We start from the raw sequence: 57,102 nt of genomic DNA, 5'->3' as shown, positions 1-57,102 counted from the left end.
CGCCAAGGGCGTCGCGACGCTCACGCACAGCCTGGAGCGGCTCGTCTCGAAGGGCAAGCTCGATGCGGGCGTGCGCGACGCCGCGCTCGCCCGAATCGAAACGACCACCGACTACCAGCGTCTCGCGGGCGTCGATCTCGTGATCGAGGCGGCGACCGAGAACGCCGAGCTGAAAACGCGCATTCTCAAGCAGATCGAGGCCGCAGCCCGCCCCGACGCGATCATCGCGTCGAACACCTCGTCGATCTCGATCACGGCGCTCGCGAGCACGCTCGCCGACCCGTCGCGCTTCATCGGCATGCACTTCTTCAACCCGGTGCCGATGATGCCGCTCGTCGAGGTGATCAGCGGCCTGCAAACGCGCGCGGAGGTGGCCGAGTCTGTGCGCGAAATGGCGCAGCGTCTCGACAAGACGCCGATCGCCGTGAAGAACGCGCCCGGCTTCGTCGTGAACCGCATTCTGGTGCCGATGATCAACGAGGCGTTCTTCGTGCTAGCGGAAGGCACTGCGAGCGCCGAGGAAATCGATGCCGGCATGAAGCTCGGCGCCAGTCACCCGATCGGCCCGCTCGCGCTGGCGGACCTGATCGGCCTCGACGTGTGCCTCTCGGTGATGGACGTGTTCCTGAAGGACTTCGGCGACTCGAAGTATCGCGCGTGCCCGCTGCTGCGCGAGATGGTCGCGGCGGGCCAGCTCGGCCGCAAGACCGGCCGCGGTGTCTATCAGTACGACAAGGCCGCCTGACCGATTGCGCCCGGCTGGCTTCAGTCGAGCACGCTAACGCGGTATTGCGTGACCTGTTGATACGTCTTGCCGGGCCGTAGCACCACTTCGTCGCACGCGGGCGCTTCCATGTTGATCTGGTTCGGGAAGCCGCCCGCTTCGAGGCACAGCCCCGCGTAGCGCGCGCACGTCGCGCCGCGGCGTCCAGGCTGACCTTCCAGATAATTCCCTGTATAAAGCTGCAGCCCGCGCTGGTCGGTCGAGACGGCGAGCTCGCGCCCGCTGCCCGGCTCGTACACGCGTGCGACCGGCCGCACGGGCCAGCGGCCCGGCGCGGCGTGCAGCGTGCCCGCCGTGCTCTCGGGCGCGCGTAGCACATAGCAGTGGTCGAAACCGCGCGCGCGTTCGAGCTGGTCGTTCGGCCAGTCGAGCCGCGCGCCCAGCGGCGCACCGTGGCGGAAGTCGAACGCGCTGCCCGAGACGTCGGCAATGCGCTCGGGAATCAATTGAGGATCGACTTCGAGGAACGCGTCGGCGTCGATCGTCAGCACGTGGCCGCGAATGTCCGGGCTCGTTTCGCCGGAGAGGTTGAAGTAGCCGTGGCTCGTGAGATTGAGCGGCGTGGGCGCATCGGCCACGCCCTCGTATTCGATCGTGAGCGTGCCGTCGTCGTCGAGCGTATAGCGCACCTGCACGCTCACGTTGCCCGGAAAGCCGCCATCGCCTTCCGGCGAATCGAGCCGCAGCACCAGCGCGCCCCGATCTTCTTCCACCTGCCATATCTGCCGGTGAAAGCCGTTCACGCCACCATGCAGAAGATTGCCGTTCTCGTTGCGATCGAGCGGATAGTCGATTCCGTCCAGCGTGAAGTGCGCACTCCTGATGCGGTTGGCCCAGCGTCCGACCAGCGCGCCCATGTACGTGGTGGCCGCGAGATAGTCGGCGGGCGTGTCGTGGCCGAGCAGGATGTCTGCGAGGCGGCCGGCGCGATCGGGGGCGAGCCACGAGACGAGCGTCGCGCCAAGATCGCTGACCGTCACCTTCATGCCCTGCGCGTTGCGCAGCGTGTAGAGCCGCACGGCGTCGCCGCCGGGCAGGGCGCCCCACGGTTCGGAAGTCGGATGGGCAGCAAGAGTGTTCATGAGGTGAAGAGAACGTATGAAGAAAGCGTGATTGTCCGGGTTGGCCGAAGCCGCTTTATCAAGTGGACAGGCGTGGGCCCGAAGCGTTCGCGACACTGTCCTGATATTCGCGCGGCGTGCATCCCAACTCACGGCGAAATACGGCGTACATATATTGCAGCGACGTGAATCCGCAGCGGATCGCCACCTCCGCGCTCGAAGCGTCGCGGCTCGCGAGCATTGCTTTCGCGGCATCGAGCTTGTGGCGCAAGATTTCCTGGTGGACCGTGCACCGGAGTTCACGCCGGAAATATTCTTCCAGCGACGAGCGCGATACGCCCACATAGTCGGCCACCTGCTCGGTCTTGATGCCCTGGCACGCGTACTGGCGGATGAAATGGCGCGCGCGCATGACGTGCGGGCTCGACAACGGTTCATGCCGGGTCGATTCGAGCACATTGATGCCGACGGGCGGAACCAGAATGCGTTGTCCCGGAAAACGCGCGCCGCGCAGCATCTGGTGCAGCAAGTGGGCGGCCGTCTTGCCCATTTCCTCCGTGCCCTGAATGACCGACGAAAGCGGAATACGCGTGAGCGTGCGGGTGAGCGGGTCGTTGTCGATGCCGATGATCGCCACCTGCTCGGGCACTGCAATACCGTGAATCAGGCATGCCTGAAGCAAATGCCTCGCCCGCGCATCGGTCACAGCGATCACGCCCACGGGCTTGGGCAGGCTGTGCAGCCACGCGCTCAACTGTTCGATGTGCTGGTTCCAGGCGCTGGCGCTGGTGGCCTGACCCCGATAGATCGGCGCCTGCAGGCCTTCTTCGCGGGCGAGCGCCTGGAATGCCAGCTCGCGCTCCTGCGCCCAGCGGTTTTCCTGCGCGACGGGCAGGCTGTACATCGCGAGATTCGGCAAGCCTGCGCCGATCAGGTGCGTCCACGCGAGCGAGACCAGTTTGCGGTTGTCGGTCGCGATATAGGGTATGTCGGCCGGGTACTGGCTGGCGTCTTCGAACGACGAGCCCACGGCGACCACCGGCAGGGGGCAGCCGCGCAGCGCGTCGGCCACGGCGGGGTCGTCGAAGTCGGCGATGATGCCGTCCCCGTCGAAGCGCTCGATGCCCGCGAGCCGGCAGCGGAAGTCTTCTTCGAGAAAGAGGTCCCACGCCACGCGTGTGGAGCGCAGATAGTGGCCAATCCCCGCAATGATCTCGCGGTCGTACACCTTGTTCGCGTTGAAAAGCAGCGCGATACGATGGGGCGTCTGGGAAGCGGGGGCACGGGTCATGTCGTGTCGGCGGCTGGTCGCCCGGCGCGCAACGCCTGCGAAAAAACCGCCATGTCTCCATTTCGGGCGCGGTGCGCGCAAATGAGCGCCGCGCTACGATGTCTTTCGCGCCTCTGGCGCGTCGTTTTAAGCGTCCGGCTATTTTAGGCCCAGATTCGCGGGCGCGGGCGCGCCGGCCGCGCCAGTCGGCAGGAAACATTAAAGGTCTCACGCAATTTCGCAATTGCCGCGCTTTGCGCGTCGCGGGCAGTATGGCGTCACACAGAGGGATGCACGCCGCGCCGCTGCGCTGCAACAACATTGGAGACATCATGTCGTATTTCGAACATATCCCCGCTATTCGATACGAAGGCCCGCAGTCGGACAACCCGCTTGCGTACCATCACTACGACCGGACCAAAAAGGTGCTCGGCAAGACGCTCGAAGAGCATCTGCGCATCGCGGTGTGCTATTGGCATTCGTTCGTGTGGCCCGGCAACGATATTTTCGGGCAAGGCGCGTTTCACCGCCCGTGGCAGCAGCCCGGCGACGCCATGGAACGCGCGCGCCAGAAGGCCGATGCCGCGTTCGAATTTTTCTCGAAGCTCGGCACACCTTATTACACGTTCCACGACACCGATGTGGCTCCGGAAGGCAAGGACCTGAAGGACTACACCGAAAACTTCAAGCGCATGGTCGACTACCTCGGCGAGCGCCAGCAGGCAAGCGGCGTGAAGCTGCTGTGGGGTACCGCAAACCTGTTTTCGAATCCGCGCTATGCGGGCGGCGCCGCCACGAACCCCAACCCCGAAGTCTTCGCGTATGCGGCCACCCAGGTGTGTCATGCGCTCGACGCGACGCGCAAGCTCGGCGGTGAGAACTACGTGCTGTGGGGCGGCCGCGAAGGCTACGACACGCTGCTCAATACCGACCTCAAGCGCGAGCGCGAACAGTTTGCGCGTTTCCTCTCGATGGTGGTCGAGCACAAGCACCGCACCGGTTTCACCGGCACGCTGCTGATCGAGCCGAAGCCGCAGGAGCCGACCAAGCATCAGTACGACTACGACGTCGCCACGGTGCACGGCTTCCTCACGCAATACGGGTTGCAAAACGAAATCCGCGTGAATATCGAGGCGAATCACGCGACGCTCGCGGGCCACTCGTTCCACCACGAAATCGCAACGGCGTTCGCGCTGGGCGTGTTCGGCAGCGTCGACGCGAATCGCGGCGACCCGCAGAACGGCTGGGACACCGACCAGTTCCCGAACAGCGTCGAAGAACTCACGCTCGCGTTCTACGAGATTCTGCGCCACGGTGGCTTTACGACGGGCGGCATGAACTTCGACGCGAAGGTGCGCCGCGCAAGCGCCGATCCGGAAGACATGTTCTACGGCCACGTGGGCGCGATCGACGTGCTCGCGCTTGCGCTCGAGCGCGGTGCGGCGCTTGTGGAAAACGACCGGCTCGAACAGTTCCGCAGCCAGCGCTACGCGGGCTGGGACAGCGAGTTCGGCCGCAAGATTCTCTCGGGCGGCTATTCGCTTTCGTCGCTCGCCGCCGACGCGCTCGCGCACGGCATGAATCCGCAGCACGCGAGCGGCCAGCAGGAGCGCCTCGAGAATGTCGTGAACCAGGCCATCTACGGCCAGCGCTAGCCGTACCACGGCGCGCGAAAAGAAACGCCTGAAAAAACATTAGCGCGCGCCGTCAAATTCGCAATTGCGCTGCTTCCCACACAAGGCAAACTGGCGCAAAAAAGAAGGACGGAGACATGTTTATCGGTATCGACCTCGGCACGTCGGGCGTGAAGGCCGTGCTGCTCGATCGCGCCGGCGACGTGCTCGGCAGCGCGAGCGCGCCGCTCACCGTGAGCCGGCCGCAGCCACGTTGGTCCGAGCAGGCGCCGCAAGACTGGTGGCTTGCCACGCAGGATGCCTTGCGCGCACTGATCGACGAAGCGCGTGGGCGCGGCATCGACCCGGCGCGTATTGAAGCTCTCGGCCTGACCGGCCAGATGCACGGCGCGACGCTGCTCGACGCGAGTGGGCAGGTGCTGCGTCCCGCTATCTTGTGGAACGATGGTCGTTCGGACGCCGAATGTATCGAGCTGGAGCGTGCCGTAACGCAGTTGCATGCCATTGCCGGCAATCTTGCGATGCCGGGCTTCACGGCGCCGAAGCTGCTGTGGGTGCGCAAGCACGAGCCGGAGATCTTCGCGCGCATTGCGCATGTGCTGTTGCCGAAGGACTATTTGCGCTGGCTGCTCACGGGCGTGTTCGCGACCGACCCGTCCGACGCCGCCGGCACGCTGTGGCTCGATATCGCGAAGCGCGACTATAGCGAGACCTTGCTCGAGGCGTGCGGTCTCACGCGTACGCAGATGCCGGACGTAGTCGAAGGCAACCAGGTAACGGGCCGGCTTCGGCCCGAACTCGCGCGGCAATTCGGCCTGCGCGAAATTCCGGTCGTGGCGGGCGGCGGAGACAATGCGGCGGGCGCCGTGGGCGTGGGCATCGTGCGGCCCGGCGACGCCATGCTTTCGCTCGGCACGTCGGGCGTTTATTTCGCGGTGTCGGACGGCTTTCTCGCCAATCCCGACTCCGCCGTGCACAGCTTCTGCCATGCGTTGCCGCACACGTGGCACTTGATGTCCGTGATGCTGAACGCGGCCAGTTGCCTCGACTTCACTGCGCAGTTGACGGGTTACGAAAGCGTTGCCGCGTTGCTCGCTGACGCCGAAGCAAACTCAAACGCCGCGCGCGACGCGCGCCGGCCGTGGTTCTTGCCGTACCTTAGCGGCGAGCGCACGCCGCACAACAATGTGAACGCGAAGGGCGTGTTTTATGGCATGACGCCGCAGACCGCGCGCGCCGATCTGGCCAACGCGACGCTGGAAGGCGTAGGCTTCGCGCTGCTCGACGGTATGGATGCGCTGCACGCGGCGGGGCTCGTGCCGGAGACGATCACGGTCATTGGCGGCGGCTCGCGCAGCGCCTGGTGGACGCAAATGCTCGCCGATATCAGCGGCCGCGCGCTTACGCTGCGCGCCGGCGGCGAGGTCGGCCCGGCGCTGGGCGCGGCGCGCCTCGCGCATCTCGCGCTCGAACCGGGCGCGACGCTCGACCAGGTGTGCCCGCAGCCACCTGTGCTCGCGATACGCGAGCCTGACGCCGCACGCCACGCGTGGTATCGCGAGGCGCGCCGTCCAACCTTTAGCGCGCTGTACCGCGCGCTCGAACCGGTTTTCGCAACCGGCGCCTGAGAGAGGGCGCCGGTGCAGAAAAACTGCACGGCCAGTGTAGTCGTGCAGTCGATTGGTAGTCCTACGGTTATACCGCACGCCTTGCCTTTTCGCGTGTGTTCCGCAATTACATCGGCAACCGCCTGATAACCATCGCCGCGGCGGCGACGCGTACGCGCGCGCCTGCGCATCGGCATCAAGAGGAGTATGGAGACATGAATTTCGCCAAACGTCGTTCGGTTCTGGGTTCGCTCGTATGCGGGGCCGTGCTCGCGAGCCTGTCGCTTGCCGCACCGCTCGCACACGCGAGCAAGGATCACCCCGAGATCGGCTTCTGTATCGACGACCTGCGTGTCGAGCGCTGGTCGCGCGATCGCGATTACTTCGTCGCCGCCGCGGAAAAGCTTGGCGCGAAAGTGTCGGTGCAGTCGGCCGACGCCAGCGAGGAACGCCAGATCTCGCAGATCGAAAACCTCATTTCGCGTGGCGTCGACGTCATCGTGATCGTGCCGTTCAACTCGAAAACGCTCGGCAACGTCGTCGCCGAAGCGAAGAAGGCGGGCATCAAGGTCGTTTCGTACGACCGCCTGATTCTCGACGCCGATATCGACGCCTACATCTCGTTCGACAACGAGAAGGTGGGCGAGCTTCAGGCGAAGGGCGTCTTCGATGCGCAGCCCAAGGGCAATTACTTCCTGCTGGGCGGCGCGCCCACCGACAACAACGCGAAGATGCTGCGTGAAGGACAACTGAAGGTCCTCAAGCCCGCTATCGACCGTGGCGACATCAAGGTGGTCGGCCAGCAGTGGGTGCCGGAATGGAGCGCTTCGACGGCGCTGCGCATCATGGAAGACGCGCTCACCGCGAACAACAACAAGATCGACGCCGTGGTCGCTTCGAATGACGGCACGGCGGGCGGCGCGATCCAGGCGCTCGCCGCGCAGCATCTCGCGGGCAAGGTGCCGGTGTCGGGCCAGGACGCGGACCTCGCGGCAGTCAAGCGCGTGGTGGCCGGCACGCAGACCATGACGGTCTACAAGCCGCTCAAGCTCATCGCGGGCGAAGCCGCGAAGCTCGCCGTCGATCTCGCGAAGGGCCAGAAGCCGGCATACAACGCGCAGTACGACAACGGCAAGAAGAAGGTCGATACGGTGCTGCTGCAGCCGACGCTGCTCACGAAGACCAACGTGGATGTCGTCGTGAAGGACGGCTTCTACACGCAGGCGCAACTGGCAAGCCAGTAACGTCTATGGCCTGACGGCCCGCGCGCGCCACGAATGTGGCGATGGCGTCGCGCGGGCCTTCGCAGCGAGTGACCAGCGTATGACCGAACCCTTGCTGACGATGCGCGGCATCGTCAAGTCCTTTGCGGGCGTGAAAGCGCTCGACGGCATCGACCTCACGGTGCAGCCCGGCGAATGCGTGGGCCTGTGCGGCGAGAACGGCGCCGGCAAATCGACGCTCATGAAAGTGCTTTCGGGTGTGTACCCGCACGGCACCTGGAGCGGCGAAATCCGTTGGGAAGGCGCACCGCTCGAAGCGCACAGCGTGCGCGACACCGAACGGGCGGGCATCGTCATCATCCACCAGGAACTGATGCTCGTGCCCGAGCTTTCGGTGGCCGAAAACATCTTTCTCGGCAACGAAATCACGCTGCCGGGCGGCCGCATGAACTACGCGGCGATGTATCAGCGCGCCGACGAATTGCTGCGCGAGCTGAATATCGACGCCATCAACGTGGCGCAGCCGGTGATGAACTATGGCGGCGGCCACCAGCAGCTCATCGAGATCGCAAAGGCGCTGAACAAGCGCGCGAAGCTGCTGATCCTCGACGAGCCTTCGTCTTCGCTCACCGCGGCCGAAACAAAGATCCTGCTCGATATCGTGCGCGACCTGAAGCGCCGCGGCGTGGCGTGCGTCTACATCTCGCACAAGCTCGACGAGGTCGAGGCCGTGTGCGATACGGTGAGCGTGATCCGCGACGGCCGTCACGTGGCGACCGAGCCCATGGCGACGCTCACCACCGACCGCATCATCGCGATGATGGTGGGGCGCGAGATCCGCAATCTCTTTCCGCGTGAGCCGCATGACATTGGTGAGGTCGTGTTCGAAGCGCGCAACGTGACCTGCTATGACGTGACGAATCCGCGCCGCAAGCGCGTGGATGACGTGTCGTTCTCGGTGCGGCGCGGCGAGATCCTGGGCGTGGCCGGGCTCGTGGGCGCGGGCCGCACGGAGACCATGCAGGCGATCTTCGGCGCCTATGCGGGCGCATGCACGGCGACGGTGCTGCTCGAAGGCAAGCCGCTGAAAATCCGCTCGCCGCTCGATGCGATCGGTGCGGGCATCGCCATGGTGCCCGAGGACCGCAAGCGCCACGGCATCGTGCCGCAACTGGGCGTGGGCCACAACATCACGCTCTCGGTGCTGCAGCGCTTCTCGAAGCACGGACGCATCGACACCGCCGCCGAACTCGACACGATCCGCACGGAGATGCAGCGTCTTTCGGTGCGCGCGGCGAACCCGATGCTGTCGATTGCGAGCCTTTCCGGCGGCAATCAGCAGAAGGCCGTGCTCACCAAGATGCTGCTCACCGACCCCAAGGTGCTGATCCTCGACGAACCCACTCGTGGCGTAGACGTCGGCGCGAAGTACGAGATCTACAAGCTGATCTTCCAGCTCGCCAAACGCGGCGTGGCGGTCGTGATGGTGTCGTCCGAGTTGCCGGAGGTGCTGGGCATCAGCGACCGCGTGCTCGTGATCGGCGAAGGCGAGTTGCGCGGCGACTTCGTCAATGACGACCTCACGCAGGAAGACATTCTTGGCGCGGCGATCCAGAGCGTGCGCGCCCAACCCGATACAGCGAGTGCAGTATGACCCCCGACGTCACGACCCAAAATGCGCGCGAAGAACAGCAGCCAGGCGGCAATGGTTTTGCCATGCGTTTTCAGCAACTCTTCGCTCGCTACAAGATCCTCGCGCTGCTGCTTGCAGTGGCGGTGATCTGGCTGTTTTTCTCGCTGCTCACGCATGGCGCGTTCGTCACGCCACGCAACGTGTCGAACCTGCTGCGGCAGATGTCGATCACGGGGATGCTCGCGTGCGGCATGGTGTTCGTCATCATCGCGGGCGAGATCGATCTCTCGGTGGGCTCGCTGCTGGGCCTGCTCGGCGGCGTGGCCGCGATTCTCGACGTGAACCGCGGCTGGCCCATCGGCGTGACGGTGCCGGTGGTGCTCGCGCTCGGCGTGCTGGTGGGCCTGTTTAACGGCTGGTGGTCGACGTACCGCCGTGTGCCGTCATTCATCGTGGGTCTCGGCGGCATGCTCGCGTTTCGCGGCGTGCTGCTCGGCATCACGGGCGGTTCGACCATCGCGCCGGTGTCCGATCACTTCGTGTTTCTCGGCCAGGGCTATTTGCCGCGCGTGGCCGGCGACGTGCTCGCGCTCGCACTTTTCGTGCTGCTTGCCGTGCTCACAGTGCGCCAGCGTGCGAACCGCAGGCGCTATCAGCTGAGCGTCGTGCCGATCTGGCAGGACGGGGTGAAGATCGTCGGCGCGGGCGCGATCCTGCTTGCGTTCGTGCTGATGCTCGACAGCTATGGCGGCATTCCGGTGCCCGTGCTGCTGCTGCTCGCGCTGCTCGGTATCTTCACATGGATCGCCACGCAAACCGTGTTCGGCCGCCGCATCTATGCGGTGGGCTCGAACCTCGAAGCCACGCGTCTTTCCGGTGTCAACACGAACCGAGTGAAGCTCGCGATCTTTGCGCTCATGGGGCTTATGTGCGCGTTTGCGGGCATCGTCAATACGGCGCGTCTCGCGGCCGGTTCGCCGTCGGCTGGCACGATGGGCGAACTCGACGCGATCGCGGCCTGCTTTATCGGCGGCACGTCGATGCGTGGCGGCTCCGGCACCGTGTATGGCGCGCTGATCGGCGCGCTCGTGATGGCGAGCCTCGATAACGGCATGTCGATGCTCGACGTGGACGCGTATTGGCAGATGATTGTGAAGGGCGGCATTCTCGTGCTCGCTGTGTGGATCGATGTCGTGTCGGGGTCGAACCGCCGCTGAGCAACAGGCGGCGAACACGATTGCAAACCTGCTTGCGCAGTGAGTTTGATGACAGTGTTCTTGCACCGCGCGTGACATCGCAACGCATCGGATGACGTCACGCGCAGTTGCTCTCCTCACGCGCCCCGAGCGCGTTCTCAGGGCGGGACTGATGTCCCGCCCTTTTTCTTTCATGTAGTCGACCGTCAACCGCACACCGAGCGGAACATGTTCGACGCGTTGGCAATCGTTTCCTGCCACAATCGTTTGCACCGGTGTCGGGCGGCAGATTCACGTGACGCACGCTAAGCGCACAAGGCAATCCGTCCGCAAGGTCATCGTCAGCCACAGCACTGCGCCGCAATGGTGTTGCTGCGCGTGCTCGCCGATTTGTCGCTTTGCTGGTGCACCCGCTGCGTGAGCGGCCGCGTTGCACCGAATCGCGCCGCGAGGTTGTGGCAGGGTTTCGCCAACTTCGGCGGCGCGATTCCGATCCTCCGGAGACAAGCCGACCATGCCCACTCTTTGCGAAATCTGTAATGCCCGGCCCGCAGTCGCGCGCGTGACTGTCGTGCAAAACGGGCAGCGCAAGTCCATGTCGATCTGCGACTACGACTACCGCCAACTGATGCGTCACCAAAGCATGCTCAACCCGTTCGACTCGCTGCTGGGCGGCAGCGGCCTGTCGCGCTTTTTCGGCGGACAAGGCGGCGAGGACGAACATGACGACGAGCACGATCTCGCCGCCGAGGTGCCGCGCGAATCCGTGGACGCGACCGATGCGTTCAGCGAGCAGACGCTCGAAATCCTGCAGCGCGCCGCGGAAAAAGCCCATGAATTGCAGCGTAATGAACTCGACACCGAACATCTGCTGTACGTGCTTGCCGACACCGATGTTTGCGCGGCACTCCTGAAGGAGTTGAAGCTCTCGCCGCAGGACATCCAGGGCTATATCGATCAGCATGCGCAAAAGGGCACGGCCGCGCCCGACGCGCCCATCGACAAGATGACGATTTCGCCACGCCTGAAAAAAGCGTTTCAGTTCGCGTTTCAGGCGTCGCGCGATCTCGGCCACTCGTACGTCGGCCCCGAGCATCTGTTGATCGGTCTCGCTGCGGTACCCGACAGCATTGCGGGCACGCTGCTCAAGAAATACGGCGTCACGCCCGAGGCGCTGCGCCAGAAGGTCGTGAAGGTCGTGGGCAAGGGCGCGGAAGATGGCCGCGTGGATGCGCCCACGGGCACGCCCACGCTCGACAAGTTCGGCCGCGACCTTACGGCCATGGCGCGGCAGGGCAAGCTCGATCCGGTGCTGGGGCGCGCGCTGGAAATCGAGAACACCATCGAGGTGCTCGCGCGGCGCAAGAAGAACAACCCGGTGTTGATCGGTGAGCCGGGCGTCGGCAAGACCGCCATTGTCGAAGGGCTCGCGCAGCGTATCGTCAACGGCGACGTGCCCGAGGTGCTGCGCGGCAAGCGGCTCGTGGAAGTGAACATCAACTCGATGGTCGCGGGCGCGAAATACCGTGGCGAGTTCGAGGAACGCGCAAAGCAACTGATCGACGAAGTGACTGCCAAGCACGACGAGCTGATTCTCTTCATCGACGAATTGCACACGATCGTGGGCGCGGGGCAGGGAGGCGGCGAAGGCGGGCTTGATATTGCCAACGTGTTGAAGCCTGCGCTCGCGCGCGGCGAGTTGAGCCTCATTGGCGCGACGACGCTCAACGAGTACCAGAAGTACATCGAGAAAGACGCGGCGCTCGAACGGCGCTTTCAGCCCGTGCTCGTGCCCGAGCCCACGGTCGAGCAAACCATTGTGATCCTGCGCGGCCTGCGCGACAAACTCGAAGCGCACCACCAGGTCACGTTCGCCGACGACGCCTTCGTGGCCGCGGCCGAACTGTCGGATCGCTACATCACGTCGCGTTTTTTGCCCGACAAGGCGATCGATCTGATCGATCAGGCAGCGGCGCGCGTGCGCATCGGCGCGACCTCGCGTCCCGCCGACATGCAGGAGCTCGAAGCGGAGATCGCACAGCTCAAGCGCGAGCAGGATTACGCGGCTTCGCGCAAGCGCTTCGACGAAGCGAAGGGGTTCGAGGAGCGCATCAACGAAAAACAGGCGAAGCTCGACGAACTGACCGAAGCGTGGCAGCGCAAGACGGGTTCGGAAACGCTTGAAGTCACGGTGGCCTCGATTGCCGAGGTCGTCTCGCGGCTCACCGGCATACCGGTTGCGGATCTCACTCAGGAAGAGCGCCAGAAGCTGCTCAAGATGGAAGCCACGCTGCGCGAGCGCGTGGTAGGCCAGGAAGACGCCGTGGTCGCGGTGAGCGACGCCGTGCGTCTTTCGCGCGCGGGCCTCGGTCAGTCGAACCGGCCGATTGCGACCTTCCTGTTCCTCGGGCCGACTGGCGTGGGCAAGACCGAGCTTGCGAAGGCGCTTGCGGAAACCGTGTTCGGCGACGAGCAGGCCATCATCCGCATCGACATGAGCGAGTACATGGAGCGCCATGCGGTGGCGCGGCTCATCGGCGCGCCGCCGGGCTACGTGGGCTACGACGAGGGCGGCCAGCTCACCGAGCGCGTGAGGCGGCGCCCGTACAGCGTGATTCTGCTCGACGAGATCGAGAAGGCGCACGCCGATGTCTACAACGTGCTGCTGCAGGTGTTCGACGACGGGCGCCTGACGGATGGCAAAGGCCGCGTGGTCGACTTCAGCAACACGATTCTGATCGCCACGAGCAACCTGGGCGCGTCGATCATCATGGACAACCTCGAGCGCCCCGAGAAGTCGCGCCTCGACGACAAGACGATCCGCGCGGAACTCATGAAGGTGCTCAAGGGCCATTTCCGGCCCGAGTTCCTCAATCGCATCGACGAAATCATCGTGTTTCATGCGCTCTCGCGGGAGAACATCCGCGCGATCGTGCATATCCAGCTCGAACGCGTCACACGCACGGCGGCTGCACAGGGCATCACGTTGATTATGGGGCAGACGCTCATTGATCACCTCGTTGAGGCGGGCTATCAGCCGGAGTTCGGCGCGCGCGAGCTCAAGCGGCAGATTCGCCAGGAAGTGGAAACGCGCCTTGCCAAGGAGATACTCGGCGACGCGCTGCAGACGGGGGATACCGTCGAGATCGGTTACGACAAGACGAACGACGAAGTGACGATCAGCAAGGTCGCCGTGCCGCCCGACGTGAAGGAGAGCAAGCCCGCGAAGAAGACGAAGAAAGCGGAGTCACCGCCGGTTGATGAAGTCGCGAGCGAGATCGCTGCTGACGACATGGAAGGCGATCCGCCACCGCCGCCTCCGAAGAAGAGCGGGAAGGGAGGAGGAAAGGCGAAGCCTGCCTGATCGTATGAAAAACGGCTGGCGCACCGAAAGGTGTGCCAGCTTTCTTCATGCGGATACGATAAGGAATCCAGATCAACTGGAAGCGATGCGCCACCACGCCGGCAGCAGCGCACGCACCCCGGGCTGCGCAAAGCGGTCGTCCAGCAGATGCACGACACCGCGATCGTGTTCGGTACGGATCACGCGGCCCGCGGCTTGCACGACCTTGCGCAAGCCCGGAATCAGGTACGTGTAATCGAAGCCATCGCCGTAAAGCGTATCCATGCATGCGCGCATTGCCTCGTTCAGGGCGTTCACCTGAGGCATGCCGAGCGTGGCGATGAATGTGCCGATGAGGCGCGTGCCAGGCAGATCGATGCCTTCGCCGAACGCGCCGCCGAGCACCGCGAAGCCAATGCCGCAGCCGCCTTCCACGAAGCGCGCGACGAAGGCCTGCTGGCCCGCTTCGTCCATCGTGCGCGACTGAAGCCACACGTCCACTTGCGGATGGCGCGCCATGAACACATCGGCGGCTTGCTGCAGATAGTCGTAGCTGCTGAAAAAGCATAGATAGTTGCCGGGGCGCTCGGCGTATTGCGCCGATACGCGCGCGACCAGCGCTTCGAGCGAACGCTCGCGGTCCTTGAAACGCGTCGAGATATGGCGGGCGATGTGGACGTCGAGCTGCTCGGCGCGAAACGGCGTGTCGATGTCGATGCTCACCGTGTTGGCGGGCAGGCCGAGCATGTCGCTGTAGTAGTGCGTGGGCGAGAGCGTCGCCGAAAAGAGCGTCATGCTGTGCGCCGTGGCGATCCGTGGGCGCAACGCATTCGCGGGCACGATATTGCGGATCGCGATCGTCGAGCGCGGGCGGCGCGCGCTCTGCTGCGCAAGCGGCGTGACGTCGAAGAGCGAATGCGTATCGAAGCGTTCGGCAATGCGCGTGAAGTGCAGGGCGTCGAAATAGAAGCGTTCGAGTTCGGGGTCGCGCACGAGCGCGGGCTCGGCGAGCTGATCGCCAATCGCGCCGATTACTTCGCCGAGCGCGGCGACGAGGCCTTCGGGCAAGGTGTCGCTTGCGCGCCAGGCGTCGGGCTGTACCGCGTTTTGCGCATTCCAAAGCTTCTGTAGCCGCGCGAGCGCGCGCTTGAGCGGTGCGCTCGCGGCTCGGCGCACGGTGTCGATGCGCGTTTGCACGAGTTCCGCCGAGTACATCGCGCGGGCGCGCTCGGGCAGGTTGTGCGCTTCGTCCACGAGCACGCTCGCGCGCCACTGGTTGTGCGCGGCGAGCATGAACAGCATGGCGCTCGCGTCGAACCAGTAGTTGTAGTCGCCGACGATCGCGTCGCTCCAGCGCGCCAGTTCCTGGCCAAGGTAGTAAGGGCAGACGGCGTGCTCGCCCGCCACCGCGCGCAGTGCTGCGCGATCGAGCCGCACGCGTTCGAGCGCCGCCGCGCGCGCGGCCGGCAGGCGGTCGTAAAAGCCGCGCGCGAGCGGGCAGGATTCGCCATGACATGCCGCTTCGGGATGCTCGCAAGCCTTCTCGCGCGCAACGAGTTCGAGCACTCGCAAGGGGAGGGTCGTTCGCTGCGTATTGTCGGTGGCCTGCTCGGGTGCGGTGGTCAGCGTGGCGAGCGCATCGAGCGCCAACTGGCGGCCTGAGCTTTTCGCGCTCAGAAACACGACTTTGTCGATGGCCGCGCGCGGGCAAGCCTTCAACTGCGGAAAGAGCGTGCCGATGGTTTTGCCGATGCCGGTAGGCGCCTGCGCGAGCAAACATCGCCCCTGCGTGGCCGCGCGCCAGACGGCTTCGGCGAGATCGCGCTGGCCGGCGCGAAAATGCGGGTGCGGTAGGCACAGCGCGGCCAGCGCGGCGTCGCGCGCGGTGCGGTGCGCGTATTCCTGCTCGGCCCAAGCGACGAAGCGGCGGCATTGCGTTTCGAACGCGGCGCGCAGTTCCGACGCGCTCGCCTGCTCGACCAGCGCCGTCTCGCGGCCCGAACCGATGTCGTAGTACACCAAAGCGAGTTCGAGCGCCTCGAGGCCGAGCGTGTCGCAGAGGAGCGCACCGTAGACGCGCAACTGCGCCCAGTGAAGCGCACGCTGATTTTCGCGCATCGCTTCGAGGTCGCCGCGATAGGTCTTGAATTCTTCGAGCCTGCGGCGCGCGGGATCGTAGCCGTCGGCGCGGCCGCGCACGGTGAGCGATTCGAACGTGCCGGAGAGCGCGATCTCGGTTTCGTAGCCGGGCGCACGCCTCGCGGCGATGGCCGCGTGGCCGGCGCGACCGTCGCTTGCATCGGGCGAGGGCGTGAAACGCAAGTCGAGGTCGCCGCGCTTCGCGGTGAACTCGCACAGCGTGCGCACGGCGACGGTGTAGCTCATGGCGCGCGCAACGCCGATGCAGCGTTTTCGTCGGTCTCGTCAGCCAGATCGGGCCAGCGCACCTGCAACACGGAAACCGGCATGTCGTGCTGCGCACAATAGGCAAGCCAGCGACGCTGGTTGTCCTGCAGGCGGTCGCCGGGGCCTTTCACCTCGATCAGTTCATAGCGCCGTTCGTGCGGCCAGAAGCGCACGAGATCGGGCAGGCCCGAACGGTTGACAACGGGTTCGCGCAGCAGCCGCTCGAACCACAAGCGCAGATGCGCGGCGGGAAAGCAATCGAGCGCCAGTGCGAGCAGTTCGTCGCTCAGTGCGGGCCACGCGACGAAGGGCGACTGGATGCCGGCCTTTTGTGCATAGCGCCGCTGGATCGAGTCGCGGTAGGTGTGCGTTTCGAGTTCGGCGAGACATGCTTCGAAGTGCGAAGCACGGCGTGCGACGAAATCAGCGGCGTGCAGATCGGCGGGCCCGCGCTGGAACGGATGGAAGAATGCGCCGGGCAGCGGCGCGAACAGCGCGGGCCAGCAGAGCAGGCCGAAGAGGGCGTTGATCAGCGTGTTCTCGACGTAAAACACCGGCGCCTGCGGCGTAGCGAGCGAGAGACGTGCGGCTTCCTCCACGCAGAGTTCCCCGGGCGCCGCCGGCAGCGTGAGTTCAAGCTGCACGAAGCCCGGCTCGGTGCTCAGTTTCGACTTCGCTCGCGTGCGCGCGAGACGCCCGAGTGTGCGCGCGGCGCGCTGCGCTTCCTCTTCGTTTGCAGGCGCATCGGCAATGGTCTGCGCGAGCGCGAGCGCTTCCTCGCGGCGGCTTAGCTGTTCGAGCACGCGCACGCGGCGGTAGCGCGATTCAGGATGGCCGCAGTTCAGATAAGCGCGCCACGCGAGTTCGGGTTCGCCCGCGCGCTCGGCCGCGAGCCCTGTGGCGTGACGCAGCTTGTCGTGGCGAGCGCGCAGCCACGCGTTGGCATGCGTGCGCGGGGCCAGCGCGTCGAGCGCATCGAGTGTCGTGCCGATAGCGATGGCGGCGTCGAAGTCCTGGGTGGTGCTGTCGAGGCCGTCGCGGCAATCGCGCAGCGCGAGATACGTGTCGATGTCTTCACGTCGCTGGAACGCGCGCGAGTCGCGATCGAAGGGCACGCTTTCGTAGCGATAGACGCCGAGGTCGGCAAGCACGAACTCCGACCAGTCCTGATGCAGGTTGCCGAAGAACATGAGGCGCAGGCGCTCGCAGAGCGGGGCGCTCGCGAACAGCAGCACGGTGTCGGGCGAGGACGGAAACCACCCATGCCAGTCGCGCGGGTCGGGCGCGGCGGCGTAGTGCGCCTCGAGCGCTTCGAGCGAGGCCGCGCGCGTGGCGCGCGGTTCCAGCGCGACGCCAAGGTGCGCGGCGAGCGCCTGCAGTTCGGCTTTCGTCACGAGCGCGGCGAGCGAGTCGAGATCGAGCAGGGGCGCCGCGTCGAGCCAACCCGCCGCAACGAGCGGGGCCGCTGCGTCGCGCGGGCAGCCGATTTCGCCGTACGCGAGACGGCTTGCGCGGAAATGGGGCCCCTTGCGCATCAGCATGCGCACGAAGAGCGCACGCGACGCCTGGGGCATGCGGGCGAAATCATCGGCGAAGCGGCGCTCGGCGGCGTCGAACAGGTCGGCGCAGCGTGCCTCGAGCCACGCTAGCGCGCGCTCGAAGTTCGCGAGGTAGTAAAACGGATCGGGAGAGTCGGGAAGCACGCGCGGCACTGTACGGATATACAGCGGCGATGATAGCAGGGTCGCGCGCGGGGGCGAGCGCCGTAAGGGATTCCCCGCCCCGTACGCTACAATTGCCGCAGCCTGAAAAACGGATGAGCAATGAACAAACGTAACGCCTGCTTCGTCGGCCTCGCGGCCGCCGTCACCCTGCTCGCGGGATGCGCGGCGCAGTACCGCAACACCAGCACCTGCGAAGAGGAGATGCGTAACCGCCTTGCCGATACGACGCTCGGCGACCTGAAGGTCACGCATAGCGCGACGACGTATCGTGGCGCGCGCGTGGTGATCGAAGGGCGGCTCGAGAACGGCGCGGCGTCGGCCGCTGTGGCTGCGTCGGCGCCATCTGCGTCGGCGGCTTCGGCTGCATCGGCAACCGTATCGGCGACCGGGCAGACCGCCATGGCGGCGCCGACGATCACGGCACCGTCGGTGCAGGCCGGAGCGCTGCCCGGCACGATTTCGGTTCCGACGGCTCCCGTCGGTCAGGACGGCGTCGCGGGGGGCAAGCCGACCACGCCGGTTGCGGCGCTGGCTGCGAAACTCGGCATCAAGAAGGCCGCGGTGACACCGGCGGCAGCGGAGTGCACCTTCAACGAATCGGGCCTCGCGACGTTCCGCTGGCTCGCGCCGGCGCGGCTCGCAAAGACCACGCCCGACCCGAACGCCGCGAACGACTAAGGCGAATTCACGCGGTTTGCCGTGCCGTTTCGCCGTTCGCGCAATCTGCGCGCAGGAAGGCCTCGCTAGAGGCCTTCGTCGTTTGTGACGGCCGTTGCCGCCGCCGGCGCGCTCAGAACGCGAAGAACGGACCATTGCCGGCAGGCGTGACCTGCGAGGCGATCGCCGTGAACACGCGCCGTCCGAAGAAGAACGGCAGCCCCCAGCCGAACGCGCTCGCGTTGTAGCCGGCCAGATTGCCGAATGCCCAGTTGCCGGTGGCGAAGAGTGTGGTCGAATTTGCCACGGAGAAGGTCACCGAAGCGCCCACGCCGTCGATGCCGGCTATCGTCGCGCCGAAGTTTGCGGGCGAGCTCGGGCAATACCAGAAGCCGCAGCGCGTCATCGTCGCGCTGTTGAAGTAGAGCGCGTTCGAGCCGGTGTCGAGATAGCTCAGCGAGTACACGGTGCCGTCCGATGTCGTCGTCTTCACGTAGCCGGTGCCCGAGTTCGCGCGCAGCACGCTTGCGCTGCCGAGCGCATTGTTCGCCTGCGAGCCGATGCCGAAAATCATCGACCCGCTTACTTCGGAGGCGCCGCTGTCCGCCACGGCAGGCAGGTCGATGACCACGCCGTTGTTGTCGGTGGCAAAGGCCGCCACCGGGTTGCTGACCTGCTGCGCGAGCGGTTGCGCGCTCGCCGTGCAGCCGCTCGCCGGGCACGCGTAGTACCACGGCGTGGCTGCCGCCCTCACGCAGGTCGCGCCGCAGTCGGCGCTGAACGGTCCCACGCCGAGGATGCCGTTCGAGCGCAGCGTGGTGGCGCTGTTCATCGCGAGACCGCTGCCGGCGCAGCCGGCCGGTGCGGAGGCGGGCACGGCCGGGTCGGCGATCAGCTGGATCGGCAGGGCGGCGGCCACTTCGCCCGCGAGTTTCACGTCGGCGCTGCGCACCGTCCCCCACGTGTAGCCCGTACCGAACACGGCGCATTCTCCCGCGATGTCGGCGCCCGTGCCGGCTGGCACGGCGGGCAACGCGAAGCCCGCTGGCAGCGCGGTAGCCAGCAGGCGCAGGCCCTGCGAGCCGGTATCGACCTGCACGTTGGCGACGCTCGCGCAGTTCGTGGTGCCCGGCACGCAAACCGTGACGCTCGCCATCAGCATGTTGCGCGTCGAGGTGGCCGTCGGGCCGACTGTGACGGCCACGACGTTGGGCGTGGTCGATTGCGGCACCGTGCCGCTCGTGCTGGTGGTCGACGGCGTGCTCGCGGGGCTTGCCGCACTTGCCGACGACGGGGCGCTAGCGGGTACGCTGGCGCCTGTGCTCGCGGCGGCGGTGCCACTGCTCCCGCCGCCGCCACAAGCCGTCAGCAAGGTGCACAGCACGATGATGGCGACGCTCTGACCGATGCCGGGCGCGTGCGATCGGCGCTGGGTGCGGGCCTTCATTGCAGGTCCCCAACGCTTACGCCCACGGGCAGCGCGGCGGGCAGCCACATGCGCCCCACGTAAGCGCGCATGTGGCCGGCCGTCTCCACCACGACCTGCGCGCCGTCCACGCGCGCGGCATGCAGGCCGTCGCGGCCGGCGGCGTGAAGCGCCGCGGCGGCGCTGCGCCAGTCCGCTGCGTAACGGCCCAGCAGCGTCTCCACGTTGGGCTGAGCCGGCCCCTGCCACGTGTACGCGAAAACCGTGCCGGTGGCGTTCCCCACATATTCGTTGATGGTCGTGCCGCCGTCGTCGACATCGCTGACGACGCGCGCCGCGCCGCCGCCGACAACGCGCTGCGTGGCGCCGGCCGGCACCGCTGCGGTGTCGCCGAGCGCGGCGCGAGCGGGTGTGGCGGCGAAGCTCGTGCAACTGAGCGCGCAGGCGAGGGCCGCGGCGCGGCCCGCCTGAGTGAGGCTGCAAGTTTTCATGACGCTCTCCGGTCCTGCTTTTTATGACGCTCTTTTTTTGAGATTTCGCTGTGAAATTAGCACCGGGGTCGTTCTCGCAAGCGTCTCAGACCGGAAGGGCGGCGCAGCGCAAAAGGGCGTCTTGACGTGGCTTCGAGTTAGGGCATTGATCTAAAAGGGATTTGCTGGCGATTTAGCAGGTTCGTCGTGCCGAATCAAATGTGGATGATTGTTACGGATAGGCGGGTTTTAGGTGTCACGGGTACGGTCGCGCGAGCTTCGCCGCGGCTGAAGCTGGACCCGGATTCAGTGCGACTCCGTGGTTTTTGCACATCGGGCCGCCGGACCGGTAAAATGTTTGGTTGATCCACGGAAACTGGCCGTGGCGTAGCCGAAGGGATTACCCGAACATGAGTGATTTTCATCAACGTCTTGCCGCACGCGCGCTTGCGCTTCTGATGGCGGGCGGGCTGGTCGCCGGCTGCAGCTCGCCGACGCCAGGCAAGATCGATTACCGTAGTGACGCCAAGGCGAAGCAGTCCTCGCTCGCTGTGCCGCCGAACATGCTCGACGAAGCGTCTGACCAGCGCTCGCTCGCGCCGCAGGGCGGCGAAACCTCGCTGTCTTCGCTCAAGGAGACCCAGGCCGCGGCGCCGCAGTCCGACCAGAGCCAGGTGGTCCCGCAAGTACCGGGCATGCATATCCAGCGTGACGGCACGGAAAGCTGGCTTGTCATCGACAGCCGCACGCCCGACCAGGTCTGGGCGCAGGTGCGCCGCTTCTGGCAGGAACAGGGCTTCCTGCTCGTCGTCGACCAGCGCGACAAGGGCGTGATGGAAACGGACTGGAACGAAACCCATCCGAAGATCAGCGACGGTTTGATCCGCAACACGCTGTCGTGGGCCACGGGCAACTCGTACGTGACGGCCGAGCGCAACAAGTACCGCACGCGCCTCGAAACGTCGCCTACGGGCGGCACCTACGTGTTCATCAGCCAGAAGGGGCTGAGCGAACAGCTTTCGGGCACCAATAACGACTCCAGCAAGTGGGTGCCGAAGCCCAATGACCCGGCGCTCGAAGCCGAGTACCTCAAGCGCCTCATGATGACGCTCGCGAATGCGAAGCCGGGCGTGCCCGACGCGCAGGTCGCAGCCGAAGCCGACGCCAAGGCCAACAGCAAGGGCAGCGACGCGAAGTCGAAGGCTCCGGATGCCGCCGCGGCCGCCGTGGCCGCGCAAAACGTCGCCGCCGTCGGTCAGCAATCGGGCAGCGGCTCGAAATCGGGCGCACAGGGTACGTCGGGTCAGTACACGTCGACCGAACTCACGCTCGGCGAGCCGTACGACCGCGCCTGGGTGCGCGTGGGCATTGCGCTCGATCGCGCCAACTTCACGGTGGACGACCGCGATCGCACGAAGGGCATCTACTACGTGCGCTACGTCGATCCGAAGGATCTGAGCTCGGACGAACAGGGCTTCTGGAACCAGATCTTCCACGGCCGCAAGGAAAAGATCGCCAAGCAGTACAAGCTCAACGTGCGCGCCGTGACGGACAACCAGACGCGCATTGCGATCGTTGACGACAGCGGCCAGATCGACTCGTCGCGCCCGGCGCAGGAGATCATGAGCCTCGTGGTCGACGAACTGCATTAAGACTTGCGCTCAAGCCAGCAATCGCTGGCTTGTGTGGCAAAAGAAAAACCCGCCTGCGCTTCGCCGCGCAGGCGGGTTTTTTCATGCAGGCGCGCTTCGGCTCAGTGCGGAATCATCCAGGTGAACACGTTCTGCTGCAGCCACACGAGGATGCCGAGCAGCACCGTCAACAGGATCGAGTGCTTGAAGGTCTTCGCGAACACATGGCCTTCCTGGCCCTTGAGGTCCGTGGTGGCGACGCCGGTTGAGATGTTTTGCGGCGAGATCATCTTGCCCATGACGCCGCCCGACGAATTCGTCGCCGCCATCAGGATGGGATTGAGGTTGAGCTGTTTCGCGGCCACCACCTGCAGGTTGCCGAACAGCGCATTGCCCGACGTGTCGCTGCCCGAGAGGAACACCGCGACCCAGCCGAGAAAGGCTGAAACCAGCGGGAAGAGCGCGCCGACCGAAGCCACGCCGAGACCGAGCGTATAGGTGAGCCCCGAGTAGTTCATGAGGAACGCGAGCCCGACGATGGTCGCGACCGTGAGGATGGCGATGCGCGTCTGCCCCCAGGTATCGACGATCGCGCTGCCGAAATCGGCGGGCTTCAGGCGCACGACGAACGCGGTGATGATGGCCGCAACGAGGATCGCCGTGCCGGTGGCGAGCGGCTGGAAGTCCCAGATCGCGCCATAGGGCGTGTTGTAGAGCGTGATGAACACGGCCTTGTCGAGGCCCGGCCACGGCACTTTCACGTCGCCGATCGTAAAGATCTTCGCGACGGTCCAGATGATCACCACGGCCGCGACGATGATCCACGGATACCAGCCCTGTGCACCCGTCACGGCGCCGCGCGTTTCCTTCGCGCGATCGACCTTGATGGCGAAGCGCGGATCGGGTACAGGCTTCCATACGCGCAGGAACAGGATGGTGAGGATCAGCGAGACGAGCGACGAGAGCACGTCGGTGAGGCTGTAGTTGATGTAGTTGGCCGTGACGAACTGCGTGAGGGCGAAGCTGCCGCCCGCGACGAGCAGCACCGGCCAGATGCGCAGCATGCTGCTCACGCCCGCATAGATCGCGATTACGTAGAACGGCAGCAGCAACGCGAAGAACGGCAGCTGGCGGCCGACCATCTGGCCGAGCAGGTCGGCGGGCAGGTGCGTCACGGCGCCGAGCACGGTGATCGGCACGCCGAGCGCGCCGAACGCCACAGGCGCCGTATTGAAGATAAGCGTGAAGGTCAGGGCTTCGAGTGCCGGGAAGCCGAGCATGATGAGCAGCGAACTCGTGATGGCGACGGGCGTGCCGAAGCCGGAAATCCCTTCGAACAGCGCGCCGAACGAGAAGCCGACCACGACGAGCACGATGCGCCGGTCATTGGGCAGATTGTCGAGCAGCCACATGCGGAACGCCGCGAAACGGCCTGAGCGCAGCGCGATGTTGTAGAGCAGGATCGCCGTGACGACGATCCACATCACCGGCCATAGCGCGAACACCACGCCCGCGAGCACCGCGCTGATCGCGAGATTGACTGGAAACTGCCAGCCGGCGATCGCGACGATCAGGCCGACTACGAGTCCTGCGAGCGAGGCTTGCCATGCGGGCCGCCGCGCCCAGCCCAGCAGGGCCAGCACGGTGACAATGGGCAGCACGGCGATGAGAAACGAAAACAGCAGCGAATTGCCGATAGGGGTCAGCAGCTGGTGGAACATCACGTCTCCTTTATGCTGGTTCGTTATCGGCGCAGCAATGCGGCAGCGTGCGCCGGGGCGCGTCGTCGGCTGTGGAGTTCGGTGCCCGGCCAGACGGCCGAGTTAAGGCGGTGCTTCAATCCCCGCTAGCCCACTTGGAGGATAGATAACGAAACGGGAGCGTCAAGGAGGGAAAGTACGGTCCGGCACCGTTTTGCGGTGCACTTCGCGTCGTGGTTTCGCGTGTGAGCGTCGATGTCAGTGATGCCTGTGTCCGCCGCCGCCGCTCCAGTAGCCGAAGCCGAATGAGACGGCGGGCGCGCCCCAGCCCCAGCCGTACGCGGGGTAAGGGTAATACGCGGGGTAGGCGGCCGGATAAGCCGGATAAGCGGGCCACGCAGGCACGGCGATCGCAACGGGCTGCGTGGAATAGAGCGGACCGGGATACTGTGCGTCGGGCACGGCGAGTGGCGCGGGGTTTGGCGCGGTTTGCACGACTGCGGTTTCCTGCTGGGTGGCGGCTACGGGCACGGTGCCGTAGTAGTAGGGCGGGTAGCCGTAGGGGGCGTAGTAGTAGCAGCCGGAAAGCGCGGGGAGCAGGGTCGCGGCGGCGATCACAAGCACTAACGGACGTTTCATGGCGGGCTCCGCGAATGGCGAACGGCCGCGCAGGGTTATCGCGTTCAGGCTCAGGCCGTTTGATCGTTCGAGCTTACGCCGTACCCGTGGGTTTTGCGTTGCGGCTCGTTAACGGAATGTTTCAAGCGAATCGTTCAAGCGCATGTTTCACGTCGCGCGAGCGTTGACGCTTGACCCACGCAAACGCGGCGCAGCCCGTGAGGGTCTGCGCCGCGCATCCTTCCCTGATGCACGCCTTGAATGGCGTGTTGCCTGTCGTGTCGATACTGTTGCGTGCCGTCGCATCGATCGTGAGGCTAAACGCGTAGCCGCATCGTCGGTTCGTCCGGCCTTAGGCCTTAGTGCTTGCCTTGATGCTTACTTGCCAACCTGATTGCCGATCAAGCCGCCGACTGCCGCGCCGCCCACGGTGGAGAGTGCATTGCCGCCAATCGCAGCGCCGGCCACACCGCCCACGCCCGCGCCAATGACCGTATCGCGGTCGCGTCTCGACATGTTGTCGCATGCAGTCAGGCTGCCCAGCACGGCGACGAGTGTCGTTACCGTGAGCAGCATGCCTGCGCGTTTGAGTGTTGTCATGGGTCGACTCCCTACGCATAGTGCGTTTGAGTGTGAGGTGCGACCTGCGCTTCGCGCACACGCCGCGCCTTCAATACCCTCATCCTAGGCAGCCAACCCGTATCCGGGTGTGTGCGCTTGTCAGAGAGTTGTGGGAGTCGTTAGAAAATGTATCGGCGGGCCGCAAGGGCCCGCCTGGGACACGGTGAGCTTACTGGCGCTGATAAATCTCGGCGCCTTGCTTGATGAACTCGACCGCCTTCACTTCCATGCCTTTTTTCAGGGCTTCGTCGTCGCTCACGCCTTGCTTCGCGGCGAAGTCGCGCACGTCCTGGGTGATCTTCATCGAGCAGAAGTGCGGGCCGCACATCGAGCAGAAATGCGCCACCTTGGCCGAGTCCTTCGGCAGCGTTTCGTCGTGGAACTCGCGCGCCTTGTCTGGATCGAGACCGAGGTTGAACTGGTCTTCCCAGCGGAACTCGAAGCGCGCCTTCGACAACGCGTTGTCGCGCACCTGCGCGCCCGGATGACCCTTCGCAAGATCGGCCGCATGCGCCGCGAGCTTGTACGTGATGATGCCTTCCTTCACGTCGTCCTTGTTCGGCAAGCCCAGGTGTTCCTTCGGCGTGACATAGCAGAGCATGGCCGTGCCGAACCAGCCGATCATCGCAGCGCCGATGCCCGAAGTGATGTGGTCGTAGCCCGGCGCGATGTCGGTGGTGAGCGGCCCGAGCGTGTAGAAGGGCGCTTCCTTGCACCAGTCGAGCTGGAGATCCATGTTCTCCTTGATGAGCTGCATCGGCACGTGGCCCGGGCCTTCGATCATCACCTGCACGTCGTGCTTCCACGCGATCTGCGTGAGTTCGCCGAGCGTCTTCAGTTCGCCGAGTTGCGCTTCGTCGTTGGCGTCGTAGATCGAGCCGGGGCGCAGGCCGTCGCCGAGCGAGAAGCTCACGTCGTATTCCTTCATGATTTCGCAGATCTCTTCGAAATGCTCATAAATGAAGGACTCCTTGTGATGCGCGAGGCACCACTTGGCCATGATCGAGCCGCCGCGCGAGACGATACCCGTCATGCGGTTCGCGGTGAGCGGCACGTATTGCAGGCGCACGCCCGCGTGGATCGTGAAGTAGTCCACGCCTTGCTCGGCCTGTTCAATGAGCGTGTCGCGGAACATCTCCCACGTGAGGTCTTCGGCCTTGCCGTTGACCTTTTCGAGCGCCTGGTAAATCGGCACCGTGCCGATCGGCACCGGCGAGTTGCGGATGATCCACTCGCGCGTTTCGTGAATGTGCTTGCCGGTCGAAAGATCCATGACCGTGTCGCCGCCCCAGCGGATTGCCCACGTCATCTTGTCGACTTCCTCGCCAATCGACGACGTGACCGCCGAATTGCCGATGTTCGCGTTGATCTTCACGAGGAAGTTGCGGCCGATGATCATCGGCTCGCTTTCCGGGTGGTTGATGTTCGCCGGGATGATCGCGCGTCCGCGAGCGATTTCCTCGCGCACGAACTCGGGCGTGATCGCCTGAAGGGCATTCGCGCCGAAAGCCGCTGCGCCGAACGCCTGGCCCGGATGCTGGCGACCCATCATCGCGGCGAGCTTCGCACCGTTCGGGCCGCTGGCCTTGAGGCTTTCCAGATACTCGGCGCGGCGCTGGTTCTCGCGAATCGCGATGTACTCCATTTCCGGCGTGATGATGCCTTGACGCGCGTAGTGCATCTGCGTGACGTTCTTGCCGGCCTTCGCGCGGCGCGGCGTGCGATGCAGGCCTGGGAAACGCAACTCGGCCGTTGCGGGGTCGGCGGCGCGCTCGCGGCCGTATTCGGAGGAGAGGCCCGGCAGCGCTTCGGTGTCGCCGCGCTTTTCGATCCAGCTCTGGCGCAGCGCGGGCAGGCCCGCACGAATGTCGATCTTCGCTTCCGGATCGGTGTACGGACCCGAGGTGTCGTAGACGTAGATCGGCGGGTTCTTCTCGCCGCCGAAGCCCGTGGGCGTATCCGCCTGCGTGATTTCGCGCATCGGCACGCGGATATCGGGCTGCGAGCCGGTCACGTAGATCTTGCGGGAATTGGGCAGCGGCGCGATCGCGGCTTCGTCGACGTGCGCGTTGGCGGAAATGAACTTCGGATTCGCGTTCATGCGTCTCTCTCTCCATGCAATGCAAAGTGGGAACAGCGGCTTAGCAGGAGACGAGACGGAACGTGGACGGACTTCGCTGTGATGGATGAGGCGTTGAGCGATGTTGCGAAGTCCGGACGCTTCCCTGCGCTGGCATTATCCAGATCAGGTTCAAAGGGTATTTCTCACCCGCGAAATACGCAGCACGACTTTCGTTCGATGCGGCGCATAACGCAGGACCCCCGCGTAAGCAAGGCCAAACGATACACCGCGCTGCGACGATCTGGCAAGTGCCTTTGCGCGCGAGATGTGTCACGCGCGCGGAACTTACAACGTGAAATCCTTCGAGGCTTCGGGCTGAAACAGGATGCGTTCGATCTTCAGTGTTTCGACCGCGCCGCCCGGCGTCGTGAAGCGCACGGCGTTGCCACGTTTGGCGCCGAGCAGTGCGAGTCCCGCTGGCGAGAACACGTTCAGCCGCCCGGCGTCGACGTTCGCCTCATGGGGATAGACGACGGTGTACGTGAGGGCTTCGCCGTTGCGCTCGTCCACGAGCGTCACCTGCGAGTTCATCGTCACGACATTGGCGGCGACGTCGCGCGGCTCCACGATTACGGCGTGTTCGAGCAGTTCGTCGAGCATGGTTTGACGGGCCGGTGCGGCGCCGGGTTCAGCGGCGCATTTCTCGAGGCGGGCGACGTCGAGTTCGGTGAGGTAGCGGATTTTTTTCGACATGACGGTTCTCCTTGCGATCCAGATGAAAGTCGAGGGACGGGCGAGGGCTGGCGGGCGAAATGGCGCGCGGGCCGCAGCGGGGCGCAACGGATCGGCCCGGAGCCCGACCGAACGGCTCCGATGGCTTGGGGAGGCAGGTTCAGTGCGGACGCCGGGCGGCGGTAAGCGGGGCGGACAGGGGAGGCAGGGCGCGCGCTCGGGTGGACAGCGGCCGCGCCGCCGTTCGCTCGCGGCCGGCTCGCGCACGCGCCCGCGCGCTGCGCAAACTGCGCGGCGGCAAGACGGGGACGGGACGCGAAACAAGCAAAAACATGGCGAACGGCGTGTTAGAAATGAAGTAAATGAAAGTTAAACGAAAGATTCGACCATGCTAGCACGATCTCACAAACCTGGCGCGACGCTGTCGCAGCACCGCGATAGGGTGCGCGATCGGCCATTCCGGCTCGCGCTTCGCACTGTGACGCGAACACAACGACACACCGCGCATAAAGCATCCTGAAAGCATCCGCGACGACCGGCGTTGTTGCATAATGCGATTCGCCCGTCCCGGGTGTCCTTCGCACTCCGTCCTTTTTCGCGTTCTTGCGCATCTGCACCATGCCGTCGAGCTTCACCCGTCCCGCCGCCTTGCCGCCGGGGCGCCCGCGGTTCTGCCCTTCACGTGCCGCGGCAAAATGACGATGCCTCCCCGTTTGCCTTCCCGCGTGAACCCCCAATCTTTCATGTCAACGGTCCTTCAGGCCGCCGCCGCGCTATGGCGTTTCGTGCGCGGCGTTCGGTTGCCGCAGTCGCGCGCCGGGCGCGTCGCGCTCTCGCTCGCGGTCGTCTACTTCGTCTGGGGCTCGACGTATCTCGGCGTGAAGGTTGCGCTCGAATCGTTCCCGCCGCTGCTGCTCTCCGGCTTGCGCAATCTGCTTGCCGGGATCGGGTTGTTCGTCTTTGCCATGCGCCGGCGACCCGTCATGCCGACCCTCCTCGAAGTGCGCAACGCGGGCGTGGTGGGCACGCTGCTCGTGGGCCTGTCGAGCGGCATGCTCGCTTACGGCATGCGGACCGTGGGCACTGGCACGGCGGCCGTGATGGTCGCCACAGTGCCGCTCTTCGCGACCGTGATCTCGGCGGTGACCGGGCGGCGCGTGGCGAAGGCCGAATGGGCTGCGGTCGCGCTCGGTCTCGTCGGCATTGCGATCCTGAGTCATGGCGGCGGTGCTGCGGGTTCGGCGGGCGGCAGCCTCGCGATTCTGTGTGGCGCGCTCTTCTGGGCGATCGGCGCACATCTGGCGGGCAAGCTCAGGTTGCCTACCGATCTGTTCATCGCGACGGCGCTGCAAATCGGCCTCGGCGGCGCCATTTCGACCTCGGTCGCGTGGATCAGCGGCGAACGCATGGGCGAGTTGCACGTTCTGCCGCTCGTGGCGTTCTTCTACCTGATGTTCATCGGCACGATGGCGGCCTACGTCGCCTATGGCTATCTGATCCGCAATACCAGCCCGCTCGTTGCGAGCAGTTGCATGTACGTGAATCCCGTTGTTGCCGTCGCGCTCGGCGCGCTGCTGCTCGGCGAGCCGGTCACGAGTGGCACCGTCGTCGCGACCGTGCTGATTCTCGGTAGCGTGGGTTTGTCGTTCCTCTTCGACGACCGTCGCCGCACGTCCTCCTGAGTTCGTCCTGTCCCGGTGACGCGCCTCGCGTCATTGCGCCACGTTTGCGCGCGCGGCCGCCCCGCATGTGATGTGCGAAGCGGCCGCATCTTCGTCGCTGACCGATCGATGCCAGACGCGATTACTTGGCCTTTTCCGCGGAGTTCGTGAGGGCGTGGCCGCCCGCGGAAACGTCCTCGCCGGCACCCGCCATCGTGTTGCAGGCCGAAAGCGCTGCCAGCGAAGCGGTAACGAGAAAGAGGGCAATCAGGCGTTTCATGAGGAAGTCCTCCACGGTGTCAAAGGTGGCCACTGTCCAGCACGTCGCGTGCCCGGTCATTTGTGCCTGCCTATGTGTCCGCCATCAGGTCCGCTGCTTGCGCTAGCACCGATGCAGGCGCGACATAGCGCAGCACATCCGCCCACAAGGAGGACTACGCCATGCTTCACTACGCCATCGTGATTTTCATCATCGCGATCATTGCCGCTGTGTTCGGCTTCACCGGCATCGCCGCGGGCGCGGCCGAAATCGCCAAGATCCTGTTCTACATCTTCCTCGTGGTCTTCGTGGTCACGCTATTGCTAGGCGTGATGCACGGATGACGCACGCAAAGCCAAACCGCTGCGCACCACCCCGTTCATGCATGCCATGTTTGAAGGAGAGTCAGATGTCGAAGACACACGCTTCGTTCGAGTTCGATCTCAAACGCGTGCGCGATGAAGCGCGCCGCAATCTCGACCAGGGATCGGTCACGCCGGATTACCCGGCAAATCGCCAGACCGTGCTCAAGCTGCTCAACGATTCGCTCGCCACGGAACTCGTGTGCGTGCTGCGCTACAAGCGGCACCATTTCATGGCGAAGGGCATCGAGTCCGAGTCGGTGGCGGCCGAATTTCTTCAGCACGCGAACGAGGAGCAGCAGCACGCCGACATGCTCGCAGCGCGCATCGTGCAACTCGGCGGCGAGCCCGACTATTCGCCGTCGACGCTAGTCGAGCGCTCGCACTCGGAATACAAGGAAGGGGCCGGCCTGAAGGACATGATTCGCGAGAATCTGATCGCGGAGCGCATCGCGATCGAAAGCTATCGCGCGATTATCAACTATCTTGGCCACGACGACACGACCACGCGGCGCATCTTCGAGCAAATCCTCGCGACAGAGGAGGAACACGCCGACGACATGACTGACCTGCTGTACGCGCACAAGTAGCGCGCAGACTCGCCCTCAGGAAGAAGCCTCTGCGCCCGTGCCCACGCGCGGGCGCGTTGCATGGTGAATCCAGCCCGCGAGCGCCGTGAACGCAATGCCGGCCACGCACACGCCGATCCAGCCGAACGCATGCCAGGCCGTCACGCCGACGGCGGAGCCGGTTGCGCCGCCAATGAAGTAGCAGACCATGAACACCGTATTCACGCGGCTGCGCGCCTCGGGGCGCAGCGCGTAGATGCGCGACTGATTCGAGATCTGCGCGGCCTGCACGCCGACGTCGAGCACGATCACGCCGATCACGAGGCCGATCAGGCTCTTGCCCGAGAACGCGAAGATAACGAACGCGAGCGCCATCAGCACGATCGACATCGTGATGACCGCGCGCGGCCCGCGCTTGTCGGCCGAGCGGCCCGCCATGGGCGCGGCCAGCGCGCCCGCCGCGCCGACGATGCCGAAAAGCCCCGCCACCTGCGGCCCGAGATGGAACGGCTCGCCCGCAAGCAGCAGCGTGAGCACGGGCCAGAAGAGGCTGAATGCGGCGAAGAGGCAAGCACCCGTTGCCGACGCTTCGCGCAGGCCCGGCAGCTCCAGTACCAGATGCCACATCGAGCCGAGCAGCTTGCCGTAGCCGAGCTGCGAGGTGGGCTGGCTCTTTGGCAGTTTTTTCACGATCACGACCGCAAGCACGAGCAGTGCGACGATCGACGCCCCGAACACCGCACGCCAGCCGAAGTACTGTCCGACGAACCCGGCCGCCGTACGTGCGAGCAGAATGCCGAGCAAGAGCCCGCTCATCACGGTGCCGACCGCGTGGCCACGCGCCTCGGGCGGCGCGAGTTCGGCGGAAAACGGCACGGCCTGCTGCGCGATGGTGGCGAGGATGCCGATCGCGAGGCTCGCGCCGACCAGAACGGCAAGCGACGGCGCGGTGGCCGCGACGAGCAGGGCGACGCACAAGCCGGCCGTTTGCAGCAGGATGATGCGGCGGCGGTCGTAGCGGTCGCCGAGCGGCGCGAGCAGCAGCATGCCGGCCGCGTAGCCGAGCTGGGTGCCCGCCGGCACGGCGCCGATCCACGCCGCGCCGGCCGGGAAGCTCTGGCGGAAGTCGTCGAGCAGCGGCTGATTGAAGTAGATGTTCGCGACCGTGACGCCCGCGATGGTCGCGAGCAGGAGCAGCAGGCCGCGCAGCGACTGGCTTTCGCCAGCGGTTGCGGAATCAGGTGTGGACATGAGCGTAATGCGGGTGGCGCCCGGTCAGACGGAAGACAGGCTTCGAGCGTGCCGATCATACCGGAGCGCGCGCAATCGCGCTGACGGCGCGGGAGCGTGCCGCCAGGCGTGCGTCTAGCTGCGCATTCAGCCGATCAGCTCGCCCGAGGGCTCGTAGAACGGATACGGGCCGTCGAACGTCTCGACGTACTCGTGGTGCGTCACGATCCCGCCGTTCGGGTCGTAACGATGCAGCGCAAAGGCGGGCGGCTCGAGCGTGAAGGTGGAGGGCGCATCGGGCGCGAGGTCGAGCGTGACCTGGTGAGCGGGCGCGGGCACGGCCGAGGCAATCGTGCCGCCGAAGCGCACGAACATGGGCCGGTGCACGTGACCGCACAGCACGCGCTCGACGTTGGGATGCCGTGCCACGAGCGCTTCGAGCGCCTGCGCGGCGCGGTCGTCGAGGCGAATCGCATCCATGTGACCAATGCCGCAGTCGAACGGCGGGTGATGGAGCGCGACCACCACGGGCTTGCCGCGCGCCGCCTCGAGCTGCTGCTCGAGCCACGCAAGGCGCGCTTCGCAGAGCGTGCCCGCGCTTTGCCCCGGCTGCATGGAGTCGAGTGCGATCACGCGTAGCGCTCCGAGGTCCACCGCGTACTGGACGAACTCGCCGCCCTCGCGCAGTTCGGGCCGATCGGGAAACACTTCGCGCAGCGGCCCGCGCGCGTCGTGGTTGCCGATCAGGAGCCAGTACGGAATCTCGAGCGTGTCGAGCAGCGTTTTGAGGTGCCGGTATTCTTCGAGCGAGCCCTGATCGACGAGGTCGCCGGTCATGAGCACCGCGTCCGGGCGCGGCGTGAGCGCATTGAGCCTGGCGATGGTGCGTGCAAGGCTCGCGGCCGTATCGACGCGGCGATAGGCGAGCGCGCCCGGTGGCTTGATGTGCAGGTCGCTGATCTGGGCGAGCAGCATGGTAGTCCTCGTTTTGTAAGATTTACGCAAGCGCAATGAGTGCTTCAGGGGCGATCGAGATGCCAACCGGCGTGCCGCGTGCAAGCTCGATGCGGCCCGCCACGTCGACGAGCAGGGCATCGGGCGCGGCGCCGCCGATGGTCAGGCGCGTGCGCTCGCCGAGAAAGGTCGCCTGTTCGATGACGCCGCGCAGTTGTGCGCCAACGGGGTCGGCGAGCGTGGCGTCTTCGGGGCGGAAATACAGTTCGGCGGCGCCGGTCGTTTGGGACGCGCTGGCCGGCACGGCGCCGCCGCTCGTGCGCAACATGCCGCCTTGCCATTCTCCGGCGATCCGGTTCAGCGTGCCGACGAACTGCGCGACTGCACGGCTCGCAGGCTGGAAGTAGATCTCGCGCGGCGTGCCGATCTGCTCGATGCGGCCCGCGCTCATCACGACGATGCGGTCGCCCAGTTCCATCGCCTCGGCCTGATCGTGCGTGACATAGACCGTCGTCACGCCCAGTTCGCGCAAGAGCGCATTCATCTCGCCGCGCAGGGTGTCGCGCAGGCGCGCATCGAGCGCGGTGAGCGGCTCGTCGAGCAGCAGCACACGCGGGCGCGGCGCCAGCGCGCGCGCGAGCGCCACGCGCTGGCGCTGGCCGCCCGAAAGCTGGTTGATGGGCTTGGCCGCGTGCGCTTCGAGGCGCATCATCGCGAGCAGTTCGTCGACACGTGCGCGCGCGTCGGCGGCGGGGACGCGCTGGATTTTCAGGCCATAACCGATGTTGCCGCGCACATCGAGGTTCGGAAAGAGCGCGTAGTTCTGGAACACCATGCCGACCTTGCGCTGCTCGATAGGCTGCGCGGTCACGTCCTCGTCGCCGAAGGCGACATGGCCGCCGGCGTCGGGCGTTTCCAGACCCGCGATCATGCGCAGCGTGGTGGTCTTGCCGCAGCCCGAAGGGCCGAGCAACACCAGCGTTTCGCCTGCGCCGATCGCAAGGTCGAGCGGTTCGAGCACGCGCGTGCCGCGAAACGTTTTCGCGCAGCGCGTGAGCGTAATCGGGATCGGTTCGAGTTTCATTCGGAATCCTTGTTGTTCCTTTGCTGGCCTGCGAGACGCGGCTTGCCAGTTGGCTTTCCTGAGGCGCCAGGTACGTCCACGCCGAGCCATTGCATTGCCACGAGCAGCGGCATCGTCATGAGGAAGAAGAGGATCGTGTAGGCGCTGCCGACTTCGATACGCAGTGACGCGTAGGTGTCCGCGAGGCCCACTGGCAGCGTTTTGGTGTCGGGCGTGTGCAGCATCCACGTGAGGTTGAATTCGCCGATCGAGAGCGTGAGCACCGCGAGCGCGCCTGCGACGATGCCGGGGCGCGCGTTGGGCAGCACGATGGTCGTGAAGCGCTGCCAGAAGCTCGCGCCGAGGCTCGCGGCGCCTTCCTCGAGTGTGCGCAGGTCTGCCGACGCGCACACGGCCGCCACGGGCCGCACCATGAACGGCAGCGTGAACACCACGTGGCCGACCACGATGAACGCCGCACTCATGCGAAACGTGCTGAAGCCGCCGTACACCACGAGCAGCGCGAGCGCCGAAGCGAGGCCGGGCAGAGCCACGGGCAGCACGAGCAACTCCTCGATAAAACGCGAGAGGCGCGTGCGGCTGCGTGCGAGCGCATAGCCCGCGGGTACGCCGGTCACTAGCGTGATGGCGAGCGTGGCGGCCGCCACTTCGAGCGAGAGGAATACACTCGCGTGATACTGCGTCCAGACCTGGTCGAGCCAGCGCAGCGTGAGGCCGCTCGCCACGCCGCGAAAATAGTTGACGGTGAGCCCCGCGACGATCGACATCACGACAGGCACGACGAGAAACGCGCACGTGGCAAGCGTGACGAGCCATTGCGCGCAAGCAATCCACGTGCGCGCCGAGGGCAGTGCGACGCGCCGCCGCGCGGCAGGCGGCTGGCCCGGCGCTTCGTGCATGTCTTGCGTTGCCGAAGCTGCGGAATTGACGACCGAATTCATTCTGGAGTCCTCGAAAACCACGGTGCTCATGCCGTGGCCGCGACGGCCGCACCCGTCACGCTGCGCGCGAGCGTGAGCACCGCCCACGTGACGAGACCGAGCACGATGGACAGGCCCGCCGCCGTCACCATGTTGGCGTTGAGCGTGAACTCGGTGTAGATGGTCATCGGCAGAACGTCGATGTCGGTGGCGAGCGTGAACGCGGTGCCAAACGCACCCATCGCGGTCGCGAAACAGATCGCCCCTGCAGCGACGAGGCCAGGCGCGAGCGCAGGCAGGATCACGTCGCACAGCACGCGCCACGACGACGCGCCAAGCGAGCGCGCGGCTTCTTCGAGCGAGCCGTCGAGCTGGCTTGCGCAGGCCATCACGGTCACGATCACACGCGGAATCGAAAAGTACAGGTAGCCCGCGAAGAGTCCCGCCATCGAGTAGGCGAAGACCCAGCGCTCGCCGGTGAGCCGCAGCGAAAGCGCGCCGATGAGTCCCTGGCGGCCTGCGAGCATGATGACCATGAAGCCGACCACCACGCCCGGAAACGCCAGCGGAAACGTGAGCAGCGCGACGAGCGCACGGCGTCCCGCGAACGTGCGCCTTGCGAGCAGAAGGCCGCAGATCGTGGAGATCACGAGCGTGGCCGCGGTGACGGCGGCCGAGAGCGCGATGGTCGCGGCGAGGCTTCTCATGTAGCGGCCATTCGTGAGCAGCGCGCGATAAGTCTCGATGAAGTGTCCGTCGGCGCTCACCTGCACGAGCGCGATCATCGGCAGCAGCCAGAAGGCGAGGAACACCGCGAGCGCGGGCGCGACGAGCGCCACGCGCCAGCGCAACGGAAAGGTGAGGTCATGCATGGAAGTGATTGGCCGGAGTCTCAGTGCATGATCTGCAGATAGCGCTCGCCAAACGTCTGCTGCTGCGCCGCCATCTTCGCGAAGTCCACTGGCTTTGCACGCGCGTAGTCGCTCGCTGGCAGGAACTTCGAAGCTGCTTCCGGCGAGAGCGCGCTCGCGCGCACCGGGCGCAGGTAGGCATTCGCCCAGAGCTTCTGGCCTTCGTCGGAGAGCACGAAGTCGAGCACCTTCTTGCCGTTCGCTTCGTGCGGCCCGTTCTTCACGAGGCTCATCACGTAGGGCACCGAAATCGTGCCTTCCTTCGGGATGACGAATTCGACGTTCGCGTGGTCCTTGTATTTCGCGCGGTAGGCGTCGAAGTCGTAGTCGAGCAGGATGGGAATTTCACCCGAGAGCACGCGTGCGTACGCGGTCTGCTTCGGCACGATCGGCTGGTTGGCCTTGAGCTTGCCGAACCATTCGAAGGCGGGCTGGAAGTTGTCGAGCGTGCCGCCCAGCGCGAGATTCACGGCCACTGCGCCCGCATAGCCCACGAACGCGCTCGACGGATCGAGGTAGCCGACCATGCCCTTGTACTCGGGCTTGAGGAGATCGGCCCACGAGCGCGGGACCGGCTTGCCTTCGAGCGCATCCTTGTTGACGAAAAAGCCGAGCGTGCCCGAGTGGATGGCGAACCAGTAACCTTGCGGGTCCTTCAGGTCAGCAGGAATGTCGCTCCAGTGCGCGGGCTTGTACGGTGTGATCACGCCCTTGTCCTTCGCCTGGAATGCCGACGACACGCCGAGGTAGACGACATCGGCGACCGGGCTTTTCTGCTCGGCCATCAGTTGTGCGATGGATTGTCCGGAGTTCTTGTTGTCGAACGGCACGCGAATGCCGGTCTCTTTCTGGATCGCCTGGATCTGGCTTGCCCAGTCGGCCCATTCGGGCGGGCAGTTGTAGCAGATCGCGGTTTGATCGGCCTGTGCCGTGAGCGGCGCGGCAAGACCGGCCACGAGGGCGGCGGCGGATGCGGCGAGGGGCAGCGCATGCGAGAGGTGAGTCAAGCGCCGCAACGGCGCAGCTAGCGTGCGCAGGGCAGCGCGCACGGGTACAAGCGAAAGCGGGCCGGCAAAGGCGAGTCGGCGGGTCACGGCAGGTCTCCAGGTCGGTTGCGAGAGCGTACTGGTGGATGAGGGCCGCGTGCGTGCACGGCCCGGATTGTTCAGGTTGTTCGGTGTGTTACTAAGGCCTGCTGATGGTTCTGCAAAAGCGGCTCACGAAAGCGCGCCGCCGAGTTCGAGGTTGCGATCGATCGCAACCCCGCGCGCGCCGAGCGGCGCGTGGGCGATCGCCGCGATGGTGCCGCCCGCGCGCAACGTGTGCGGCAGCGTATTGGCGAGCGCTCCCGCGTACTGGCCGCCGATGCGCGCCATCAGGCATTGCCACGCTTCGCGGCCAATGTCGCGGTTCGGCGTGCCGATGCTCGCGAGCGGCGGCGCGAGCAGTTCGCTCATCGCGAGGCCGTCGAAGCCGAGAATCGACATGTCCTGTGGCACGCGCAGGCGTGCGCGGCGCAGCCCGCGCATGACGACCATGGCGAGCAGGTCGTTGCTGCAGAAGAGGGCCGTGGGGCGCGCGGGCCCGCTCGTCAAATGTGCGAGCACCGAAGGCGCGAGCTCTTGCGCATTGAAATCGATTTCAAGGGCCGGCGCAGGCGTGAGGCCGGCTTGCTGCATCGCGAGGGCATAGCCGGCATGACGCTGGCGCGCGCGGTCGGAGGCGGCCAGCGTGCCGGCCAGCATGAGGATGCGGCGATGGCCGTGTGCGATGAGCATGCGCACGCCGTCGCAGGCGGCCTGGTGATTGTCGACCGATACCGAGGGGCGGCGCTTCGTGTCGTTGTGCATCAGCACGTAAAGTGGGCCGTCGGCGTCGAGTTCGTCGAGCAACGGGTGCGTGTCGGCGTCGGCGACGGTCAGGATCAGGCCCTCGACACGTTGCGCGCGCAACGTCTCGATCGCGTGGCGCTCGCGATCGGCGTCGTACTGCGTGGTCATCAGCATGAGGCGAAAGCCCTGCGCGCAGGCAAGCTCGTCGATGCCTTGCAGGCACTCCGCGAACACCGGATTGGCGAGCGTGGGCAGCACCACGCCGATGAGCCGCGTGCGCTCGCCGCGCAACTGGCGGCCGAGCGGGTTCGGGCGGAACTTCAGCGCGTCGATGGCTTCGCGCACCCGCGCGAGCGTGATGGGGTTGACGGTGTGCGGTGCATTGATCGCACGCGACACCGTGGCGATCGAGAATCCGGCGTGTGCGGCGACATCCTTGATGGTTGGTGTCATGCGAGCGGCCCCGGCGTCGTTGTAAACGTTTTCGATGGGGCCGATTATGAAAAATGCGTATGACCGGCAGATGACGGACGTGCTAGCCGGTCGTGGCTTTGGGGCATGCGCCGCACAATGGTAGAATCGCGTCCGCCCTGCCGGGGTGATGAAATTGGTAAACATAGCGGACTTAAAAAACGATTGAGTGCCCGACCGGAAACGGCCGGTGCAGAACCCCTCAAATTCGGCGAACCCCCTGGGCCATCAAGCGCGTTGCGCGCGAGGCGCCGAGGCAACGCCGAGCCAAGCCGGCTGCTGCGCAAAGCGGCGGTCAGGAAGGTGTAGAGACTAGACGGGGGGCGCCTAAGGCGCGCGCGGCGTGACACACGCGGCGCTTCGCGACGGCGAAGGCATAGTCCAGCGCACGAACGCGCGTCCGTACAGGCACGCGTGGCGTCGAAAGACGTGGTGTGACGAAAATCCGCCGCCTAACGGCTTGCCGGTTCGAGTCCGGTCCCCGGCACCAGATGTTGTTCCAGCGCAATCCGCTGGAATCCGGAAACCCGCGATAGCGTCAGCCTTCGCGGGTTTTTTATTTGCACGGCTCAATCCGTGCGGACGCACAAAGGGGAGTGGTTACGGCGAAGGGATGAACAGAAGGGAGGCGGGCAAAAAGCTCACTGCAGCCGCGCAAGATGGCGGCGCGAGAATCAGTCGGGCGCTGCGCCGCAACAAGGCCCTTGCGCACTCAACGATTGCCGATCTTCCCGGTGATGGGATTGATCAACCTTGCGAACCCGAACAATGCCGCAATGCCGAAGGGGCAGGCGACGAAGAATGCGGTCAACATGACTCGGCCCTAAACGTAACAAAATGTATCGTCAGTTTAGCCCGGTCATGCGGTTTGGGTATCAGGGTGAACGACAACAAACTATTGCGCTATCGCAAGGAATTGAGTCCTCAACGCTGGGGGAAACGGGCTGTAACGCCCGTCTGGCGCGGGTAGGCGAAAAGACTGTGCGAATCTCATCAGATGCAGTCGAAGATTACCTCTACTGTCTGTGACGTCACACCGCGCAAGCCTTCGCTATGGATCTCGACCGTGTGTAGCTGCTTCTTCTGCTTTTCGCAGTAGTCCTCGGCTTCGCTGAGCCCGACGGCGCGCACGTGATTCCACGAAACCAGATCCCAGCGCGCGCGGCTCGTGACGGTGAGATGGCCATCCTGTCTCGAATTGACGGCAGTCACCGATGTGCACGCCGTCAGCATGCTGATTACAAACAACAGGACGTAACCTTTCATAGATTCTCCGTGGTCCGCGAGCATTCTCGCCGCCAACCCGGGGCATTGGCAACCCAAAGCAATGCGCTTCGGCTCCGCTTCGGCTCGTTAGGGTTGCTTGATGCAGTGGAACGCTGCTGTGCCGTAGGGCACTGTCACGACAGCTTGGCCGCGCAACTCGGGCTCCGAATCGATCAGTGCGCGCAGTTCGGCTTCGATGCGGGCCTGCTCCTCGGGCGGCAAGGCCGCAATGAAACTCGTGGATTTCACCCGCGCGACGATGACGTCATCTGGCGAACCGGTGTGGCCCTGCACGAAACGCTGTTCGTGCAGCGGCCCGAATCCGGCAAAAGGGAAGGCGTTGCGCCACTGGCCCGTGTAGTAGCGCGGCGTGTCGCCTTCGGCGCGGTTGACGATGGCGTCGAGCCGCGCGACCCATTCGACGCTCGCGTCGCGCAGGTTCCAGATCAGGCCGAGGCGGCCGCCGGGTTTGAGCACTCGCAGCATTTCGGCGAGCGAGGCCGCGTTGGCGAACCAGTGGAAAGCCTGTGCACACACGATCGCGTCGACGCTGGCGTCACCGAGCGGGAGCGACTCTGCCGTACCCGCACGGGTATCGACTACGGGTAACGCGGCGGCAAGCTTCGCCCGCATGGCGGCTACGGGCTCGACGGCGATCACGTGGGAGCCGGTTTCCAGCAAGCGTCGAGTGAATTTGCCCGTGCCGGCGCCGAGGTCGACGACTGTCGCGCCGGGGCCAAGGCTGAGCGTGTCGCGCAACCAGGCGTTGACTTCGGGCGGGTAATCGGGGCGGCCGCGCACGTAGTGGTCAGCTGCGGCGGGCGTGTAGCCCTGTTCGGCCGAGTGGTGTACGGCGTTGGGCGGGTTGCTCATGAGCGCGCTCCGGCGGTGGGTCCGCGAGCGAGCATAGCACTGCGTGCGGCGCCGTCGAATGGCGCCCGCACCGCGCAACGCGCCCGGATGGGCGCGCGGCGCAAGGCAATCAGTCGTGGGCGATCAGGTCGCCGACTTGACCCTGGCCCGACACGAGACAGGAAGAGAGGAAGTTTTCGCTCTGGCTGTTCGCGCCGCGCTCGCCGAATCCGCGCACGAGCGCTTCGGCCTTGACGAGTGCGGAGCCCTGGGCGCAGGTCAGCGAGCCAGCCTCGTGAGCCTGCACACGTGTCATGGCCCGATTCGCGAGGAGGAGTGCGAGGACGATGACAACACCAACATTGAATGCTTGTCTCATGATTTCGTCTCCTTGTGCATTCAGACTATCTCAGCCGTTCGGCGTCCGAATCCAGGAGTTTCCCGGCGATGCACTGCAGCACATGTGGCGCATAAAAACGCGCTTTCATGCGGTCTGCGTAATGCTTCGGCCTCCTTCGCTTGGCGCTTTCGAGCCGCTGCGCCTTGAGTAGCGTGGCACGGCAAAAAAGCGCTCAAACGCAGGGCCGGGCGCTGCGTCGCAACAATGTCGCGACGCGTCAGATTCGACGTCTGCTAACAAATGTAGCTCCGTTGTGCGCAGAGCTGGACGTGGCACATCGACACGGTGTGTTTTTGCACAACGCGCCGCGGGAAAACCACCATGCGGCACTGTTTTTCCGCCCGCTGCAAGCGTGGAAAGGCGGAAACGCCATGCACGGGCCGCGGCATGACGCCCGACCCCGCTGCGTCCGGCTGTCTTGAAATACGGCGGGGCTTCCTGCAAGATCGACGCCCGATCCCTTTTTTCCTGTGCGAGGTGAACCCATGCAGTTGATCGGCATGATGGACTCCCCCTATGTGCGTCGCGTCGCGATTTCGCTTCATGTGCTCGGCCTGCCGTTCGAGCACCGCAGCATTTCGGTTTTTCGGCAGTACGACGAATTTGCCCAGATCAATCCCGTCGTGAAGGCCCCCACCTTTATCGACGACGACGGCACGCAGCTGATCGACTCGACGCTGATCCTCGACTACCTGGACCACAAGGTGCCCGCCGCGCAGCGGCTCATGCCGGAGGAGACCCAGGAGCGGACTTTTGCACTGCGCGTGAACGGTTTCGCGCTCGCGGCCATGGAAAAGACGGTGCAGCAGGTCTACGAGCGCGAATTGCGTCCCGCCGAGCGCCAGCACGAGCCTTGGTTCGAGCGCGTGAACGCCCAGATGCATGCGGCGTGGGCCGTGCTCGACCAGCTCGTTGCGGGCCGCGACGGCTGGCTGTGCGCGGGCCGTATCACGCAAGCCGACATCACCGCGGCCGTTGCGTGGCGTTTCAACCAGTACATCCTGCCTGGCTGCGCCGATCCCGCCCGATATCCGGCGATTGCCGCGCTTTCCGCGCGCGCTGAGACGCTGCCGGTGTTCGTTGCCACCCCCCTCGACTGAAGCACGCCCGCGCCAGCCGGGCCTCGCGCAAAGCACCGTGTGGCGGGGCGAGGAGCAACGCCGCACCCGATGCCTCCGCCAGTCTTTCGATTGTTTGCGATTTTCGACAAGTGACTTCGCGGACGGCCCATTTATCAGCGCACGCTGCATTCCTAGAATGACAACCATCGAATGACCCTGCGTCAGGAGGACGCGGGGCATGCAGCGGGAGCGGTCATGAAATCCTTTATCGAACGACAGTTGTATCAGCCAGCGTTGGTTCTACCGATGGTGGACCTGATGCAGCTGATGGTGTCGGTCGACTTCAACTTGGGGCAAGTCGGGCTGATGGTGGCAACGCGCGGTGCGCGCGCCGCGTTCCAGCGTTCGCGCGAACTGTGGAGCGCGGGCCATGGGGAAGGTGCGCCCGCCGATTGCGTGCACTGATGGCACGTGCACTGAATTTGCCTGACTTTAACGACGGAATCTCCAATCGCCTATTCACCGAACGCCTGACGCAAACGCGCACTGACGTTCGCCGATCCCCCTGACGCGCAGCGGCTTCGCCCGTTTGCTGTTGTGACGTCACCCTGTGAGCCGCCTCGACGTGTGAGGCGGCTCTTTTTTTGCGCGATCGTCGTCCTTCGCGATGCGCGCCGATACCGACCCGATTCGCTGAATCACACTGGCGGCGGTGGCCGTTCGTCGCGCGTAAGATGGCGCGATCTGCCGCTCGTTCACGGCGCGCGGCGGATCGGCTCAGGCGCCATTCGCGGTTCAACTGGCGCTCAACTCGGGTCAACGGCAAAGGAGGGCGGCATGGCACAGCGTTTCGATGCGATCGTGATCGGCACGGGGCAGAGCGGGCCGCCGCTCGCCGTGCGGCTTGGCAAAAGCGGCCGCAAGACGGCGGTGATCGAGCGCGCGTCGTTCGGCGGGACCTGCGTGAACGTGGGCTGCACGCCGACCAAGGCGTATGTCGCTTGCGCGCGTGCCGCGCACGTGGTGCGCCATGCGGCAGATTTCGGTGTGCAACCCGGAAAGGGCGCGCAGCCGGGCGACGTTCGCGTCGATCTCGCGTTCGTGAAGGCGCGCAAGGAGCGCATCATCGCGGCGTCGCGCGATGGCGTCGAAAGCTGGCTGCGCCATACGCCGAACGTCACCGTGTTTACGGGGCACGCACGCTTCGCGGGCGCGCATGCGGTGCGCGTCGCTGCGCGCGACGGTACGCAGATCGATCTCGAAGCGCCCGAGATCTTCATCAACACGGGCACGCGCGCGCAAATTCCCGCCATTCCCGGCCTCGAGACGATCCGCTACGAAACCAATTCGACGCTGCTCGCGCTCGAGCAACTGCCCGCGCATCTGGCGATCTGTGGCGGCAGCTACGTGGCGCTTGAATTCGCGCAGATGTTTCGCCGCTTCGGCAGCCTCGTGACGGTGCTCGTGCGCGGGCAACGCGTGCTCGCTCGCGAGGACGACGATTTCTCGCGCGCCGTACAGGACGTGCTTGCGCGCGAAGGCGTGGAATTTCGCTTCGGCGCCGAACCGCGCAGCGTCTCGCCGCTCGAAGGCGAGGCGGGCGTGCGCATCGCGCTCGACAGCGGCCCGCTTGACGTTTCGCATCTGCTCTTTGCAACGGGGCGCCTGCCGAACACCGACGATCTGGGGCTCGACGCCGCTGGCATCGAGCGTGACGCGCACGGGCTCATCGCTGTGGATGGTCAATTGCGTACGCGCGTTGAGGGCATCTGGGCATTGGGGGACGTGAACGGTCGTGGCGCGTTCACGCACACGTCATACGACGATTTCCAGATCGTCGCGGCGAATCTGCTGGACGGCAAATCGCGCAGCGCCGACACACGCATTCCCGCTTACGCCGTGTACGTCGATCCGCCGCTTGCGCGCGTTGGCATGAGCGAGCGCGACGTGCGCGAGCGCGGCAAACCCGCGCTGATCGCGACGATGCCGATGTCGCGCGTGGGCCGCGCGCGCGAACGCGGCGAGACCGACGGCTTCATGAAGGCGCTGGTGGATCCGCAAACGCAACGCATTCTCGGCGCGGCGATATTCGGCATCGAGGGCGACGAGGCAATCCACACGTTCGTCGACACGATGACGGCCGACGCGCCCTACACGACGCTGCAATACGCGATGCACGTGCACCCGACTGTGAGCGAACTGGTGCCCACGTTGCTCGACGGCCTGAAACCGCTTGAATGAGCGCTTCTGCATGAACGAACCGAACAGCGCCGCGTTTGGCAACCTCTTTGCAGGCATCAACCCGGACGCCACTGAAGAGCGCTTCGATACGCTCGTTTCGCGCGACGGGGTGCTGATCGAACGCATCGTCTCCACAGGCCAGGCGAGCCCGCCAGGATTTTGGTACGCCGATGCGCGCGAAGAGTGGGTGGCGCTCCTCGTCGGCGCGGCGACGCTGGAATTCGAAGATGCGGCGCAGCCGCCGCGACGCCTGCTGCCCGGCGACTACGTGCATATTCCGGCGCACTGCCGCCATCGCGTGTCGTGGACCGATCCGAGCGTGCCGAGCGTATGGCTCGCGGTGTATATCGGCGCGGCGCAAGGTGAAGGCGACAGCGAGGCGTGAGCGCGGCGATAATCGGCACTATTGAACCGATACGCAATGTCATGCCCACGAACTATCCCCTGCGCGTCGCTCTGGTTTCCGACACGCACAATCTCGTGCGTCCCGAGTTGCTCGCCTTCGTCGAGGGCGCGGATGCCATCGTGCACGCGGGCGACATCTGCGATCAGCGCGTGCTCGACACGCTCGCGGCCATCGCGCCGCTCACTGTCGTGCGCGGCAACAACGATCATGGCGCGTGGGCCGAGGCGTTACCCGTGCAGATCGTCGTCGAGCTTGGCGGTGTTCGACTTGCGGTGGTCCACGAACTGCCGGATCTGCACGGCGATCCTGCCGGCGAAGGGATTGCCGTTGTGGTGAGCGGGCATTCGCACAAGCCTGCGCTGGAAACGCGCGAGGGCGTGCTGTACGTGAATCCCGGCAGCGCGGGGCCGCGCCGCTTCAAGCTGCCCATCTCGGCGGCGATGCTGACGATCGGGAAGGACGGCGCGTTGCACGTCGAACACGTCAATCTCGTGGAATAACGAAACGAGCGCGCAAGAAAAAAGGCCAGCGCGAGGCTGGCCTTTTTTGCGTTTCAGCGGTGCCGTATCAGGCGCGCACGGCGTTGCCGACAGCGTACTCCTCGTCGAGTTCGCGTGCGAGACGCACGCCGCGCAGTACGGCATGCGCTTCTGCCTTGGTGCTCACGCTCGGCGCCGAGCCCGGCAGCGGTCGGCGCGCCGTTTCATGCAGCGCCAGCACCGAGATGATGCCGATCACCGCCGCGCCCATCAGGTAGTAGGCGGGCATCATGAGGTTCTGCGTGTGCTCGACGAGCCAGGCTGCCACGAGCGGCGTCGTCCCGCCGAACAGCGACACCGACACGTTGAAGCCGATGGCGAGCGCGCCGTAACGGATCGCGGTCGGGAACAGCGCCGGCAGTGCCGAGGGCATCACGCCCGTGAAGCACGAGAGCAGCGCGCCGAGAATCAGGAGGCCGAAGAACACCGGCACGAGCTCGCCCGTCTGGATCAGTGTGAGCGACGGGATCGACAGCAGGATCAGGCCCACGCAGCCCGCGAGCATGACCGGCTTGCGGCCCACGGCGTCGGAGAGGCGGCCGAACGCGAGCGTCATCGGCATCATGAGGACCATCACGATCAGCACGAGGAACAGGCCGTGCGTTTCGTTGAAGTGCAGCGTGGCCGAAAGATAGCTCGGCAGATACGACAGCGCCATGTAGTCGGTCACGTTGAAGATCAGCACGAGACCCACGCACAGCAGGAAGGGGCGCAGATGCTGCGTGAGCAGCGAGTGCAGCGTGAGCTTCGGGCGCGCGTGCTCTTCGGCTTCGCGCAGTTCCGCTTCGCGCTTGAACGCGGGCGTTTCTTCGAGCTTCGTGCGGATATACAGACCCACGAGTCCGAGCGGACCCGCGATCATGAACGGCACGCGCCAGCCCCAGTCGAGCAGTTGCTGGTGCGAGAGCATGGCGGTCAGCACCGCAACCGTGCCCGCGCCGAACACATAGCCGATCAGCGTGCCGAATTCGAGGAAGCTGCCCATGAAGCCACGGCGCTTGTCGGTGGCGAATTCGGCGATGAAGGTCGCAGCGCCCCCGTATTCGCCGCCGGTCGAGAAGCCCTGCACGAGGCGCGCCACCAGCAGCAGCGCGGGCGCTGCAATGCCGATCGAGTGATACGAGGGAATCAGGCCGATGGCAAAGGTGCCGCAGGCCATCATGATCATCGTCATCGCGAGCACGCGCTGGCGGCCGATGCGGTCGCCGAGCGGCCCGAACACCATGCCGCCGATCGGGCGCACGAGGAACGCGGCCGCGAACGTGCCGAACGTGGCGATGAGCTGTGCCGAGGGGCTGCTCGACGGGAAGAACACCTGGCCGAGCGTGACGGCGATGTAGCTGTACACGCCGAAGTCGAACCATTCCATGGCGTTGCCGAGCGCCATGGCGCCGACGGCGCGTTTGAGGAGGCTTTTGTCGACGATCGTGATGTCGTCGAGGGTAAGGTCGGTCTGGGCCGACGAGCCGGAAGTGGAAGCGGTCAAGGTCTGCATCTCCAATGACTGCGACGAGCCCCACGCGAGCCCGCCACGGTTGCCGGAGAGTGCCGTTTCGCGATAGCGGCGACATTTCGCGCACGGCGCGCCGCATGTCGTCAGGGACGAGGGCGGGCCGATGACGCATCGCACAAGGCGAGCGGCGCACGAAAGCAATGCTGAGGTGTCGCGAAACGACACTCGGACGAATTGTGTTTAACGTAGCGCCTGCGTGGCCGTGGAAGGGGGGCAGGGCGCATGAGGACGCTGGACCGGCATGAGGTGCACGGTAAAGCGCCGCTGAAACGAAAAAGAAGCCCGCGTGGCGGAGCGTTCCTTTTGTCATCTGCGCATTCGGATTAACGGCGTTTTTGGGCGCCTTCCAGAATGCAATTGATGGCTAATGCCTGTTGAACGAAGCGTTATGATAGCACGATAACGGAAGATCGCGCAAACGCCCGCAACTGCGGGGATTGGGGCGCGGGCTGGAAGCCCCGTGTGGCGGGGGATTGGCGCGATTCGATGGAACCGTTTCCGCCGTCTGGAAAGCGCATGAAGCGCATAAAAAAACCGCGCCGGGGGCGCGGTTTTTGCGGGGATTGGCGCGGCGTTTTTCGTCTGTCAGGGACAGATCTCACCGTGCAACGGAAGGGTGTTTAGCCTTCGGTCGGCGGCACGTAGCCCGACGCCTGGTCGGCGCCTTCGCCGAAGAAGAACTTCTCCGTCTGCTTCATCAGGTACTGACGCGCACGCGGATCGGCCATGTTCAGGCGGTTTTCGTTGATCAGCATGGTCTGCTGCTTGAGCCATTGCTGCCACGCCTCCTTCGAGACGCTTTCGTAGATGCGTTTGCCGAGTTCGCCCGGCAGCGGGGGAAAGTCGAGTCCCTCGGCTTCCTTGCCGAGCTTCGCGCATTGGATCATACGGGCCATGCTGTGCTTCTCCTTAGTCGTATGTGTGGGGTGGCGGCGCGCCCTGTCTGCGGACGGTGCAGACGGGAACGTTCAGAGCTGTTTCATCAGCACGAGCGACTTGCGCTGCCAGTTATAGAGGCGGCGGCGGTCTTCGGGCAGGTCGTCCACCGTGGCCTTGACGAAGCCGCGCTTCAGGAACCAGTGTTCGGTGCGCGTCGTGAGCACGAAAATGCGCGTGAGGCCGCGTGCCCGCGCGCGTTGCTCGATACGGCGCAGGAGTCGCTCGCCATCGCCGGAGCCCTGGGCTTCGGGCGAGACCGTGAGGCACGCCATCTCGCCGATGCGCTCCTGCGAATACGCGTACAGCGCCGCGCAGCCAAAGAGCACGCCGTCGTGCTCGATCACCGAGAAATGGTCGATGTCGCGCTCGATCTGGTGACGCCCGCGACGCACGAGCGTGCCGTCGGTTTCGAGCGGCTCGATCAGCGTGAGAATGCCGCCGACGTCGTCGGGGGTCGCTTCGCGCAGGCTTTCCAGGTTCTCGTACGAGATCATGGTGCCCACGCCGTCGTGCAGGAACAGTTCGAGCAGCAAGCCGCCGTCGAGCACGTAGGGAATGATGTGCGCGCGGCCCACGCCGCCGCGGCAGGCGCGAATGGAGTGCTTCAGATAGAAGCCCTCGTCGCCGAGCACGGTGCCGCCTTCCTGCAGCTTGTAGGCGTCGTCGAGCGACATTTCGCGGATTAGCTCGCCTTCCTCGTTGATCAGGCCCTGCGTCTCCGTGAGGAAAATGATCTTGTCGGCGCGCAACGCGATGGCCGCCGCCGAGGCGACGTCTTCCATCGACAGGTTGAACGCCTCGCCCGTGGGCGAAAAGCCGAGCGGCGAGAGCAGCACGAGCTTGCGGCTCGCGAGCGAGTGGCGGATCGAATCGGCGTCGATCTTGCGCACGACACCCGTGTGCTGGAAGTCCACGCCGTCGAGAATGCCGACCGGACGCGCCGTCACGAAGTTGCCCGACACCACGCTGATGTGCGCGTGCGCCATGGGCGTATTCGGCAGACCCTGGCTGATCGCGGCCTCGATGTCGAGACGCACTTCACCGGCCGCTTCCTTCGCCGATTCGAGCGCGCGGGCATTGGTGATGCGCATGCCGTGCGAGAACTCGGACTCGACGCCGTGCAGGCTCATCTGCTCTTCGACCTGCGGGCGCGAACCGTGCACGAGCACGATCTGGATGCCCATGGCCTGCAGGAGAGCGATGTCGGCAACGAGCGCGTTGAGCAGATTCTGGTGCACGACCTCGCCGCCGAAACCGACGACGAATGTCTTGCCCTGGAACGCGTGGATGTAGGGTGCGACCGATCGCATCCAATCCACGAATTGCGCGTGCTGCGCCATGATCTGCGAGTCGGAATCCGCAGCGGCGGCGGAGGCCGGCGCGCTGGCGGTGGCGGGGACGAGGTCGGTTTGGGAATTCATGCCCGGGATTATAATGCGCCCCCATGTCGAATGTACCCAAAAGACCTGCCTCGGCGCAGGGCAGCAACACCCCGGCCGGGCAGGAAACGGCGCAGGACGGCGCGAAAGCGAAAAGCGCGTCGCAGAAGTATGGCGACGGGGAAAAGCTCGCGTCGTCGGACAAGCTTGCCGCGCTTATGGGCGGCGGCGTGCTGGGCGGCGCACGCGTGCAGGACAAGCGTGCGGCACCGCCCGCGCCGACGCAGTCCGCGAGTCCCAAGGACGCGCCAGGCGGGCATGGCGAAACACGCAAGCCTGAGCAACCTAGCGAAGCGCGAAATGTTTCTCAGCCAGCGGCGGCGCAGCCGGCGCGCAGGGAGCCAAATCGCGCAGCGCAAAGCGAACAACGCGTGCAGCAGGGTGAGGCACGCGCGCCGCGCAAGCCAGACGCGCAGCGTGATGCCCGGGCGCAAACGCAACGCGCACCGCGCGACGCTACGGATAACGCATCGCAGAGGCCGTCGCGCAATGCCCCGCGTGATCCTTCCCAGCAGCAAAAGCCGACGCAACATCAACCGCACCGCGCGCCACGGCCGCAAGCTGTACGCGAACGCGATCCCTCCGCGCAGCAGCGTGCCGCGCGCACTGGCAACGAAACGGCCGTAACGAATGAAACGGCCGAAGCGGCCGTAGCGAACGAACGCAAGCCGCGCAGCGAGCGCCCAGCGCGTGCTCCGCGCGCCAACGTCGAGCCGAACAAGGTCCCGCCCATCACGTTCCCCGAAGCGCTGCCGGTTTCGGGCCGTCGCGAGGAAATCGCGCGTGCGATTGCGCAGAATCAGGTCGTGATCGTGAGCGGTGAAACGGGCTCGGGCAAGACCACGCAGTTGCCGAAAATCGCGCTCGCTTTGGGCCGCGGCCTCGGCGCGGGCGGCACGGGTCTGATCGGCCATACGCAGCCGCGGCGGATTGCGGCTTCGGCCACGGCGCGCCGCATTGCCGACGAACTCAATACGCCATTCGGCGAAGTGGTCGGCTACAAGGTGCGCTTCACCGACAATCTCTCGCCGGGCGCCTCGGTCAAGCTCATGACCGACGGCATTCTGCTCGCGGAGACGCAAACCGATCCGCTGCTCAAGGCCTACGACACGATCATCATCGACGAGGCGCACGAGCGCAGTCTCAACATCGACTTCCTGCTCGGCTATCTGAAGGAGATCCTGCCGCGCCGGCCCGACCTCAAGCTGATCGTGACCTCGGCGACGATCGACGCCGATCGCTTCGCGCGCCACTTCGGCAGCGAGGAAAAGCCTGCGCCGGTGATCGAGGTGAGCGGGCGGCTGTATCCCGTCGAGGTGCGCTACCGGCCGGTGCAGGAGGACAGCCCGGCGGTGAAGAATGCGCAGGGCACGACGGGCCGCGAGCGCAGTGAAAAGGGCGCGAAGTCGCAGCGAGACAGCGATCGCGACCTCATGGAAGCGATCGTCGACGCCGTCGATGAACTCTGCCGCGAAGGCTCGGGCGACGTGCTCGTATTCCTGCCCGGCGAGCGCGAAATTCGCGATGCAGCGGAAGCGCTGCGCAAGCACCATCCGCCGCACACGGAAATCCTGCCGCTATTCGCGCGCCTTTCCGCGCAGGAGCAGGAGCGCGTGTTCAAGCCGTCGAACGCGCGCCGTATCGTGCTCGCGACCAACGTGGCCGAAACCTCGCTTACGGTGCCAGGCATCCGCTACGTGGTCGATACCGGCCTCGCGCGCGTGAAACGTTATTCGTACCGCAACAAGGTCGAGCAACTGCAGATCGAATCGATCTCGCAGGCGGCCGCGAACCAGCGCGCGGGCCGTTGCGGTCGCGTAGCCGACGGCATCTGCATCCGGCTTTACGAGGAATCGGATTTCATCGCGCGGCCGCGATTCTCCGATCCGGAAATCCTGCGCTCGTCGCTTGCCGCCGTGATTCTGCGCATGAAGTCGCTGCATCTCACGGCGATCGAGACGTTCCCGTTCATCGAGCCGCCGCCGGGCCGCGCGATCGCCGACGGCTATCAGTTGCTCAACGAGCTGGGCGCAGTCGACGACGACAACGCGCTCACGCCGCTTGGCCGCGAACTCGCGCGCCTGCCGCTCGACCCGCGCGTGGGCCGCATGATTCTCGGCGCGCGCGACGAGCAGGCGCTGCGCGAGGTGCTCATCATCGCGAGCGCGCTTTCGGTGCAGGACCCGCGCGACCGGCCGATCGAGGCGCAAGAGCAAGCCGATCAGGCGCATCGCCGTTTCGCCGACGAGCGCTCCGAGTTTCTCCAGTGGCTCAAGATCTGGGCCTGGTTCGAAGAGGCCGTCGCGCACAAGAAGTCCAACCGGCAATTGCTGGATGCGTGCCGCGCGAACTTCCTTTCGCACTTGCGTCTGCGCGAATGGCGCGATGTGCATTCACAATTGCTGACGGTGGTGCGCGAGCATGGCTGGCGGATCAACGAAGCCGACGCGACCTACGAGCAGATCCATCACGCGCTGCTCACGGGCCTGCTCGGCAACATCGGCCTGAAGGCCGACGACGAGCCGCACTACCTCGGTGCGCGTAGCATCAAGTTCCACTTGTGGCCGGGCTCTGCGCTCGTGAAGAAGGCGGGGCGCTGGGTGGTGGCGGCGGAACTCGTCGAAACGAGCCGCCTCTACGCGCGCTGCATCGCGAAGATCGAGCCCGAGTGGCTCGAGAAGGTGGGCGCGCATTTGCTGAAGAAGTCGCTTTCCGAGCCGCATTGGGAAAAACGCGCGGCGCAGGTGAGCGCGTTCGAGCGCGGGGTGCTTTATGGCCTGCCGGTGTACCAGCGCCGGCGCGTGGCGTTCGGCAAGCAGGACCCGGCGCGTGCGCGTGAACTCTTCATTCGCGGCGCGCTGGTGGAAGGCGAATTCGACACGAAACTCGCGTTCTTCGCGCATAACCGCAAGCTGCTTGCCGATATCGAGCAGCTGGAACACAAGTCGCGCCGCCAGGACGTGCTCGTCGACGACGAATTGATCTACGGCTTCTACGATCAGGCGATACCTGAGGGCATTTACTCGGGCGCGGCGTTCGAGCGCTGGTATCGCGACGAGGTGAGGAAGGGCGGCCAGCCCGAGGACAAGCTGCGTCTGTTGTACCTCTCTCGCGACGACCTGATGCGTCACGAAGCGGCCGGCGTGACGACCGATCTGTTCCCGAAGCGCATGACGATGTCGGGCGTGGCGATGGCGCTCACGTATCACTTCGAGCCGGGCTCGCCGCGCGACGGCGTGACGCTCGCGGTGCCGCTCTACGCGCTCAACCAGGTCGATGCGCGCCGCTGCGAATGGCTCGTGCCGGGCATGCTCAAGGAGAAGGCGCAACTGCTGCTGAAGTCGCTGCCGCAGAAGCTGCGCCGGCATTGCGTGCCGTTGCCCGAGTACGCGGCTGGCTTTGCCGAGCGTGTGGGCGGCGAGCGCTTCGGCGCGGGCGGTCTGCTGGAGGCGCTGATCGCCGACGTGCGCGAGCAGAAGCAGGTCGCGCTGAAATCCGCCGACTTCAAGCTGGAAACGCTGGCCGCCCACCTTTTCATGAACTTCAAGGTGATCGACGAGCACGGTCGCCAGCTCGCGATGGGCCGCAACCTTGCGCAACTGCGCGCCGAACTCGGTGCGCAGGCACAGCAGCAATTCCAGAAGCTCGCGAGCGCAACGGCGCTGGCTGCGCTGGAAACGCACGCGCAGGGCGGGGATGTCGCGCAGAACGCCCAGGCCGAACGCGGGGCGAGCGCCAACGCGCCGCAAAAGAGCAACGTGCCGCACACGAGCGCGCCGGGAGATGCCGCGCCCGCCACCGCGCTCTACGAAAACCTCACGACGTGGAATTTCGGCAAGCTGCCCGAGCTGCTGGAAATCCGCCGCGGCGGACAGACGCTGTTCGGCTATCCGGCGCTCGTCGACCGCGGCACGCATTGCGATGTCGAAGTGTTCGATTCGCCGGAGGAGGCCGCGCGGATTCATCGCGCGGGGCTGCGTCGATTGTTCGCGCTGCAGCTGCGTGAGCCGATCCGCTACTTGGAGAAAAATCTGCCGGGCCTGCGCGAGATGGCGATGCAATTCATGGCGCGCGCCACGCAGGAGGAGCTGCGCGACCAGTTGGTCGAACTCGCGCTCGACCGCGCCTGCCTGCAAGATCCGCTGCCCGACGACGACGCGAGTTTCCACGCGCGCAAGGACGAAGGCCGCGGACGTCTGTCGCTGCTCGCGCAGGAAATTGCCCGGCTCGTGGGCCAGATCCTCGCCGAGTATGCGTCGCTCGCGAAGAAGCTCGTGCAGGCCAAGGCGTTCGGTGCGCCCGCGGCCGATATGCAGGCGCAGGTCGACGCGCTCATCAGCAAGCGCTTCATTCTGGAAACGCCCTATGCGCAGCTCGTGCATTTCCCGCGCTACTTGAAGGGCGTCGCGCTGCGCATCGACAAGCTGCGTGCCGACCCCGCACGCGACGCGCGCCAGGCCGCCGAGTTTCAGCCGCTCGCGCAGCAGTATCAGCGCGCGCTCTCGCAGCGCGGCGGTGTCTTCGATCCGCGTCTCTCGGAGTTCCGCTGGCTGCTCGAGGAGCTGCGCATCTCGCTCTTCGCCCAGGAGTTGCGCACGCCGATGCCGGTTTCCGTGAAGCGTCTGTACAAGGTTTGGGAATCGATGCAGCGATAAGCCGCACCTGCCCGCCACTGCCGGCGTATTTGCGGCATTGCGGGCCATAACACTTGTTCGAAATGGGGCGCTTTATTGCGCCCCTTTCATATTTCAAGGGCCCTACGTCAACCTTGCGTGCAGGTAGACGTTCTACAATCACGAATCTGCCCGGGAACGATTCTTCATGCCGAACCACAACACATTTAGCCGCTCATTTGGCCGCTCAGTTGGCCGCTTTGCCACCAAGACCGCTGCCGCCGCACTCGCCTGTGCCGCGCTGGTTTCAACGGCCGCGCATGCGAACAACATCATCGTCCTCAATTCGGGCGAAGCCACGCTGAGCCTCATCGACGACAAGACGCACGAAGTCGTCGGCACCGTGCCCACAGGCAAGGAACCGCATCACCTCTTTCCCACGCCGGACAACACGTCGCTGATCGTCGCGAACTCGGTGTCGAACAACCTGCTGTTCGTCGATCCGAAAACCGGCAAGCCGCAGCGCTGGGTCGAAAACGTCGAAGACCCGTATCAGCTCGGCTTCTCGCCCGACCGCAAGTGGTTCGTCACCACGGGGCTGCGCCTCGACCGTCTCGACATCTACAACTACGCGGGCGGCAGCAATATCACGCTCGCGAAGCGCCTGCCGCTCTCGGCCATGCCGAGCCACCTGGCGTTCACCAACGACAGCCGCACCGTGTTCGTTTCGCTGCAGGTGTCGGGCGAAATCGCAGCGGTCGATCTGCCCACGCAGAAGGTGCTCTGGAAAATGAAGGTCGGTTCCGCACCGGCCGGCCTGTGGCTCACGCCCGGCGACAAGTACCTGCTCGTCGGCATGACGGGCGCCGACTATGTGGCGGTCGTAGACTGGCGCAACCAGAAAATCGTCAAGACGATCCAGGTGGGCAAGGCCGCGCACAACTTCCGCTCGCTCGTGGACGGCCGCCACGTGCTGGTGTCGAGCCGCGTGGCGAATGTCATTAGCATCATCGACGAGGAAACGCTCGAAAAGACCGGTGAGATCAGCGGTCTGATGCCCGGTCCGGACGACATGGAACTTACCGCCGACAAGCGTTATCTTTGGGTGACGTTCCGTTTCGCGAAGCACATCGGCCTCATCGACATGCAGTCGAAGAAGCTCATCAAGACCATCGCCGTGGGCCGCTCGCCGCATGGCATCTACTTCTACGATCGCGCGCCCGTGACGGCGCCGAACGGGGCCTGAAGAACGGGAGGACGTGTGGACATGGTGGCGTCTGGGCTGGCGGTGATCGCGCACGCGGGGCAGGCCGTGGTTGCGGGTGCGGACGACCTCGTGTCGTGGCTCCAGACGCTTCTCTATGTCAATGCGATTCAGCCGCTGCTTTTCCACGTCGGCATGATGGACGTGGACGAAGACACCTACGACGCGCTCTACTGGGTGATCGTGGGCGTGCTCGAAGTGGGCCTGATGTACGCGTTGCTGCGCCCGCTCGAAGCGCTCCTGCCCGCGGAGAAGTGGCGTGACCGCAAGGGGGTAGGGGTGGATGCGCTCTACACCTGGATCACGCGCCTCGGCATTCTGAACCTGCTGTTTTTCTTCACGATGCAGCCGTTCTTCGACCGCGCGCAGAGCGCGCTGCGGCTCATGGGCGTGAAGACGGTGGATCTCGACAACCTCTGGCCTGGCGTGACCACGCAGCCGCTCGTGGCATTCGCCATCTACCTCGTGGTGCTCGACTTCTTCAGCTACTGGTACCACCGGCTTTCGCATCGCTACGGCATCTGGTGGGAACTGCATGCCGTGCATCACAGCCAGCGCAAGATGTCGCTCTGGTGCGATGACCGCAACCATCTGCTCGACGTGGTCGGTCAATCGTGCATGTTCGCCGTCGTCGCGCTCGTGATTGGCGTGCCGCCAGCGCAATTCGTGGTGCTCGTGGCGCTCACGAACTTCATGCAGAGCGTGCAGCACGCCAATATTCGCGTGCATTTCGGCTGGCTCGGCGAGCGGCTGGTCGTGAGCCCGCGTTTTCACCGCCGCCATCACGCCATTGGCTATGGCCATGAAGGCACCCACTACGGCTGCAACTTCGGCGTGCTGTTCCCCTGGTGGGACATGATGTTCGGCAGCGCGTCGTTCAATCGCGAGATCGAGCCCACGGGTATTCGCGACCAGCTCGAAGGCGCGCGCTATGGCGAAGGCTTCTGGGCGCAGCAGGGTTATGCGTTCAACCGCATCGCGCGGCGCCTGCGTTCGGGTTCCCATGCGGCCACTGCCGCGCGGGCCGAGGCACACGACGACGCCACCGTGACCTGAACGCCGGCGCGGCGTCTTTCCCCTTCATCGCACCCGTCTTACCCGCCGTACGCGCGGTGGTTTATGCTGTCGGCTTGGTCGCACCGATTTCGCCGACACTGTGTTCTCCACCCGTCCTTTTCGCCTTATTCCGCTCGCATGAATGATCTGTTGCGCTCGTTCGGACGCGCGCTCGCGAGCGTGTTCCATCCCGCCATGCTGCTCCTCACCTTCGTGCCATTTCTCGTGGCGGCGGCGGTGTGGGGCGCCGTGCTCTATGTGTTCTGGCAGCCGCTGCTCGACCTCATGCGCGGCGCGCTCGCGAACTGGTCGTCCACGGCCTACCTCTACCATCTCTTCGACGCACTCGGCTTTGGCTGGCTGCGCGCGACGATCGCGCCGTTTCTGGTCATCATCCTGACGATTCCGCTCATCGTGATTTCGGTGTTGCTGCTGATCGTCGCGATTTCGATGCCGCGCGTGATCGGCCATCTTTCGAAGCGCCAGTATCCGATGCTCGAGATGCGGCGCGGCGGCAGCTGGTACGGCAGTCTGTTCTATTCGCTCGTCACGACCCTCGTCTGCCTGATCGTCATGATCGTGACGCTGCCGCTCTGGCTCATCCCGCCGTTCTTCGCGCTCATTCCGCCGCTCTTGTGGGGCTGGCTCACGTATCGTGTGATGACCTACGACGCGCTAGCGCTGCACGCAACCGTCGAGGAGCGCCGCGCGCTGGTGCGCAGCCACCGCTTGCCGCTGCTCGTGATCGGCGTGGTGAGCGGGCTGCTCGGCTCGTTGCCCACGGCGATCTGGGCCGTCTCCGCGTGGCTGCTGCTGTTCTTTCCGGTGCTCGCGGCGGTGACCATCTGGATTTACGCGTTCATTCTGGTGTTCACGGCACTCTGGTTCGGGCACTACTGTCTGCGCGCGCTTCAGCGCATGCGCGCGCATGAAGTGCAGCAGGCATCCGGTGACGTGACGATCGTGCACTAACACGCTCCACACTCAAGACAATTCAGCGAGGCGACACATGGCATTTGGCGTCATCATCATCGGCGACGAGATTCTCTCGGGGCGCCGCTCCGACAAGCATCTGCCGAAGGTCATCGAATTGCTCGGCGCGCGCGGCCTCTCGCTCGAGTGGGCCCAGTACGTGGGCGACGACCCCGTGCGCATTACCGAGACGCTGCGGCGCTCGTTCGCTTCGGGCGACATCGTATTTTCGACGGGCGGCATCGGCGCGACGCCGGACGACCACACGCGCCAGTGCGCGGCCGCGGCGCTGGGCGTGCCGCTCGCGCTGCATCCGGATGCCGAGGCGGCGATCCGCGAGCGGATTCGCGACATGCACACGGGCGCCGATCCCGTGAACTTTCAGTCGCCCGAGAATCTGCATCGCTTCCAGATGGGCACGTTCCCGCAGGGCTGCGAGATCATCCCGAACGGCTACAACAAGATTCCGGGATTTTCGATCCGCGATCAT

The 57,102-nt window shown here is 65.4% G+C and carries 49 protein-coding genes and 1 riboswitch (2 of these 50 only partly in view); of the genes, 24 read left to right on the top strand and 25 right to left on the bottom strand.

Annotated elements, in window-relative coordinates; all coding sequences use genetic code 11:
* Positions 1-745 carry the 3' portion of a 3-hydroxybutyryl-CoA dehydrogenase gene (locus U5A57_RS06200; RefSeq protein WP_321909080.1) on the top strand. Its footprint begins 116 nt before the window's first position, so only the last 745 of its 861 coding nucleotides appear in the window; its start codon lies beyond the left edge, outside the window; its stop codon occupies positions 743-745.
* A 20-nt stretch (positions 746-765) separates the two neighbouring features.
* Here U5A57_RS06200 and U5A57_RS06195 read toward each other — a convergent pair whose 3' ends face one another.
* Both U5A57_RS06195 and U5A57_RS06190 read right to left on the bottom strand, forming a co-directional pair.
* Positions 766-1,866, bottom strand: a complete 1,101-nt coding sequence (locus U5A57_RS06195; protein WP_321909078.1) for an aldose epimerase family protein — start codon at positions 1,864-1,866, stop codon at positions 766-768.
* Positions 1,867-1,924: 58 nt separating this feature from the next.
* A complete protein-coding gene (locus tag U5A57_RS06190; protein ID WP_321909077.1) occupies positions 1,925-3,136 on the bottom strand; it encodes a DNA-binding transcriptional regulator in 1,212 nt (403 codons plus the stop codon).
* 311 nt (positions 3,137-3,447) lie between these two features.
* On the opposite strand from U5A57_RS06190, the gene xylA reads away from it, so the two are divergent.
* The 6 genes from xylA (at position 3,448) to U5A57_RS06160 (ending at position 13,772) form a co-directional block, all read left to right on the top strand.
* Positions 3,448-4,770 (top strand): xylose isomerase, encoded by a 1,323-nt coding sequence (gene xylA, locus U5A57_RS06185; RefSeq protein ID WP_321909076.1) that lies wholly within the window; start codon positions 3,448-3,450, stop codon positions 4,768-4,770.
* Positions 4,771-4,886: 116 nt separating this feature from the next.
* Positions 4,887-6,377, top strand: coding sequence for a xylulokinase (xylB, locus tag U5A57_RS06180; protein WP_321909074.1), 1,491 nt, complete (start codon positions 4,887-4,889; stop codon positions 6,375-6,377).
* Positions 6,378-6,571: 194 nt separating this feature from the next.
* A complete protein-coding gene (gene xylF, locus U5A57_RS06175) occupies positions 6,572-7,600 on the top strand; it encodes a D-xylose ABC transporter substrate-binding protein (protein WP_321909071.1) in 1,029 nt (342 codons plus the stop codon).
* A gap of 79 nt (positions 7,601-7,679) precedes the next feature.
* On the top strand, positions 7,680-9,233 hold the full coding sequence (gene xylG / locus U5A57_RS06170) for a D-xylose ABC transporter ATP-binding protein (protein WP_321909069.1): 1,554 nt from the start codon (positions 7,680-7,682) through the stop codon (positions 9,231-9,233).
* Entirely contained in the window at positions 9,230-10,429 is a 1,200-nt protein-coding gene (locus U5A57_RS06165; protein ID WP_321909067.1) for a sugar ABC transporter permease, read from the top strand. The genes xylG and U5A57_RS06165 overlap by 4 nt, the downstream gene beginning before the upstream one ends.
* 493 nt (positions 10,430-10,922) lie before the next feature.
* A complete protein-coding gene (locus U5A57_RS06160; protein ID WP_321909065.1) occupies positions 10,923-13,772 on the top strand; it encodes an ATP-dependent Clp protease ATP-binding subunit in 2,850 nt (949 codons plus the stop codon).
* A 72-nt stretch (positions 13,773-13,844) separates the two neighbouring features.
* On the opposite strand, the gene U5A57_RS06155 is transcribed toward U5A57_RS06160, so the two are convergent.
* Together U5A57_RS06155 and U5A57_RS06150 are read right to left on the bottom strand one after the other, a co-directional pair.
* The gene (locus U5A57_RS06155; protein ID WP_321909063.1) at positions 13,845-16,136 is read right to left on the bottom strand and encodes an ATP-dependent DNA helicase; all 2,292 of its coding nucleotides are present in this window, start codon (positions 16,134-16,136) and stop codon (positions 13,845-13,847) included.
* Positions 16,133-17,860, bottom strand: a complete 1,728-nt coding sequence (locus tag U5A57_RS06150) for a VRR-NUC domain-containing protein (RefSeq protein WP_321909060.1) — start codon at positions 17,858-17,860, stop codon at positions 16,133-16,135. Before U5A57_RS06150 ends, U5A57_RS06155 begins: the two co-directional genes overlap by 4 nt.
* Before the next feature lie 120 nt (positions 17,861-17,980).
* On the opposite strand from U5A57_RS06150, the gene U5A57_RS06145 reads away from it, so the two are divergent.
* A complete protein-coding gene (locus tag U5A57_RS06145; RefSeq protein ID WP_321909059.1) occupies positions 17,981-18,559 on the top strand; it encodes a hypothetical protein in 579 nt (192 codons plus the stop codon).
* Positions 18,560-18,671: 112 nt separating this feature from the next.
* On the opposite strand, the gene U5A57_RS06140 is transcribed toward U5A57_RS06145, so the two are convergent.
* Positions 18,672-19,700: a DUF3443 domain-containing protein gene (locus tag U5A57_RS06140; RefSeq protein WP_321909058.1), complete on the bottom strand. Its 1,029-nt coding sequence runs from the start codon at positions 19,698-19,700 to the stop codon at positions 18,672-18,674.
* Between U5A57_RS06140 and U5A57_RS06135 the strand changes: the two genes are divergently transcribed.
* The gene (locus tag U5A57_RS06135; RefSeq protein ID WP_321909056.1) at positions 19,681-19,941 is read left to right on the top strand and encodes a hypothetical protein; all 261 of its coding nucleotides are present in this window, start codon (positions 19,681-19,683) and stop codon (positions 19,939-19,941) included. The two genes, U5A57_RS06140 and U5A57_RS06135, sit on opposite strands and share 20 nt — an antisense overlap.
* A 40-nt stretch (positions 19,942-19,981) precedes the next feature.
* On the opposite strand, the gene U5A57_RS06130 is transcribed toward U5A57_RS06135, so the two are convergent.
* The gene (locus tag U5A57_RS06130) at positions 19,982-20,455 is read right to left on the bottom strand and encodes a DUF2844 domain-containing protein (protein WP_321909055.1); all 474 of its coding nucleotides are present in this window, start codon (positions 20,453-20,455) and stop codon (positions 19,982-19,984) included.
* Between the two features lie 389 nt (positions 20,456-20,844).
* Here U5A57_RS06130 and bamC point away from each other — a divergent pair, with 389 nt between their 5' ends.
* Positions 20,845-22,086 carry an outer membrane protein assembly factor BamC gene (gene bamC / locus U5A57_RS06125; RefSeq protein ID WP_321909053.1) on the top strand — a complete coding sequence of 414 codons (1,242 nt, stop codon included), beginning with the start codon at positions 20,845-20,847 and terminating at the stop codon, positions 22,084-22,086.
* Between the two features lie 101 nt (positions 22,087-22,187).
* On the opposite strand, the gene U5A57_RS06120 is transcribed toward bamC, so the two are convergent.
* From U5A57_RS06120 to U5A57_RS06100, 5 genes are all read right to left on the bottom strand, one after another.
* Positions 22,188-23,786, bottom strand: coding sequence for an L-lactate permease (locus U5A57_RS06120; RefSeq protein ID WP_321909051.1), 1,599 nt, complete (start codon positions 23,784-23,786; stop codon positions 22,188-22,190).
* A gap of 237 nt (positions 23,787-24,023) precedes the next feature.
* Positions 24,024-24,404, bottom strand: a complete 381-nt coding sequence (locus U5A57_RS06115; protein WP_321909050.1) for a hypothetical protein — start codon at positions 24,402-24,404, stop codon at positions 24,024-24,026.
* A gap of 357 nt (positions 24,405-24,761) precedes the next feature.
* Positions 24,762-24,983 carry a glycine zipper 2TM domain-containing protein gene (locus U5A57_RS06110; protein WP_321909049.1) on the bottom strand — a complete coding sequence of 74 codons (222 nt, stop codon included), beginning with the start codon at positions 24,981-24,983 and terminating at the stop codon, positions 24,762-24,764.
* Between the two features lie 190 nt (positions 24,984-25,173).
* Positions 25,174-27,105, bottom strand: a complete 1,932-nt coding sequence (thiC, locus tag U5A57_RS06105; RefSeq protein ID WP_321909047.1) for a phosphomethylpyrimidine synthase ThiC — start codon at positions 27,103-27,105, stop codon at positions 25,174-25,176.
* A 103-nt stretch (positions 27,106-27,208) separates the two neighbouring features.
* A riboswitch (TPP riboswitch) is annotated at positions 27,209-27,338 on the bottom strand.
* Positions 27,339-27,411: 73 nt separating this feature from the next.
* Positions 27,412-27,819 carry a GreA/GreB family elongation factor gene (locus tag U5A57_RS06100; RefSeq protein WP_321909046.1) on the bottom strand — a complete coding sequence of 136 codons (408 nt, stop codon included), beginning with the start codon at positions 27,817-27,819 and terminating at the stop codon, positions 27,412-27,414.
* 722 nt (positions 27,820-28,541) lie between these two features.
* Between U5A57_RS06100 and U5A57_RS06095 the strand changes: the two genes are divergently transcribed.
* On the top strand, positions 28,542-29,480 hold the full coding sequence (locus U5A57_RS06095) for an EamA family transporter (protein WP_321909045.1): 939 nt from the start codon (positions 28,542-28,544) through the stop codon (positions 29,478-29,480).
* Between the two features lie 121 nt (positions 29,481-29,601).
* Here the strand turns inward: U5A57_RS06095 and U5A57_RS06090 are convergent, their stop codons facing one another.
* Positions 29,602-29,739 carry an entericidin A/B family lipoprotein gene (locus U5A57_RS06090; RefSeq protein ID WP_042264962.1) on the bottom strand — a complete coding sequence of 46 codons (138 nt, stop codon included), beginning with the start codon at positions 29,737-29,739 and terminating at the stop codon, positions 29,602-29,604.
* A gap of 161 nt (positions 29,740-29,900) precedes the next feature.
* On the opposite strand from U5A57_RS06090, the gene U5A57_RS06085 reads away from it, so the two are divergent.
* On the top strand, positions 29,901-30,062 hold the full coding sequence (locus U5A57_RS06085) for a DUF1328 family protein (protein WP_321909044.1): 162 nt from the start codon (positions 29,901-29,903) through the stop codon (positions 30,060-30,062).
* A gap of 65 nt (positions 30,063-30,127) precedes the next feature.
* Positions 30,128-30,670: a ferritin-like domain-containing protein gene (locus U5A57_RS06080; RefSeq protein ID WP_321909043.1), complete on the top strand. Its 543-nt coding sequence runs from the start codon at positions 30,128-30,130 to the stop codon at positions 30,668-30,670.
* Between the two features lie 15 nt (positions 30,671-30,685).
* On the opposite strand, the gene U5A57_RS06075 is transcribed toward U5A57_RS06080, so the two are convergent.
* The 7 genes from U5A57_RS06075 to U5A57_RS06045 form a co-directional block, all read right to left on the bottom strand.
* Positions 30,686-31,900: an MFS transporter gene (locus U5A57_RS06075; protein ID WP_321909041.1), complete on the bottom strand. Its 1,215-nt coding sequence runs from the start codon at positions 31,898-31,900 to the stop codon at positions 30,686-30,688.
* Between the two features lie 126 nt (positions 31,901-32,026).
* Positions 32,027-32,854, bottom strand: a complete 828-nt coding sequence (locus U5A57_RS06070) for a phosphodiesterase (RefSeq protein WP_321909039.1) — start codon at positions 32,852-32,854, stop codon at positions 32,027-32,029.
* 22 nt (positions 32,855-32,876) lie between these two features.
* Positions 32,877-33,917 carry an ABC transporter ATP-binding protein gene (locus U5A57_RS06065; protein WP_321909036.1) on the bottom strand — a complete coding sequence of 347 codons (1,041 nt, stop codon included), beginning with the start codon at positions 33,915-33,917 and terminating at the stop codon, positions 32,877-32,879.
* Positions 33,914-34,858: an ABC transporter permease gene (locus tag U5A57_RS06060; RefSeq protein ID WP_415774581.1), complete on the bottom strand. Its 945-nt coding sequence runs from the start codon at positions 34,856-34,858 to the stop codon at positions 33,914-33,916. Before U5A57_RS06060 ends, U5A57_RS06065 begins: the two co-directional genes overlap by 4 nt.
* 26 nt (positions 34,859-34,884) lie before the next feature.
* Complete coding sequence (locus U5A57_RS06055) at positions 34,885-35,709, bottom strand: ABC transporter permease (protein WP_321909035.1); 825 nt, start codon at positions 35,707-35,709, stop codon at positions 34,885-34,887.
* A gap of 20 nt (positions 35,710-35,729) precedes the next feature.
* On the bottom strand, positions 35,730-36,764 hold the full coding sequence (locus tag U5A57_RS06050; protein ID WP_415774585.1) for an ABC transporter substrate-binding protein: 1,035 nt from the start codon (positions 36,762-36,764) through the stop codon (positions 35,730-35,732).
* Positions 36,765-36,965: 201 nt separating this feature from the next.
* The gene (locus tag U5A57_RS06045; RefSeq protein WP_321909033.1) at positions 36,966-38,033 is read right to left on the bottom strand and encodes a LacI family DNA-binding transcriptional regulator; all 1,068 of its coding nucleotides are present in this window, start codon (positions 38,031-38,033) and stop codon (positions 36,966-36,968) included.
* Positions 38,034-38,664: 631 nt separating this feature from the next.
* Between U5A57_RS06045 and U5A57_RS06040 the strand changes: the two genes are divergently transcribed.
* Positions 38,665-39,021, top strand: coding sequence for a hypothetical protein (locus U5A57_RS06040; protein ID WP_321909032.1), 357 nt, complete (start codon positions 38,665-38,667; stop codon positions 39,019-39,021).
* A 23-nt stretch (positions 39,022-39,044) separates the two neighbouring features.
* On the opposite strand, the gene U5A57_RS06035 is transcribed toward U5A57_RS06040, so the two are convergent.
* From U5A57_RS06035 to U5A57_RS06025, 3 genes are all read right to left on the bottom strand, one after another.
* On the bottom strand, positions 39,045-39,317 hold the full coding sequence (locus U5A57_RS06035; RefSeq protein ID WP_321909031.1) for a hypothetical protein: 273 nt from the start codon (positions 39,315-39,317) through the stop codon (positions 39,045-39,047).
* Positions 39,318-39,404: 87 nt separating this feature from the next.
* Complete coding sequence (locus tag U5A57_RS06030; RefSeq protein ID WP_321909030.1) at positions 39,405-40,190, bottom strand: class I SAM-dependent methyltransferase; 786 nt, start codon at positions 40,188-40,190, stop codon at positions 39,405-39,407.
* 109 nt (positions 40,191-40,299) lie between these two features.
* Entirely contained in the window at positions 40,300-40,548 is a 249-nt protein-coding gene (locus tag U5A57_RS06025) for a hypothetical protein (RefSeq protein ID WP_321909028.1), read from the bottom strand.
* Positions 40,549-41,054: 506 nt separating this feature from the next.
* Here U5A57_RS06025 and U5A57_RS06020 point away from each other — a divergent pair.
* From U5A57_RS06020 to U5A57_RS06000, 5 genes are all read left to right on the top strand, one after another.
* Positions 41,055-41,669, top strand: a complete 615-nt coding sequence (locus tag U5A57_RS06020; RefSeq protein WP_321909027.1) for a glutathione S-transferase — start codon at positions 41,055-41,057, stop codon at positions 41,667-41,669.
* 171 nt (positions 41,670-41,840) lie between these two features.
* On the top strand, positions 41,841-42,095 hold the full coding sequence (locus U5A57_RS06015) for a hypothetical protein (protein ID WP_415765122.1): 255 nt from the start codon (positions 41,841-41,843) through the stop codon (positions 42,093-42,095).
* Positions 42,096-42,467: 372 nt separating this feature from the next.
* On the top strand, positions 42,468-43,871 hold the full coding sequence (locus tag U5A57_RS06010) for an FAD-containing oxidoreductase (protein ID WP_321909025.1): 1,404 nt from the start codon (positions 42,468-42,470) through the stop codon (positions 43,869-43,871).
* Between the two features lie 10 nt (positions 43,872-43,881).
* Positions 43,882-44,256, top strand: coding sequence for a cupin domain-containing protein (locus U5A57_RS06005; protein WP_321909024.1), 375 nt, complete (start codon positions 43,882-43,884; stop codon positions 44,254-44,256).
* A 41-nt stretch (positions 44,257-44,297) separates the two neighbouring features.
* On the top strand, positions 44,298-44,777 hold the full coding sequence (locus tag U5A57_RS06000) for a metallophosphoesterase family protein (RefSeq protein ID WP_321909023.1): 480 nt from the start codon (positions 44,298-44,300) through the stop codon (positions 44,775-44,777).
* Positions 44,778-44,844: 67 nt separating this feature from the next.
* Here the strand turns inward: U5A57_RS06000 and proP are convergent, their stop codons facing one another.
* The 3 genes from proP to argA form a co-directional block, all read right to left on the bottom strand.
* Positions 44,845-46,302: a glycine betaine/L-proline transporter ProP gene (proP, locus tag U5A57_RS05995; RefSeq protein ID WP_321909022.1), complete on the bottom strand. Its 1,458-nt coding sequence runs from the start codon at positions 46,300-46,302 to the stop codon at positions 44,845-44,847.
* A 647-nt stretch (positions 46,303-46,949) separates the two neighbouring features.
* The gene (locus tag U5A57_RS05990; RefSeq protein ID WP_069268157.1) at positions 46,950-47,225 is read right to left on the bottom strand and encodes an oxidative damage protection protein; all 276 of its coding nucleotides are present in this window, start codon (positions 47,223-47,225) and stop codon (positions 46,950-46,952) included.
* Positions 47,226-47,297: 72 nt separating this feature from the next.
* On the bottom strand, positions 47,298-48,689 hold the full coding sequence (gene argA / locus U5A57_RS05985; RefSeq protein WP_321909020.1) for an amino-acid N-acetyltransferase: 1,392 nt from the start codon (positions 48,687-48,689) through the stop codon (positions 47,298-47,300).
* A gap of 23 nt (positions 48,690-48,712) precedes the next feature.
* On the opposite strand from argA, the gene hrpA reads away from it, so the two are divergent.
* From hrpA to U5A57_RS05960, 5 genes are all read left to right on the top strand, one after another.
* Positions 48,713-53,362, top strand: coding sequence for an ATP-dependent RNA helicase HrpA (hrpA, locus tag U5A57_RS05980; protein ID WP_321909018.1), 4,650 nt, complete (start codon positions 48,713-48,715; stop codon positions 53,360-53,362).
* A 166-nt stretch (positions 53,363-53,528) separates the two neighbouring features.
* On the top strand, positions 53,529-54,566 hold the full coding sequence (locus U5A57_RS05975) for a beta-propeller fold lactonase family protein (protein ID WP_321909017.1): 1,038 nt from the start codon (positions 53,529-53,531) through the stop codon (positions 54,564-54,566).
* 21 nt (positions 54,567-54,587) lie between these two features.
* Positions 54,588-55,640: a sterol desaturase family protein gene (locus U5A57_RS05970; RefSeq protein ID WP_321909015.1), complete on the top strand. Its 1,053-nt coding sequence runs from the start codon at positions 54,588-54,590 to the stop codon at positions 55,638-55,640.
* Between the two features lie 138 nt (positions 55,641-55,778).
* The gene (locus U5A57_RS05965; protein WP_321909013.1) at positions 55,779-56,612 is read left to right on the top strand and encodes an EI24 domain-containing protein; all 834 of its coding nucleotides are present in this window, start codon (positions 55,779-55,781) and stop codon (positions 56,610-56,612) included.
* A gap of 37 nt (positions 56,613-56,649) precedes the next feature.
* A protein-coding gene (locus U5A57_RS05960; RefSeq protein ID WP_321909012.1) for a competence/damage-inducible protein A crosses the window boundary here: on the top strand, positions 56,650-57,102 show its 5' portion. The gene runs 405 nt beyond the window's last position; 453 of the gene's 858 nt are visible here — the first part of the coding sequence; it begins with the start codon at positions 56,650-56,652; the stop codon falls past the right edge of the window.

The sequence above is a fragment of the Paraburkholderia sp. J11-2 genome (assembly GCF_905220185.1).
Classification (GTDB): Bacteria; Pseudomonadota; Gammaproteobacteria; order Burkholderiales; family Burkholderiaceae; genus Paraburkholderia.
This window is presented reverse-complemented; position numbering and strand designations above follow the sequence as displayed.

Bases quoted from the DNA above. Each gene is read 5' to 3' on its own strand.
- U5A57_RS06145 (WP_321909059.1), top strand. From the start codon at position 17,981: ATGAACAAACGTAACGCCTGCTTCGTCGGCCTCGCGGCCGCCGTCACC.
- xylG (WP_321909069.1), top strand. From the start codon at position 7,680: ATGACCGAACCCTTGCTGACGATGCGCGGCATCGTCAAGTCCTTTGCG.
- U5A57_RS06065 (WP_321909036.1), bottom strand. From the start codon at position 33,917: ATGAAACTCGAACCGATCCCGATTACGCTCACGCGCTGCGCGAAAACG.
- U5A57_RS06040 (WP_321909032.1), top strand. From the start codon at position 38,665: ATGAACAGAAGGGAGGCGGGCAAAAAGCTCACTGCAGCCGCGCAAGAT.
- U5A57_RS06060 (WP_415774581.1), bottom strand. From the start codon at position 34,858: ATGAATTCGGTCGTCAATTCCGCAGCTTCGGCAACGCAAGACATGCAC.
- U5A57_RS06075 (WP_321909041.1), bottom strand. From the start codon at position 31,900: ATGTCCACACCTGATTCCGCAACCGCTGGCGAAAGCCAGTCGCTGCGC.
- U5A57_RS06140 (WP_321909058.1), bottom strand. From the start codon at position 19,700: ATGCTGATGGCGAGCGTCACGGTTTGCGTGCCGGGCACCACGAACTGC.
- U5A57_RS06000 (WP_321909023.1), top strand. From the start codon at position 44,298: ATGCCCACGAACTATCCCCTGCGCGTCGCTCTGGTTTCCGACACGCAC.
- U5A57_RS06090 (WP_042264962.1), bottom strand. From the start codon at position 29,739: ATGAAACGCCTGATTGCCCTCTTTCTCGTTACCGCTTCGCTGGCAGCG.
- hrpA (WP_321909018.1), top strand. From the start codon at position 48,713: ATGTCGAATGTACCCAAAAGACCTGCCTCGGCGCAGGGCAGCAACACC.
- U5A57_RS06110 (WP_321909049.1), bottom strand. From the start codon at position 24,983: ATGACAACACTCAAACGCGCAGGCATGCTGCTCACGGTAACGACACTC.
- U5A57_RS06010 (WP_321909025.1), top strand. From the start codon at position 42,468: ATGGCACAGCGTTTCGATGCGATCGTGATCGGCACGGGGCAGAGCGGG.
- U5A57_RS06195 (WP_321909078.1), bottom strand. From the start codon at position 1,866: ATGAACACTCTTGCTGCCCATCCGACTTCCGAACCGTGGGGCGCCCTG.
- U5A57_RS06030 (WP_321909030.1), bottom strand. From the start codon at position 40,190: ATGAGCAACCCGCCCAACGCCGTACACCACTCGGCCGAACAGGGCTAC.
- U5A57_RS06080 (WP_321909043.1), top strand. From the start codon at position 30,128: ATGTCGAAGACACACGCTTCGTTCGAGTTCGATCTCAAACGCGTGCGC.
- xylF (WP_321909071.1), top strand. From the start codon at position 6,572: ATGAATTTCGCCAAACGTCGTTCGGTTCTGGGTTCGCTCGTATGCGGG.
- bamC (WP_321909053.1), top strand. From the start codon at position 20,845: ATGAGTGATTTTCATCAACGTCTTGCCGCACGCGCGCTTGCGCTTCTG.
- U5A57_RS06035 (WP_321909031.1), bottom strand. From the start codon at position 39,317: ATGAAAGGTTACGTCCTGTTGTTTGTAATCAGCATGCTGACGGCGTGC.
- U5A57_RS06070 (WP_321909039.1), bottom strand. From the start codon at position 32,854: ATGCTGCTCGCCCAGATCAGCGACCTGCACATCAAGCCACCGGGCGCG.
- U5A57_RS06190 (WP_321909077.1), bottom strand. From the start codon at position 3,136: ATGACCCGTGCCCCCGCTTCCCAGACGCCCCATCGTATCGCGCTGCTT.
- thiC (WP_321909047.1), bottom strand. From the start codon at position 27,105: ATGAACGCGAATCCGAAGTTCATTTCCGCCAACGCGCACGTCGACGAA.
- U5A57_RS06160 (WP_321909065.1), top strand. From the start codon at position 10,923: ATGCCCACTCTTTGCGAAATCTGTAATGCCCGGCCCGCAGTCGCGCGC.
- U5A57_RS06045 (WP_321909033.1), bottom strand. From the start codon at position 38,033: ATGACACCAACCATCAAGGATGTCGCCGCACACGCCGGATTCTCGATC.
- U5A57_RS05965 (WP_321909013.1), top strand. From the start codon at position 55,779: ATGAATGATCTGTTGCGCTCGTTCGGACGCGCGCTCGCGAGCGTGTTC.
- U5A57_RS06130 (WP_321909055.1), bottom strand. From the start codon at position 20,455: ATGAAAACTTGCAGCCTCACTCAGGCGGGCCGCGCCGCGGCCCTCGCC.
- U5A57_RS06095 (WP_321909045.1), top strand. From the start codon at position 28,542: ATGTCAACGGTCCTTCAGGCCGCCGCCGCGCTATGGCGTTTCGTGCGC.
- U5A57_RS05990 (WP_069268157.1), bottom strand. From the start codon at position 47,225: ATGGCCCGTATGATCCAATGCGCGAAGCTCGGCAAGGAAGCCGAGGGA.
- U5A57_RS06015 (WP_415765122.1), top strand. From the start codon at position 41,841: ATGACCCTGCGTCAGGAGGACGCGGGGCATGCAGCGGGAGCGGTCATG.
- xylA (WP_321909076.1), top strand. From the start codon at position 3,448: ATGTCGTATTTCGAACATATCCCCGCTATTCGATACGAAGGCCCGCAG.
- U5A57_RS06005 (WP_321909024.1), top strand. From the start codon at position 43,882: ATGAACGAACCGAACAGCGCCGCGTTTGGCAACCTCTTTGCAGGCATC.
- argA (WP_321909020.1), bottom strand. From the start codon at position 48,689: ATGAATTCCCAAACCGACCTCGTCCCCGCCACCGCCAGCGCGCCGGCC.
- xylB (WP_321909074.1), top strand. From the start codon at position 4,887: ATGTTTATCGGTATCGACCTCGGCACGTCGGGCGTGAAGGCCGTGCTG.
- U5A57_RS06055 (WP_321909035.1), bottom strand. From the start codon at position 35,709: ATGCATGACCTCACCTTTCCGTTGCGCTGGCGCGTGGCGCTCGTCGCG.
- U5A57_RS06085 (WP_321909044.1), top strand. From the start codon at position 29,901: ATGCTTCACTACGCCATCGTGATTTTCATCATCGCGATCATTGCCGCT.
- U5A57_RS06155 (WP_321909063.1), bottom strand. From the start codon at position 16,136: ATGAGCTACACCGTCGCCGTGCGCACGCTGTGCGAGTTCACCGCGAAG.
- U5A57_RS05970 (WP_321909015.1), top strand. From the start codon at position 54,588: ATGGTGGCGTCTGGGCTGGCGGTGATCGCGCACGCGGGGCAGGCCGTG.
- U5A57_RS06120 (WP_321909051.1), bottom strand. From the start codon at position 23,786: ATGTTCCACCAGCTGCTGACCCCTATCGGCAATTCGCTGCTGTTTTCG.
- U5A57_RS06165 (WP_321909067.1), top strand. From the start codon at position 9,230: ATGACCCCCGACGTCACGACCCAAAATGCGCGCGAAGAACAGCAGCCA.
- U5A57_RS06100 (WP_321909046.1), bottom strand. From the start codon at position 27,819: ATGTCGAAAAAAATCCGCTACCTCACCGAACTCGACGTCGCCCGCCTC.
- U5A57_RS05975 (WP_321909017.1), top strand. From the start codon at position 53,529: ATGCCGAACCACAACACATTTAGCCGCTCATTTGGCCGCTCAGTTGGC.
- U5A57_RS06025 (WP_321909028.1), bottom strand. From the start codon at position 40,548: ATGAGACAAGCATTCAATGTTGGTGTTGTCATCGTCCTCGCACTCCTC.
- U5A57_RS06115 (WP_321909050.1), bottom strand. From the start codon at position 24,404: ATGAAACGTCCGTTAGTGCTTGTGATCGCCGCCGCGACCCTGCTCCCC.
- U5A57_RS06020 (WP_321909027.1), top strand. From the start codon at position 41,055: ATGCAGTTGATCGGCATGATGGACTCCCCCTATGTGCGTCGCGTCGCG.